This is a genomic window from Sphingomonas chlorellae, assembly GCF_056485145.1.
The window spans coordinates 111,321-168,991 of the sequence record NZ_JBQXXM010000006.1; the positions used below are offsets into that span (position 1 = coordinate 111,321).

Annotated in this window: 50 protein-coding genes (2 of these 50 cut by a window edge); 21 read left to right on the top strand and 29 right to left on the bottom strand. The window is 69.0% G+C overall.

Going from position 1 to position 57,671, the window contains the following annotated elements; translation table 11 throughout:
* Positions 1-857, bottom strand: the 5' portion of a protein-coding gene (locus tag ACT3CF_RS15620) for an acetyl-CoA C-acyltransferase (protein WP_478424311.1). 331 nt of this gene lie to the left of the window's left edge; the window shows 857 of its 1,188 coding nt (coding positions 1-857); it begins with the start codon at positions 855-857; its stop codon lies off the left edge, out of view.
* A 149-nt stretch (positions 858-1,006) separates the two neighbouring features.
* On the opposite strand from ACT3CF_RS15620, the gene ACT3CF_RS15625 reads away from it, so the two are divergent.
* The 8 genes from ACT3CF_RS15625 (at position 1,007) to ACT3CF_RS15660 (ending at position 14,661) form a co-directional block, all read left to right on the top strand.
* A complete protein-coding gene (locus ACT3CF_RS15625) occupies positions 1,007-1,267 on the top strand; it encodes a hypothetical protein (protein ID WP_478424312.1) in 261 nt (86 codons plus the stop codon).
* Positions 1,254-2,021: a prepilin peptidase gene (locus tag ACT3CF_RS15630; protein ID WP_478424313.1), complete on the top strand. Its 768-nt coding sequence runs from the start codon at positions 1,254-1,256 to the stop codon at positions 2,019-2,021. Before ACT3CF_RS15625 ends, ACT3CF_RS15630 begins: the two co-directional genes overlap by 14 nt.
* 55 nt (positions 2,022-2,076) lie before the next feature.
* The gene (locus tag ACT3CF_RS15635) at positions 2,077-3,504 is read left to right on the top strand and encodes a coniferyl aldehyde dehydrogenase (protein ID WP_478424314.1); all 1,428 of its coding nucleotides are present in this window, start codon (positions 2,077-2,079) and stop codon (positions 3,502-3,504) included.
* A 279-nt stretch (positions 3,505-3,783) separates the two neighbouring features.
* Complete coding sequence (locus tag ACT3CF_RS15640) at positions 3,784-4,206, top strand: MarR family winged helix-turn-helix transcriptional regulator (protein WP_478424469.1); 423 nt, start codon at positions 3,784-3,786, stop codon at positions 4,204-4,206.
* 106 nt (positions 4,207-4,312) lie between these two features.
* Positions 4,313-6,436, top strand: a complete 2,124-nt coding sequence (locus ACT3CF_RS15645; RefSeq protein WP_478424316.1) for a malate synthase G — start codon at positions 4,313-4,315, stop codon at positions 6,434-6,436.
* A 150-nt stretch (positions 6,437-6,586) separates the two neighbouring features.
* On the top strand, positions 6,587-8,818 hold the full coding sequence (locus ACT3CF_RS15650; protein WP_478424318.1) for an autotransporter assembly complex protein TamA: 2,232 nt from the start codon (positions 6,587-6,589) through the stop codon (positions 8,816-8,818).
* Entirely contained in the window at positions 8,818-13,062 is a 4,245-nt protein-coding gene (locus ACT3CF_RS15655; RefSeq protein WP_478424320.1) for a translocation/assembly module TamB domain-containing protein, read from the top strand. The genes ACT3CF_RS15650 and ACT3CF_RS15655 overlap by 1 nt, the downstream gene beginning before the upstream one ends.
* Positions 13,063-13,149: 87 nt before the next feature.
* Positions 13,150-14,661, top strand: a complete 1,512-nt coding sequence (locus ACT3CF_RS15660) for a flavin-containing monooxygenase (RefSeq protein ID WP_478424322.1) — start codon at positions 13,150-13,152, stop codon at positions 14,659-14,661.
* Here the strand turns inward: ACT3CF_RS15660 and ACT3CF_RS15665 are convergent.
* The 4 genes from ACT3CF_RS15665 to ACT3CF_RS15680 form a co-directional block, all read right to left on the bottom strand.
* Positions 14,658-15,113: a MaoC family dehydratase gene (locus ACT3CF_RS15665; RefSeq protein WP_478424323.1), complete on the bottom strand. Its 456-nt coding sequence runs from the start codon at positions 15,111-15,113 to the stop codon at positions 14,658-14,660. The two genes, ACT3CF_RS15660 and ACT3CF_RS15665, sit on opposite strands and share 4 nt — an antisense overlap.
* Before the next feature lies 1 nt (position 15,114).
* Positions 15,115-17,007 (bottom strand): acetyl/propionyl/methylcrotonyl-CoA carboxylase subunit alpha, encoded by a 1,893-nt coding sequence (locus ACT3CF_RS15670; RefSeq protein WP_478424324.1) that lies wholly within the window; start codon positions 17,005-17,007, stop codon positions 15,115-15,117.
* A 267-nt stretch (positions 17,008-17,274) separates the two neighbouring features.
* Positions 17,275-17,586: a DUF3088 family protein gene (locus ACT3CF_RS15675; protein WP_478424326.1), complete on the bottom strand. Its 312-nt coding sequence runs from the start codon at positions 17,584-17,586 to the stop codon at positions 17,275-17,277.
* 2 nt (positions 17,587-17,588) lie between these two features.
* Positions 17,589-18,116, bottom strand: coding sequence for a nuclear transport factor 2 family protein (locus ACT3CF_RS15680; RefSeq protein WP_478424328.1), 528 nt, complete (start codon positions 18,114-18,116; stop codon positions 17,589-17,591).
* Between the two features lie 840 nt (positions 18,117-18,956).
* On the opposite strand from ACT3CF_RS15680, the gene ACT3CF_RS15685 reads away from it, so the two are divergent.
* Positions 18,957-19,328, top strand: a complete 372-nt coding sequence (locus ACT3CF_RS15685) for an endonuclease domain-containing protein (RefSeq protein WP_478424330.1) — start codon at positions 18,957-18,959, stop codon at positions 19,326-19,328.
* Between the two features lie 374 nt (positions 19,329-19,702).
* On the opposite strand, the gene ACT3CF_RS15690 is transcribed toward ACT3CF_RS15685, so the two are convergent.
* On the bottom strand, positions 19,703-21,304 hold the full coding sequence (locus ACT3CF_RS15690) for a carboxyl transferase domain-containing protein (RefSeq protein ID WP_478424332.1): 1,602 nt from the start codon (positions 21,302-21,304) through the stop codon (positions 19,703-19,705).
* Between the two features lie 127 nt (positions 21,305-21,431).
* Between ACT3CF_RS15690 and ACT3CF_RS15695 the strand changes: the two genes are divergently transcribed.
* Positions 21,432-23,507, top strand: coding sequence for a M13 family metallopeptidase (locus ACT3CF_RS15695; protein WP_478424334.1), 2,076 nt, complete (start codon positions 21,432-21,434; stop codon positions 23,505-23,507).
* Between the two features lie 105 nt (positions 23,508-23,612).
* Here ACT3CF_RS15695 and ACT3CF_RS15700 read toward each other — a convergent pair whose 3' ends face one another.
* From ACT3CF_RS15700 to ACT3CF_RS15725, 6 genes are all read right to left on the bottom strand, one after another.
* Entirely contained in the window at positions 23,613-24,764 is a 1,152-nt protein-coding gene (locus ACT3CF_RS15700) for an isovaleryl-CoA dehydrogenase (protein ID WP_478424335.1), read from the bottom strand.
* Between the two features lie 10 nt (positions 24,765-24,774).
* Positions 24,775-25,128 (bottom strand): Rieske (2Fe-2S) protein, encoded by a 354-nt coding sequence (locus tag ACT3CF_RS15705; protein ID WP_478424337.1) that lies wholly within the window; start codon positions 25,126-25,128, stop codon positions 24,775-24,777.
* 30 nt (positions 25,129-25,158) lie between these two features.
* Positions 25,159-26,436, bottom strand: coding sequence for a homogentisate 1,2-dioxygenase (hmgA, locus tag ACT3CF_RS15710; RefSeq protein WP_478424339.1), 1,278 nt, complete (start codon positions 26,434-26,436; stop codon positions 25,159-25,161).
* Between the two features lie 196 nt (positions 26,437-26,632).
* Positions 26,633-27,673 (bottom strand): 4-hydroxyphenylpyruvate dioxygenase, encoded by a 1,041-nt coding sequence (hppD, locus tag ACT3CF_RS15715; RefSeq protein ID WP_478424340.1) that lies wholly within the window; start codon positions 27,671-27,673, stop codon positions 26,633-26,635.
* Between the two features lie 210 nt (positions 27,674-27,883).
* Positions 27,884-29,233, bottom strand: coding sequence for an FAD/NAD(P)-binding protein (locus tag ACT3CF_RS15720; RefSeq protein WP_478424341.1), 1,350 nt, complete (start codon positions 29,231-29,233; stop codon positions 27,884-27,886).
* Positions 29,234-29,264: 31 nt separating this feature from the next.
* Positions 29,265-29,540, bottom strand: coding sequence for a DUF6356 family protein (locus tag ACT3CF_RS15725; RefSeq protein WP_478424343.1), 276 nt, complete (start codon positions 29,538-29,540; stop codon positions 29,265-29,267).
* A gap of 536 nt (positions 29,541-30,076) precedes the next feature.
* On the opposite strand from ACT3CF_RS15725, the gene ACT3CF_RS15730 reads away from it, so the two are divergent.
* From ACT3CF_RS15730 to ACT3CF_RS15750, 5 genes are all read left to right on the top strand, one after another.
* Positions 30,077-30,787 (top strand): response regulator transcription factor, encoded by a 711-nt coding sequence (locus ACT3CF_RS15730; protein ID WP_478424471.1) that lies wholly within the window; start codon positions 30,077-30,079, stop codon positions 30,785-30,787.
* On the top strand, positions 30,784-32,130 hold the full coding sequence (locus ACT3CF_RS15735; protein WP_478424345.1) for an ATP-binding protein: 1,347 nt from the start codon (positions 30,784-30,786) through the stop codon (positions 32,128-32,130). Before ACT3CF_RS15730 ends, ACT3CF_RS15735 begins: the two co-directional genes overlap by 4 nt.
* 93 nt (positions 32,131-32,223) lie before the next feature.
* Positions 32,224-32,922 carry a carbonic anhydrase gene (locus tag ACT3CF_RS15740; RefSeq protein ID WP_478424347.1) on the top strand — a complete coding sequence of 233 codons (699 nt, stop codon included), beginning with the start codon at positions 32,224-32,226 and terminating at the stop codon, positions 32,920-32,922.
* Positions 32,919-34,424, top strand: a complete 1,506-nt coding sequence (locus ACT3CF_RS15745; protein WP_478424349.1) for a SulP family inorganic anion transporter — start codon at positions 32,919-32,921, stop codon at positions 34,422-34,424. The genes ACT3CF_RS15740 and ACT3CF_RS15745 overlap by 4 nt, the downstream gene beginning before the upstream one ends.
* A gap of 32 nt (positions 34,425-34,456) precedes the next feature.
* A complete protein-coding gene (locus tag ACT3CF_RS15750) occupies positions 34,457-34,786 on the top strand; it encodes a hypothetical protein (protein WP_478424350.1) in 330 nt (109 codons plus the stop codon).
* A 3-nt stretch (positions 34,787-34,789) separates the two neighbouring features.
* Here the strand turns inward: ACT3CF_RS15750 and ACT3CF_RS15755 are convergent, their stop codons facing one another.
* The 3 genes from ACT3CF_RS15755 to ACT3CF_RS15765 all read right to left on the bottom strand — a co-directional run bounded on the left by ACT3CF_RS15755 (position 34,790) and on the right by ACT3CF_RS15765 (position 37,869).
* The gene (locus ACT3CF_RS15755; protein ID WP_478424352.1) at positions 34,790-35,599 is read right to left on the bottom strand and encodes a gamma-glutamyl-gamma-aminobutyrate hydrolase family protein; all 810 of its coding nucleotides are present in this window, start codon (positions 35,597-35,599) and stop codon (positions 34,790-34,792) included.
* Entirely contained in the window at positions 35,596-36,570 is a 975-nt protein-coding gene (epsC, locus tag ACT3CF_RS15760) for a serine O-acetyltransferase EpsC (protein ID WP_478424354.1), read from the bottom strand. Before epsC ends, ACT3CF_RS15755 begins: the two co-directional genes overlap by 4 nt.
* Positions 36,571-36,810: 240 nt before the next feature.
* Complete coding sequence (locus ACT3CF_RS15765; RefSeq protein ID WP_478424356.1) at positions 36,811-37,869, bottom strand: helix-turn-helix domain-containing protein; 1,059 nt, start codon at positions 37,867-37,869, stop codon at positions 36,811-36,813.
* 423 nt (positions 37,870-38,292) lie between these two features.
* On the opposite strand from ACT3CF_RS15765, the gene ACT3CF_RS15770 reads away from it, so the two are divergent.
* The 4 genes from ACT3CF_RS15770 to ACT3CF_RS15785 all read left to right on the top strand — a co-directional run bounded on the left by ACT3CF_RS15770 (position 38,293) and on the right by ACT3CF_RS15785 (position 42,485).
* A complete protein-coding gene (locus ACT3CF_RS15770; protein WP_478424358.1) occupies positions 38,293-39,252 on the top strand; it encodes a GAF domain-containing protein in 960 nt (319 codons plus the stop codon).
* A gap of 160 nt (positions 39,253-39,412) precedes the next feature.
* Positions 39,413-40,930 (top strand): aldehyde dehydrogenase, encoded by a 1,518-nt coding sequence (adh, locus tag ACT3CF_RS15775; protein ID WP_478424473.1) that lies wholly within the window; start codon positions 39,413-39,415, stop codon positions 40,928-40,930.
* Positions 40,931-41,050: 120 nt separating this feature from the next.
* Complete coding sequence (gene adhP / locus ACT3CF_RS15780; protein WP_478424360.1) at positions 41,051-42,082, top strand: alcohol dehydrogenase AdhP; 1,032 nt, start codon at positions 41,051-41,053, stop codon at positions 42,080-42,082.
* Between the two features lie 19 nt (positions 42,083-42,101).
* Complete coding sequence (locus tag ACT3CF_RS15785; RefSeq protein ID WP_478424362.1) at positions 42,102-42,485, top strand: DUF779 domain-containing protein; 384 nt, start codon at positions 42,102-42,104, stop codon at positions 42,483-42,485.
* 73 nt (positions 42,486-42,558) lie between these two features.
* Here ACT3CF_RS15785 and ACT3CF_RS15790 read toward each other — a convergent pair whose 3' ends face one another.
* The gene (locus ACT3CF_RS15790) at positions 42,559-43,014 is read right to left on the bottom strand and encodes a Ros/MucR family transcriptional regulator (protein ID WP_478424364.1); all 456 of its coding nucleotides are present in this window, start codon (positions 43,012-43,014) and stop codon (positions 42,559-42,561) included.
* Between the two features lie 307 nt (positions 43,015-43,321).
* On the opposite strand from ACT3CF_RS15790, the gene ACT3CF_RS15795 reads away from it, so the two are divergent.
* Positions 43,322-45,547, top strand: a complete 2,226-nt coding sequence (locus ACT3CF_RS15795; RefSeq protein ID WP_478424366.1) for a putative bifunctional diguanylate cyclase/phosphodiesterase — start codon at positions 43,322-43,324, stop codon at positions 45,545-45,547.
* A gap of 124 nt (positions 45,548-45,671) precedes the next feature.
* Here ACT3CF_RS15795 and ACT3CF_RS15800 read toward each other — a convergent pair whose 3' ends face one another.
* The gene (locus ACT3CF_RS15800) at positions 45,672-47,549 is read right to left on the bottom strand and encodes a HAMP domain-containing methyl-accepting chemotaxis protein (protein WP_478424368.1); all 1,878 of its coding nucleotides are present in this window, start codon (positions 47,547-47,549) and stop codon (positions 45,672-45,674) included.
* A gap of 300 nt (positions 47,550-47,849) precedes the next feature.
* On the opposite strand from ACT3CF_RS15800, the gene ACT3CF_RS15805 reads away from it, so the two are divergent.
* On the top strand, positions 47,850-49,232 hold the full coding sequence (locus tag ACT3CF_RS15805) for an alginate export family protein (protein ID WP_478424370.1): 1,383 nt from the start codon (positions 47,850-47,852) through the stop codon (positions 49,230-49,232).
* A gap of 23 nt (positions 49,233-49,255) precedes the next feature.
* Here the strand turns inward: ACT3CF_RS15805 and ACT3CF_RS15810 are convergent, their stop codons facing one another.
* The 12 genes from ACT3CF_RS15810 to uvrA form a co-directional block, all read right to left on the bottom strand.
* On the bottom strand, positions 49,256-50,428 hold the full coding sequence (locus ACT3CF_RS15810) for a serine hydrolase domain-containing protein (RefSeq protein ID WP_478424372.1): 1,173 nt from the start codon (positions 50,426-50,428) through the stop codon (positions 49,256-49,258).
* 116 nt (positions 50,429-50,544) lie between these two features.
* The gene (locus tag ACT3CF_RS15815; RefSeq protein ID WP_478424374.1) at positions 50,545-50,949 is read right to left on the bottom strand and encodes a glycine zipper 2TM domain-containing protein; all 405 of its coding nucleotides are present in this window, start codon (positions 50,947-50,949) and stop codon (positions 50,545-50,547) included.
* A gap of 65 nt (positions 50,950-51,014) precedes the next feature.
* Positions 51,015-51,437, bottom strand: a complete 423-nt coding sequence (locus ACT3CF_RS15820) for a hypothetical protein (protein WP_478424376.1) — start codon at positions 51,435-51,437, stop codon at positions 51,015-51,017.
* A 99-nt stretch (positions 51,438-51,536) separates the two neighbouring features.
* Complete coding sequence (locus ACT3CF_RS15825) at positions 51,537-51,689, bottom strand: hypothetical protein (protein WP_478424378.1); 153 nt, start codon at positions 51,687-51,689, stop codon at positions 51,537-51,539.
* Positions 51,690-52,062: 373 nt separating this feature from the next.
* Complete coding sequence (locus ACT3CF_RS15830) at positions 52,063-52,251, bottom strand: hypothetical protein (protein WP_478424380.1); 189 nt, start codon at positions 52,249-52,251, stop codon at positions 52,063-52,065.
* A 110-nt stretch (positions 52,252-52,361) separates the two neighbouring features.
* A complete protein-coding gene (locus ACT3CF_RS15835; RefSeq protein WP_478424382.1) occupies positions 52,362-52,574 on the bottom strand; it encodes a cold-shock protein in 213 nt (70 codons plus the stop codon).
* Between the two features lie 146 nt (positions 52,575-52,720).
* On the bottom strand, positions 52,721-54,364 hold the full coding sequence (locus ACT3CF_RS15840; RefSeq protein ID WP_478424384.1) for a hypothetical protein: 1,644 nt from the start codon (positions 54,362-54,364) through the stop codon (positions 52,721-52,723).
* 159 nt (positions 54,365-54,523) lie between these two features.
* Positions 54,524-54,760: a hypothetical protein gene (locus tag ACT3CF_RS15845; protein WP_478424385.1), complete on the bottom strand. Its 237-nt coding sequence runs from the start codon at positions 54,758-54,760 to the stop codon at positions 54,524-54,526.
* Positions 54,760-54,957: a type II toxin-antitoxin system RelB family antitoxin gene (gene relB, locus ACT3CF_RS15850; RefSeq protein WP_478424387.1), complete on the bottom strand. Its 198-nt coding sequence runs from the start codon at positions 54,955-54,957 to the stop codon at positions 54,760-54,762. Before relB ends, ACT3CF_RS15845 begins: the two co-directional genes overlap by 1 nt.
* A gap of 160 nt (positions 54,958-55,117) precedes the next feature.
* Positions 55,118-56,692, bottom strand: coding sequence for a GmrSD restriction endonuclease domain-containing protein (locus ACT3CF_RS15855; RefSeq protein ID WP_478424389.1), 1,575 nt, complete (start codon positions 56,690-56,692; stop codon positions 55,118-55,120).
* Positions 56,693-56,899: 207 nt separating this feature from the next.
* Positions 56,900-57,163 carry a hypothetical protein gene (locus ACT3CF_RS15860; protein WP_478424391.1) on the bottom strand — a complete coding sequence of 88 codons (264 nt, stop codon included), beginning with the start codon at positions 57,161-57,163 and terminating at the stop codon, positions 56,900-56,902.
* A protein-coding gene (gene uvrA, locus ACT3CF_RS15865) for an excinuclease ABC subunit UvrA (RefSeq protein WP_478424393.1) crosses the window boundary here: on the bottom strand, positions 57,160-57,671 show its 3' end. 2,461 nt of this gene lie beyond the right edge of the window; 512 of the gene's 2,973 nt are visible here — the last part of the coding sequence; the start codon falls outside the window, past its right edge; the stop codon is at positions 57,160-57,162. The genes ACT3CF_RS15860 and uvrA overlap by 4 nt, the downstream gene beginning before the upstream one ends.

Here is a 57,671-nt window from a genome sequence, read left to right on the forward strand (position 1 = left end):
AAGTGAGCGTGCGCGGCGTGGGAAACGATCCGCGCCTTTGGCGTCAGGCCCAGTTTTTCGGCGACGCTGGCACGGGTGAGAACCAGCGCGGCGGCGCCGTCGGAAATCGACGAGGCATTGGCGGCGGTGATCGTCCCGTCCTTGGCGAAGGCGGGCTTGAGCGTCGGGATCTTCGCCGCGTTGCTGCGCGTCGGCTGTTCGTCGAAGCTGACCGTGGTCGTCCCCTTGCGGTCCTGAATCTCGACGGGCACCGTCTCGCGGTCGAATGCGCCGCTTGCGGAGGCCTTTTGCGCGCGTTCGAGCGAGGCGATCGCGAATGCGTCCTGCGCCTCCCGGGTGAACTGATATTCGCGTGCGGTCTCTTCGGCGAACACGCCCATCAGCTTGCCGGGTTCGTACGCATCCTCGAGCCCGTCGAGATACATGTGGTCGATCAGGCGATCATGGCCGATCCTGGCGCCGGCGCGGTGGCGGGTCGAGAGATAGGGCGCGTTGGTCATGCTCTCCATCCCGCCTGCGACGAGCAGATCGGCCGAGCGTGCGGCAAGTGCATCGGCACCCATGATGACGGCCTGCATTCCCGATCCGCACATCTTGTTGACCGTGGTCGCCTCGACATGATGCGGCAGGCCGGCCTTCAGCGCGGCTTGCCGGGCAGGGGCCTGGCCCAGGCCGGCGGGAAGCACGCAGCCCATATAGATACGCTCGATCGCTTCGCCGCTCAGTCCGGCGCGCTCGACCGCAGCGCCGACCGCGGTCGCGCCGAGATCGGTGGCGCTGACCGGGGACAGGCATCCCTGGAAGCTGCCCATCGGCGTGCGGGCATAGGAAACAATGACGACGTCATCGGCGGACATAATGGCTCCTCTCGGATGTTTGGCCGCGATCTAGGCGTTCGGCAGGCGGATTGCACCCCGGTTTGCAGCTCTGCATGGCCGACCGCGGCTTTGCAAAGCCGGGTGATTGCAAATCGCCCCGGCGCCGCGCATGGAGAGGGAGTGCCGCGGTGGCGCCAGTCGACGTCTGTAAATGGTTCGCTTCGATCAGCGGGATCATCGCATGTTTCATGGTTTCGCTCGATCTCGGGCGCCGGGTGACCGGGTGGGGTTTTGCGCTTTTCGTGGCATCGAGTGCGGCGTGGATCACCGGCGCGGTGCTGGCGGACGACGAACCGTTGTGGACGCAGAACGGCGTCCTGTTCTGCATCAACCTCTTCGGCGTCTATCGCTATCTGATCCGCAAGCGGCCGGCGCGTGACGGGGACTGACATCGCCTATCCGTTGCTGCTGGGCGTGCTCGGGATCGTCTTCGGCAGCTTCATCGCGACGGTGATCGTGCGCTGGCCGCAGGGCCGAAGCGTCGCGCAGGGGCGGTCGCACTGCGACGCTTGCGACCGCGTGCTTCGCGCGGACGAACTGGTGCCGGTGGCAAGCTATCTGCGCGCGCGGGGGCGCTGCCGGACCTGCGGCGCGCGGATTGCGCCAGTGCATCTGATCGTCGAACTTGCGGGCTTGGCGATTGGTGTCGCGGCAGGCGCGCTGGCGCCCGGTGCGACGGGCATCGCAGGAGCCGTGTTCGGCTGGCAGTTGCTCGCGCTGGCAGGGCTCGATCTCACCGCCTTTTGGCTCCCGAACCGGTTGACCGCGGCACTGGCGATCACGGGCGTGACCGCGGTGGTGGCGGGTGCAGCGGTGCCGCCGGGCGATGCCGTGCTCGGCGGGCTCATCGGTTTCGGCAGCCTGTGGGCAGTCGCGGCCGGCTATCGCCGCGTTCGGGGGCGCGTGGGGCTGGGCGGAGGCGATCCCAAGCTGTTCGGGGCGATCGGCATCTGGCTTGGGTGGCGGACGCTGCCGGGCGTGCTGCTGGCGGCATGTCTGGTCGGGCTCGGTGTCGTGCTGATCCTCCGGCTATGCGGAAGAAGGATGGCTGCGGCCGACCGGCTGCCGCTTGGTACGCTGCTCGCGCTCGCGGCGTTCGGCAGCTGGATGGCGGGGCTCGCCTCGATCCCGATCGCGCGATAAGCTTGCCGCCGGAAGCCGCGACAGGTCCGAATGGGCGGCGATGGGGGAGGAATTCATGCAGCAGATCCAGGCCATGCGCGATATGCTCGAGCGGCAGCGGCGAGCCTTTGGCGAGAATATGCCGGTGAGCCTTGCCGAACGGCGTGACCGGCTCGCCCGGGCGGCGGCGATGGTCGGCGACAATGCCGGTCAGTTCTGCGATGCGCTGAGCGAGGATTTCGGCCACCGCAGTCGCGAGCAGTCGATGCTGACCGACATCGCCGCGTCGGTTTCGGCCATCGAACATGCGCGCCGTCATTTGAAGCGCTGGATGCGGCCCGAGCGCAAGCCGGTGATGTTCCCGCTGGGATTGCTGGGCGCGCGTGCGTGGGTCGAGCATCAGCCCAAGGGTGTCGTCGGCGTGATCGCGCCGTGGAATTTCCCGGTCAATCTGGTGATGGGGCCGCTCGCGGGGATCCTGGCCGCGGGCAACCGAGCGATGGTGAAGACAAGCGAGTTCACCCCCGCGGTCGCCGCCTTGTTCGAGGCGCTGGCGCCGCGCTACTTCGCGCCCGAGGAGGTTGCGTTCTTCACCGGTGGTCCTGAGATCGGGCAGGCCTTTTCCGCATTGCCCTTCGATCACCTGATCTTCACCGGCGCGACGGGAATCGCGCGGCATATCCTGCATGCCGCAGCCGACAATCTGGTGCCGGTGACGCTGGAACTGGGCGGCAAGTCGCCGGTGATCGTCGGCCGGTCGGCCAGTATCGCGCAGACGGCGGAGCGCGTGGCGATGGGCAAGATGCTCAATGCAGGCCAGATCTGCCTGGCGCCGGACTATATGCTGGTGCCCGAGGCCGAGGAGCCCGCCATGGTACAGGCGCTTCAGGATGTCGCGACACGCATGTATCCCAGCCTGCTCGCCAATCCCGACTATACCGCGATCATCAACGACCGGCATCACGCGCGGCTGAGCGAGTGGATCGAGGATGCGCGCGCCAAGGGGGGCGAGGTCATCGCGGTCAATCCCGCCGGCGAGGATTTCGGCGCTGCCAACAGCCGCAAGATGCCGCTTCACATCGTGCGCAATGCGACCGACGACATGAAGGTGATGCAGGAAGAGATTTTCGGGCCGGTGCTGCCGATCCGGCGCTATCGCGCGATCGACGAGGCGATTGCGGAAGTGAACGGCCGCGATCGGCCGCTTGCCATCTATTATTTCGGCCCCGACGCAGGCGAGCGTCGTCACGTCCTCGATCGGACGATCTCGGGGGGGGTTACGATCGACGACGTGATCTTTCACGTCAGCCAGGAGGAGCTTCCGTTCGGTGGTGTCGGTCCATCGGGCATGGGGGCCTATCACGGCGAGATCGGATTCCGCACCTTCAGTCATGCTCGGGCGGTCTATCGTCAGCCGCGAATCGATGTCGGCGGGCTGTCCGGGATGCGTCCGCCTTATGGAAGGGCGCTGCAGGCAACGATCCGTCGTCAGATGAAGCGTTGAGCATTTGCCGAATGACCGCTGACGCTACGTTTGCTGCGATGCAGCATGATTGGCGTTTGATCGGGGTGAAAAAAAAGGCCGCTCCGAGGAGCGGCCTTGATAGTCTTAGGAGAGGATGCCTGAAAGGCCCGTTCTTTGTGCCGTTGAGGGGCCTGTGTTGCAAGTGCGAAAGGCTGGCGGTACGATTGCACGATATGCAATTGTCCAACGTTGTCACTTGCGAGGACGGCAACCCATTGGAGGGGTAAGGTGCGGAAAACGCTGCGGCTCGACGACTTCATGCCCTACCGCCTCTCGATCGCGTCGAACGCGGTGTCGGATGCGGTGGCCACGGCATATCGCACCTTGTTCGGCCTGCGCATCCCGGAGTGGCGGCTGGTGACGGTGCTCGCGGAAGGCGGCGCGATGAGTCAGCAGGCACTGTGCGGCCGGACCCGCATGGACAAGGTAACCGTCAGCCGCGCCGCCATCGCACTGGCCGAACGGGGGCTCGTCGCGCGCTCTGCCAATCCGGAGGATCAGCGTTCGCACCTGCTGACGCTCTCGCCTGCCGGATGGTCGCTTTACGAACAGGTGCTGCCGAAGGCGATCGAGTTGGAGCGCAGGATCTTCGAGTCGCTCTCGGACGATGAGCAGCGGCAATTATGCGCGATGCTGACCCGGATCGAAGCCGCGGCAGCGGCATTGGACGCGGATGGCTGATCGTTCGATGCCGGTTGGGGGTTGATCCGTCTTCCGCGCCTGGACTAAGCGGGCAATGCCCCTCCCCAGGCGACCTTTCAAACGCGTTCCTCAGGAGGGAGTAATCATGACCGCTCGATCCATCCGCGCTGGCCTTCAGGTTGCCGACGTCCTCGTGCGCCTGATCGAGGAGCGGGTGCTGCCCGATCTGGCGATCGAGGCGCCGACATTCTGGGCCGATGTCGCGGCCGTATTCGAACGCTTCGCACCCGAAAATCGCGCACTTCTCGTCCGCCGCGATGCGCTCCAGGCGAGGATCGACGCGTGGAACGCCGAGAATCCGCAACGCGCGGCCGATCCGGAGGCGCAGGCCGAGTTTCTCCGCGAGATCGGCTATCTGGTCGACGAGCCGGCGCCGTTCACCGTGACCACCCAGCGCGTCGACGACGAAATCGCGCGAATGGCGGGACCGCAATTGGTCGTGCCGGTGCTCAACGCGCGGTTCCTGCTCAACGCCGCCAACGCGCGCTGGGGCAGCCTTTATGACGCGCTTTACGGCACCGACGCGCTCCCAGGCACCGCGCGGCCGGGCGGTTATGATGCCGAGCGCGGTGCGCAGGTGATCGCGCATGCCAAGGCGTTCCTCGACACGGCGGTGCCGCTCGAGGGGATGCGCTGGGCCGATTTCACCGGCGGCGCGCTGCCGCTCGCTGATCCCGGTCAGTTCGTCGGCGGACATGGCGATTCGATGCTGTTCCGTCACCACGGCCTGCATATCGAGGTCGTGATCGACCGCAGCCATCCGATCGGCCGCGACGACCCTGCCGGGATCGCCGACGTCGTCCTCGAGGCGGCGCTGACCACCATCGTCGACCTGGAGGATTCGGTCGCGGCGGTCGACGCCGACGACAAGGTGGCCGCCTATGCCAACTGGCTGGGACTGATGCGCGGCGACCTTGAGGACACGTTCGAGAAGGGCGGGCGGACGATGACCCGTCGGCTGAACGCGGACCGCGACTACACCCAGCCCGACGGGACGACGCTGACGCTGCCGGGGCGTTCGCTGCTGTTCGTGCGCAATGTCGGCCATCTGATGACCACGCCCGCAGTGCTGATGGCCGACGGTAGCGAAGTGCCCGAGGGCATTCTGGACGCGATCGTCACCAGCCTGATCGCGCTTTACGACCTGCGCGGCATGGGACGGTTCCGCAACAGCCGGACGGGCTCGGTCTATATCGTCAAGCCCAAGATGCATGGGCCGGACGAATGCGCCTTCACCAACCGGCTGTTCGATGCCGTCGAGGATCTGCTCGGGATCGACCGCCACACGCTGAAGGTCGGCGTGATGGACGAGGAGCGCCGCACCTCGGCCAATCTTGCCGCCTGCATCCACGCGGTGAAGGACCGGATCGTGTTCATCAACACCGGCTTCCTCGATCGCACGGGCGACGAGATCCACACCTCGATGCGCGCCGGACCGATGATCCCGAAGGGCGAGATGAAGGCGTCGTCGTGGATCAAGGCCTATGAGGACCGCAACGTGCGCATCGGGCTTGCCTGCGGCCTGTCGGGGCGTGCGCAGATCGGCAAGGGGATGTGGGCGGCACCCGACCGCATGGCCGACATGCTCGAGCAGAAGATCGGTCACCCCCAGTCGGGGGCGAACACTGCCTGGGTGCCGTCGCCGACGGCGGCTACGCTCCACGCGCTGCATTACCATCAGGTCGACGTCTTTGCGCGCCAGGCCGAGATTGCGCACGAGCCGGTGCCCGGGCTCGACGCGCTGCTGACGATCCCGGTGGCGACGGGGCGCAACTGGACGCCTGACGCCGTCGCGCGGGAACTCGACAACAACGCCCAGGGCATCCTGGGCTATGTGGTCCGCTGGATCGATCAGGGCGTCGGCTGCTCGAAGGTCCCCGACATCAACGATATCGGGCTGATGGAGGACCGGGCGACGTTGCGCATCTCGTCGCAGCACATGGCCAACTGGCTGCTCCACGGGGTCGCGACCGAGGCCGATGTCGACGCGGCGCTGCGTCGCATGGCTGCAAAGGTCGACGCGCAGAACGCCGGCGATCCTGCCTATCGACCGATGGCCGGCCATGAGGCGACCAGCCTGGCGTTCCAGGCTGCCCGTGCGCTGGTGTTCGAAGGCGTCACGCAACCCAGCGGTTATACCGAACCGCTGCTGCACCGCTTCCGTGCCGAGGTGAAAAAGGCTAGCGGCGACGCCGGGCAGGTCGGCTGATCGCAACCGTCGGCCCCGCCCGGGCAAAGCGACGGACCCAAAGCGCCGCCCGGTCGTTTCGCAAGCGTGAGAGGACCGGCCAGCGGTCCCCGAAGGAGGCGCGTGGACAAAGGGGTAAGGGCGGGCTGGATGGCGGCGTTGGCGGCTGGGATGATTGCGCCTGCCGCCGCCGAGCAGATCGCCGATCCGAAACCGGGGCAGGGTGCCCCTGCACCGGCATCGGCGTCGACGCGCGTCCCCGCCGCGCCCGGTGCCGTCGCGGGCGGCGAGGCGGCTGCGCGGCCCGTGGACCCGCAGCGCGCGCCTGCTGTCCCGGTTCCTCCGACGCCGCTGATTCCGCAACCGCCGATCATTCCCGACGCCGAATTCGAGGCAGCGCTGCCGCGGCTCAGCGACGACATCAATGCGCCGCTTGAACCGCTCAAGGACTTCGCGAAGCCTGCCGCCCCGGGCGAGACCGCGCAGCGTGCGCCCGAGGACCGGCCGGCCGCCGCCGGGGGAACGCCGCAGGCCGTCGGGCGCCAGATCGAACAGGCATTTCCGCCGCCTGCCGCCGAGGCGCCCGAGTTCGCACAACCGCTGCCGCCGCTTGAGGCATTCCGTACCGAAGTCCTTGCGGATGAGAAGGTCGATACCAAGAAGCTGGGTTCGATCCGCTACACGCTTGCGATCGACGGGCTGGCGCAGCTCGGGCTCGACGACGAGTTTCGGGCGCTGTCGACGCTGGAGGACGGTGACGGCAAGGCGGTCAACGCGGCAATGGTGCGGGCGCGGGCAACCGAGGATGAGAAGCTGGCGCTGCGGCTGCTTCAGTCGCGCGGCTATTATGACGCGACGGCGATCATCACGATCGAACAATATCCGGCCAATTCGGGCAATGTCCGCGCGACCCTGACGGCGACGCCCGGGCCGCTCTATCGCATCGGATCGGTCAATGTCGTCGCGGCGAGCCCGACCGTTCCGGCGGGGCTGATCGACAACGAGCTCAACCTCAACCCCGGCGACGCCATTCGTGCCGACCGCGTCCAGGCTGCCGAAGCCAACGTCACGCTGCGCCTGCCGCAACAGGGCTATCCGTTCGTCAAGCTGGGCGAACGCGACGTGCTGCTCGACGAGGAAACGCATCGGGGCGATTATACGCTGCCGGTCGATCCGGGGCCGCGCGCACGGTTCGGCACCGTCGTGACCGAGGGCGAGCGCCCCGTTTTCGATGCCAAGCACTTGCGCGTGTTCCCGCGGTTCAAGCCGGGCGACCTGTATGACAGCCGCCGGGTCGACGACCTGCGCGAGGCGCTGATCGCGACCAGCCTGTTTTCGACGGTCTCGGTCGAGCCGCAGCGCACCGGGCGCGTCGCCGCGGACGGGACCGAGGCGGTGGACCTGCTCGTTCGCCAGAATCGGGGGCGCCAGCGCACGCTGGCGGGTGAGGTCGGGTACAGCACGGGTCAAGGATTCCGGGCTGAGGCGAGCTGGACGCACCGCAACCTGTTCCCGCCCGAAGGTGCGTTGATCGTAAGCGGCGTGTTGGGAACGCAGGAGCAGGCCGCGACGACGACCTTCCGGCGTTCGAACGCGGGGCTGCGCGACCGGACGTTCCAGGCGAGCGCGTCGCTCAACCATTCGGATTATGACGCGTTCGAATCCTATACCGGCGGCGTTTTGGTCCGCTGGTCGCGGGATTCTACGCCGATCTGGCAGAAGCGCTGGACCTATTATTACGGCGCCGAACTCGTCGGGTCGAACGAGGACCGGTACAATTTCAACCGCGGGCGACGCGACCGCGGCACCTGGCTGATCGCGGCGCTGCCGGCTTTTGTCGGTTATGACACGTCGGACGACCTGCTCAACCCGACGCGCGGCTTTCGCGTGAAGCTCAATGTCAGCCCCGAAACCTCGGTGCGGGGCGAGGTCCAGCCCTATTTCCGGTCGATGATCGAGACGACGGGCTATTATCCGGTCAGCAAGGACGTGGTGATCGCCGGGCGTGCGCGCATCGGCTCGATCCAGGGCGTCGATCGCGATGCCCTGCCGCCCTCGCGGCGCTATTATGGCGGCGGCGGCGGGTCGGTGCGCGGCTTCGGCTATCAGGAACTCGGCCCGCGTTCGCCCGACGGCAAGCCGGTGGGCGGGCGTGCGTTCAACGAATTCGCGGTCGAGGCGCGCTATCGCTTCGGCAATTTCGGCATCGTTCCCTTCATCGATGCGGGCCAGGTCTATGAGGGCGTGACGCCCACGGGCCGCGATATCCGTTTCGGCGCCGGCATCGGCGGGCGCTATTACACCAATTTCGGGCCGGTGCGCATCGACGTGGCGACCCCGATCAATCGCAAGCCGGGTGAATCGAAGGTGTCGCTCTATATCTCGATCGGGCAGGCCTTCTGATGGCGGAGATCCCCCCGTCCGAGGAACAGCCGGCCGCCGACGGCCCCGCACCCGAAACCGCGCCGCCCCCGTCGCCACGTCGGCGGCTCTGGCCGCGCCTGGCGCTGTGGGTCGCGGGGGGGATTGCCGGCCTCGTCCTGCTTGCCGGATTGATCGTCGCCGGCCTCGACACCGCGCCGGGGCATCGTTTCGTCGCGCGCCAGATCGGGGCGCTGAAGCTTGCATCGGGCCTGTCATTCCGCATCGGCCGCATCGACGGCTCGCTTTATGGCGCGATGGTGCTGCACGATGTCGAGGCACGCGACCCCGCGGGCGTCTTCGCCTCGGCGCAACGGATTGAACTCGACTGGCGGCCATGGCGCTACCTGTCGAATCGCATCGAGATCCATCGGCTGGCGAGCCCGGCGCTGCGAATCGCACGGATGCCGCAGCTGCGTTCGACGCCGCGCGATCCTAACGCGCCGATCCTTCCCGACATCGATATCGCCGTCGAGCAACTCGACATCGCGCAGATCGACGTCGATCGCGCCGTCACCGGCCAGCGCCATCTCGCGCGCGTCAAGGGGCGTGCCCATCTTGCCGACGGGCGCGTGCAGCTCGCACTCGACGGCGGCACGATCGCCGCGCCGGGGCTCGCAGGGGGCGATCGGCTGATTGCGCGGATCGATGCGGTGCCCGACCGCAATCGCCTCGACGCGGATCTGCGGCTCGACGCCCCGCGCAATGGGCTGGTGGCCGGGCTGGCAAAGGTCGATGCGCCGATGACCGCCCGGCTGGCCGGACGCGGAAGCTGGGCGTCGTGGCAGGGTGACGCCGTGGCGACGATCGGCGGCAAGCCCGTCGCCCGGCTCGGTCTGCGCGCCGACAATGGCCGATTCCGCGTCGACGGCAAGACCTGGCCCGGCGCCTATCTGAAGGGACCGGTCGAACGACTGGCACAGCCGCACCTCGATGTCGCTGCCGATCTGAGGCTGGCGGACCGCACGATCGACGGCACGCTCAAGCTCACCTCCGCCGCGCTCGCGGCAGAGGCACGCGGCAAGGTCGACCTGGGCAACAACCGCTTCGACGCGTTGCAGGTCGAGGCGGCGTTGCGCACGCCGGGGGCGATTGCCCCCAACCTGAACGGCCGCGACGTGCGTGCGGCACTGCGGCTTGACGGCGGCTTTTCGCGACCGCTCGTCGATTACAAGCTCAGCGCCGCGGCGCTCGGCTTTGGCAGCACGGTGATCGAAGGCCTGTATGCCGAAGGGCGCGCGCGCGTCGATGCCGAACGCATCCTGGTCCCGGTTCGCGCCCGTGCGGCGCGGATTGCCGGCCTCAACGCGGCGGCGGGCGCGCTGGTGACGCACGTCCAGCTTGGCGGCGACCTGGCGGTTGCCGGGGACCGGGTGCTTTCGGACAATCTGCGGCTGCGGTCGGATCGGGTCGATGCCACGGCGATCATCGCGGCCGACATCAGCGCCGGGCGTTACACGGGCGCCATCCGCGGCCGGATCAACGACTATGCGATCAACGGTGTCGGCGTCGTCAACCTGACGACCGATGCCAAGCTCTATGCGACCCGCGGCGGCTGGGGCATCGGCGGGCGTGTCGCGGCTGAGACGCGGCGGATCACCAACACCACGCTGCGCGATCTGCTCGGCGGGCGGGCGGTGGCATCGGCGCAGGTCGATATGGGGCCGCAAGGGATCGTCACCGTGCGCGACCTCCGGCTGAAAGCGCCCGAATTCCGCGTGCTCCGGGGTGCGGGGCGTTACGATCCGGCCGGGCCGATCCGCATCGACGCCGAAGCGGTATCGACGCGGTATGGCCCGCTTCGCGCCCAGTTGACGGGGACGCTGACCGCGCCCGAACTGTTGCTGCATGCCGATCGGCCGGGACTGGGCGTCGGGCTCGCCGACCTTGAAGCGCGCGTGAAGGGGCAGGGCGGCGCCTGGGCGGTACAGGCGCGCGGCGGCACCAGCTATGGCCCGTTCGATGCCGATGTTCTGGTGCGCACGGGCAAGGCGATCGAGGTGGCGGTCAACCGCGCCCATTTTGCCGGGATGGAGATTGCCGGGACGATTGCGCAGACGCACGCCGGCCCCTTTGCCGGCACGCTCGCTTTCCGCGGCTCGGGCGTCGACGGGCGCGCGCTGCTGAGCGATGCGAGCGGCGTCCAGCAACTCGACGTCCAGGCGGTCGCGAACAACGCGCAGATCCCCGGCGACGCCCAGCTGGCGATCGGCCGCGCGCTCGTTTCGGCCCGCGTGATGCTGGGCAAGACGCCCCAGGTCGTCGCCGACGTTCAGCTCGCGGCGCTGCGCAAGGGGGATTTCACGATCAAGACCGGCCGCGCGCGCATCGATTATCAGGGCGGGCGCGGCACCGCGCAGCTGGTCCTGCACGGCGCATCGGGCGTGGCGTTCGACCTGGCTGCCAATGCGCGGATGACGCCGGAACTGTGGGTGGCGGCGGTGCAGGGACAGGCGGGTGGCGTGCGCTTCCACAGCGTCCAGCCGGCGCAGATCCACATTGCCGGCGACGAATACCGGCTGGCCCCGGCGCAGATCGATTTCGACCAGGGCAGCCTGCGGCTTGCGGGCAGCTATGGTCGCGGACTGGCGTTGCAGGCGCGGCTCGACAAGCTTGACCTGACGCTGTTCAACACGCTGACGACGGGACTGGGCATCGGCGGGACGGCGACGGGCAGCCTCGACTTCGCCCAGCCGGAAGGCGCGGCCTTCCCGAGCGCCGATGCGCGGCTGGAGATCCGCGATTTCACGCGCGCATCACTGGCGACGGTGTCGACGCCGGTCGATGTGAGCTTTGTCGGCAAGCTGTTGCCCGACGGCGGGGATGCCCGCGCGCTGGTGCGGCGCGGCGGCACGACGATCGGGCGGTTGATCGCGACGTTGCGGCCGCTGCCGCCGGGAAGCGGGCCGTGGACCGAGCGGCTGCTGGGGGCGCCGCTTTCGGGCGGGATTCGCTATAACGGCCCCGCGGCGTTCCCCTTCTCGCTGGCCGGGCTGGCCAACCAGCATGTTGCCGGGCCGGTGGGCATCGCCGCCGACTTTTCGGGGCGGGTGCGGGCGCCGCAGCTCCAGGGCATCGTGCGGGGCGAGAACCTCAGCTATGCGCATGACAGCTACGGCACGCAGATCACGGGAATCCGCCTCGACGGGCGCTTTTCGAACGACATGCTGATCCTCGACCAGTTGAGCGGTCGGGCGGGCGAGGGCACGATCCGGGCGCAGGGCAGCCTTGGGCTCTCCGCCGATGCGGGCTATCCGCTGTCGATCGCCGTCGACCTTGACAATGCGCGGCTGGCGCGCAGCCTGGCGCTGGGCGCGACCGCGACCGGACGGTTGACGGTCACCAAGAACGACCAGATCGCGAAGATCGCCGGCAAGCTGACGATCCCCGAGGCGCATTACGAGATCGTCCGCCAGGGCGCGGCCGAAGTCCCCGAACTGACCGGCGTGCGGCGCAAGAGCGAACTCGCCGCGGGCGATACGCCGGCGGCCCGACGCAGCCGGATCAAGACGGTGTTCGACCTCGACATCGACCTGAGCGCCGACAACCGGCTGTTCGTCAACGGCATGGGGCTCGAGTCCGAATGGAGCGCGCGCGTCAATATCGGCGGCACCACCGCGGCGCCGCAGGTGCGCGGCAGCATGCAGGTCGAGCGCGGCACCTACAGCTTTGCGAGCCGCCGGTTCGAGCTGACGCGCGGCGACATCCGGTTCCAGGGGTCGACGATCTCCAACCCCTCGGTGAACATCACCGCGAACACGACGGCAGAGGGCGTGACGGCGATCCTGACCGTCAGTGGCACTGCGCAGAAACCCCAGATCGCGTTCAGTTCGACGCCATCGCTGCCGCAGGAAGAGGTGCTCTCGCGCCTGTTCTTCGGCACCAACGTCACCAACCTGTCGGCCACCGAGGCCATCCAGCTTGCCGCCGCGGTCAATTCGCTGAGCAATCCGGGCAGCGGGCTCAATCCGCTGGGCCAGCTCAAGGCCGCGACGGGGATCGACCGGCTGCGCATCCTGGGCGCCGACGACACCAGCGGGCGCGGCACGTCGCTGGCCGCGGGCAAGTACATCACGAACAACATCTATATCGAGATCATCACCGACGCGCGGGGCTTTACCGCCACCCAGCTCGAGATCGCGCTTTCGCGGGCGCTGAGCGTGCTTTCGCAGACCAGCTCGTTCGGTGGATCGAGCGTGAGCGTGCGTTACTCGCGCGATTACTGACCGTCCCGAAACCGCCGGTTCCCCGGATCGCAGGGGGACTGGCGGGGCGGACGCTGTCACGTTAGGCTCGTCTTCGGGGAGAGGACAATGGACGAGCAATTCGACGTGATCATCGTCGGTGCCGGGATTTCGGGCATCGATGCGGCGCATCACCTGATGCGGGAATGTCCCGATCTGCGCTTCGCCATCTTGGAGGGACGCGACACGATCGGGGGGACGTGGGACCTGTTTCGCTATCCCGGCATCCGCTCGGATTCGGACATGTTCACGCTGGGCTTCCCGTTCCGGCCATGGCGGGGCGAAAAGGCGATCGCCGACGGTGGCGACATCCTCGACTATCTGCGCGACACGGTTCGCGACGAGGGGATCGACCGGCACATCCGGTTGCGCCATCGCGTCCGGCGCGCCGACTGGTCGAGCGACACGGCGCGCTGGACGGTCGAGGTCGCGTGCGACGGCACCACGCAGCGGTTGCAGGCGCGGTTCCTGTACCTGTGCTCGGGCTATTACGACTATGACCATGGCCATGCTCCCGACTTCCCGGGGGCGGAGACGTTCGCCGGAACGGTCGTCCACCCGCAATTCTGGCCGCCGACGCTCGACTGGAGCGGACGGCGGGTCGTGGTGATCGGCAGCGGCGCCACCGCGATGACGCTGGTGCCCGCGCTCGCCGGGACGGCCGGGCATGTCACGATGCTCCAGCGTTCCCCGACCTATGTCGTCGCACGGCCGGCGCGCGATGCGCTGGCGGCGGTGTTGCGGCGCATCCTGCCCGCCGGGACCGCCCATTCGCTGACCCGGTGGCGCAGCGTGCTGGTCCAGCAATTCTTCTACACGCTCATGCGCCGGCGGCCCGAGGCGGCGAAGGAGCGGCTGGTCGGCATGGTCCGCGAGGCGATGGGCCCCGGATACGACGTCGCCACCCACTTCACGCCGCGCTACAACCCGTGGGACCAGCGGCTGTGCCTGGTGCCCGACGGCGACCTGTTCGACGCGCTGCGCGCCGGCAAGGCCGAGGTGGTGACCGACACGATCGACCGTTTCGTCCCCGAAGGAATCGCGCTCGGATCCGGGCGGGTGCTTCCCGCCGACATCATCATCACCGCCACCGGGCTGAAGGTGAAGCTGATGGGCGGCATCGACGTGGCGGTCGACGGCGAACCCGTCCGCTGGGCCGAGCGGCTGACGTACAAGGGCATGATGTTTTCAGGCGTGCCCAACCTGGCGCTCGCCTTTGGCTATACCAATGCGAGCTGGACGCTGAAGGCGGACCTGACCGCGCGTTACGTCACGCGGCTGCTCAAGGCGATGGCGCGGCGGGGGATGCGGCAGGTGACGCCGATGCCGACCGCGCCCGTCGATCCCGCGCCCTTTCTCGACTTCACCTCGGGCTATGTCCGCCGGGCCATCGACGACCTGCCCCGGCAGGGGACGCGGCGGCCGTGGCGGCTGCACCAGAATTACCTGCGCGACCTGATGCTGATGCGGTTCGGGTCGCTGGACGAGGAAATGGTGTTTTCGAACCCCGAAACGCCCGCCGCGGCGCCGTCCGCAGCCCCGGCCGACGAACGCGCAACGGCCGCCGCCGGCCGCCCCTAAGCCGCGGGGCGGCTGCGCAGCAGCGCCGAGCGCAGGCATTCGCACACCAGCTCGCCGCGCTGGTTGTGCATCTGGTGCCGCCAGGTGACGATCCCCTGGCCGGGCCGCGACTTGCTCGGCCGCAGCTCGACCACCTCGGATGAGGCGCGCAGCGTGTCGCCGAGGAACACCGGCTTGGGCATGACGAGCTTGTCATAGCCCAGATTGGCGACGAGCGTGCCCGCCGTCGTGTCGCCGACGGTGATCCCCACCATCAGGCTGAAGGTGAAGGTGCCGTTGACGAGGATCTGCCCGAACTCGCTCTCGCGCGCCGCCTCGGCATCGAGGTGGAGCGGCTGGGTGTTGTGCGTGAGCGTCGAGAACAGGAGGTTGTCGGTTTCGGTCACCGTCCGGCGCAACGCATGCTCGACGCGGTCGCCGAGCTGCCATTCGTCGAAATAACGTCCGGCCATCTCAATCCTCCTTCGCGGCGACGCGCACGAGCAGCGCCTCGACCTGAACCTGTGCCCCGACCTCGACCGGCAGTTCGGCGACGGTGCCGTCGAACGGGGCCGTGAGGGCGTGTTCCATCTTCATCGCCTCGAGCGTGACGAGCCGCTGGCCCTTGGTGACGGTGGCGCCGGGGGCGACGTCGACCGCGGTGATGCGGCCGGGCATGGGGGCGAGCAGGGCGCCGTCGCCGGCGGTGCCGGCGGCAGTCCCGTCGAAGCGGGCGAGGCTGAAGCCGTAAGTCTGCCCCTTCTCGACGGTGACATAGGTGGCGCCGAAATACTGGCCGCCGCCGCCGACATCGTCGCCCTGCCACCAGTCGACGCGGCGCACTTCGTGGCCGCAGCGAACCATCACCGGCGCCGAGTGCGGTGCGTTGAGACGAAAGCCGTCCAGTCCATCCAACAGCCGGTCCGTGCGCGAGCGATCGACCGACGCATAATCCCATTCGACGTTGAGCGCCGCGAGCTTGAACAGCTCGTCGCTCGGCCCACCGGGCAACAGCGAGTCGAGACGATCCGGAATGAAGCTGGTGGTGACGTTGCCCTCGCCGAAAGCCGGATCGCGCAGCGCCCGGAAAAGAAAGCCGGCATTGGTCCGGACCGGCCAGCAGCCCAGATATTCGATGCCGTCGGCCAGCCGTTCGATCGCCGAGGCGCGGTCGGCACCCCGCGCGATGAGCTTGGCCAGCATCGGGTCATAATGGGAGGTGAAGTCGTCGCCCTCCTCGAAGCCGGTCTCGACGCGAAGCTCGTCGGTCGGCAGGCTGAGCATGTCGAGACGCCCGACGCTGGGCAGGAAGCCGTTGTCCGGATCCTCGGCATAGAGCCGCGCTTCCATCGCCCAGCCGTTGATCGACAGCTCGTCCTGCCGTTTGGGCAGCGGCTCGTCGCTCGCCACGCGGAGCTGCCATTCGACCAGATCCTGCCCGGTGATCTCCTCGGTCACCGGATGCTCGACCTGAAGGCGCGTGTTCATCTCCATGAACCAGATGCGGTCGGCGCGCAGGCCCTCGCTCGCATCGGCGATGAACTCGATCGTGCCTGCGCCGACATAGTCGACCGCCTTGGCCGCGCGCACCGCCGCGGCACAGATCGCCTCGCGCGTCGCGGCATCCATGCCGGGGGCGGGAGCCTCCTCGATCACCTTCTGGTGGCGGCGCTGGAGCGAGCAGTCGCGTTCGAACAGATGGACGACATTGCCGTGGCTGTCGCCGAACACCTGCACTTCGATGTGGCGGGGCGAGAGGATGTACTTCTCCAGCAGCACCCGGTCGTCGCCGAAGGAGGAGGCCGCCTCGCGCTGGCAACTGGCGAGCGCGTCGGCGAAGTCGGCGGCGCTTTCGACGCGGCGCATCCCCTTGCCGCCGCCGCCGGCGACCGCCTTGATGAGCACCGGATAGCCGATCGCATCGGCCTCGGCCCGGAGCCGTTCGGGCGACTGGTCGTCGCCGAGATAGCCGGGGGTGACGGGCACGCCCGCGGCGATCATCCGCGCCTTGGCGGCGTCCTTGAGCCCCATTGCGCGGATGCTGTCCGGCTTCGGCCCGACCCAGATCAGCCCGGCGTCGATCACCGCCTGGGCGAAATCGGCATTTTCGGAGAGGAAGCCATAGCCGGGGTGGATCGCGTCCGCCCCCGTCTCGCGCGCGGCGGCGATGATCCGTTCGCCGACCAGATAGGATTCGCGTGCGGGGGACGGGCCGATATGCACGGCCTGGTCGGCCCGGCGGACGTGCAGCGCATCCGCATCGGCGTCCGAATAGACGGCGACGGTGCGGATCCCCATGGCGCGGGCGGTACGGATGATGCGGCAGGCGATTTCGCCGCGATTGGCAATCAGGAGCGTGGCGATCATGGCGGCGCCCTCAAATGACAGGGTGGATGGAGTTCGGGACGAGACGCGGCGGCGTGCGGCCCCCGGCCGCAGGCGCCGTGCGTCGCGACGGCGATCCGGACGGGCCGTGCCCGCGGTGCCGCCCCCGGCGAAGTTTAGGAAGTTTAGGGTCTCCACGCGATGCCCAACCTGCCGTGCCGGCCGCGACGCCCCGCCGCCGCAAGGGGCGGGAAGCGCGCGGACAAGCCCGCAGGCTGGCCACAGATTTTCCTACATTGCCAGCCCCGGTCACGGGTGGCGTTCCGGAAAGCCGTGGCGCGTGTGGAGCGCGGCGAGCAGCGGTTCGATCGCGTTGACGAAGCCGCCCTCGGCAAAGGCGAGCGCGGGCAGGTTCTGGTTCGCCTCGCCGAGCCGGTCGACCACGGGACCGCGCGGGCGCGGCCAGGCGACGCGGACGACCTCGATCGCCGCCGCGCGTTCGGGAAAGGCGGCGAGCAGCCCCTCCACGGTGATGCAATCCTTGCAATAGAAGCGCCGTTCGCCGCCATAGGCGGGGTCGGCCCAGTCATTGTCGAGCAGGAAGAGCGTGTCGCGGGCCATGGTCAGCGCACCTCGCAGCCGGTGGTGCGGTGGGTGTAGGTGACGTTGCGCAGCTTCCATCCGCCCGCCTGACGCACCATGTCGAAATGGTTGGTGCCGCAATGATGCGGCTTGCCGTCGATCAGGAAGACATAGGGCGCCCACACCATCGCGATGTCGCCGTCGACCTCGATCGCGGGGGTGGACAGCCGCTCCTCGATCCGCGTCGCGCCCGGGCGGATCGCGCCGGCATAGTCGTTCCAGCCGAGCGTGCGGACCGCGCGCGTGCCGTCGGGCTTTTCCTCGACCGCGGTGATGCGGCCTTCGGGATCGGTGACGGCGAGGATCGCCCGCGCATCGCGCGCGGTGAGCCCGGCGAGCAGCGCGTCGATCGGCGCCATCACCGCCGCGGCGTCGGGATCCTGATAGGGCAGCGGGTTGGCCGGCGGCAGCCGGTCCGCGGGCTTCGCGCTGCGCGGCGGATTGGCCGCGGGCGGCGGCAGCGGCGCATCCTGCGCGGCGAGCATGAGGGCGAGCAGGGGAAGCATCATGGGATCAGCCTTTCAATTCCGCCCGCGAGCGGGGCGGCGCCTTGCGAGACAGCGACGGACGGGTGCGGGGGCGGGGGCGTTCCGATGCCTGCGGCATCGGCCCCTCCACCACCGGCCTTGCGGCCGGCGGTCCCCCTCCCCCAGCGGGGCTGGGGGAGGAGTGGGGTGGGGTGCCGAGGCCTGGGCGGCCGGGCGGATGGCCTCCCGGTGGCCCGGCATCCGCGTGGGGTGGGGGTGTTCGGATGGCTGTGGGGGCCGTGTGGGGCGGCGGCGTTCCGATGACTGCGGCATCGGCCCCTCCACCACCGGCCTGCGGCCGGCGGTCCCCCTCCCCCAGCAGGGCTGGGGGAGGAGTGGGGTGGGGTGCCGAGGCCGGGGCGGCCGGGCGGATGGCCTCCCGGTGGCTGGGCATCCGCGTGGGGTGGGGGTGTTCGGATGGCCATGGGATCCGTGAGGGGCGGGGGCGTTCCGATGCCTGCGGCATCGGCCCCTCCACCACCGGCCTGCGGCCGGCGGTCCCCCTCCCCCAGCGGGGCTGGGGGAGGAGTGGTGTGGGGTGCCGAGGCCTGGGCGGCCGGACGGATGGCCTCCCGGTGGCTGGGCATCCGCGTGGGGTGGGGGCGTTCGGATGGCCGTGGGGTCCGTGTGGGACGGCGGTGTTCCGACGCCTGCGGCATCGGCCCCTCGACCACCGGCCTTGCGGCCGGCGGTTCCCCCTCCCCCAGCGGGGCTGGGGGAGGAGTGGGGTGGTTGCGAGCTTAATCCTCCCCCAGCTTGCTGGGGGAGGGGGACCATGCGTAGCATGGTGGAGGGGCGCGCGGAGCGCGGAAGGGGGCCGCGATGTTGAAGGGCAACGGCCGTTCGTACCGACGGGCGAAAGGGCTGCGCCGGGCCATGACGCTGCCCGAGATACTGCTGTGGAAGCAGTTGCGCGGGCGCGACGGGGAGAAGTGGCGCAAGCAGCATCCGGCCGGCCCCTATGTGCTCGACTTTTATTGCGATGCCGTGCGGCTTTGCGTCGAGGTCGACGGCGAGGTCCATGCGCGCGGGACCGCGCCGCAAGAGGATGCGCGGCGGGATCGCTGGCTGGCATCGCATGGCGTTGCGACGCTTCGCATTCCGGCAGCCGAGATTCTCGCCAACCCCGACGGCGTGCTGGCGCTGATCGGTGCGACGGTTCGCGCGAGGCGCGGCGTGGATCCGGGCGGGTAGGGCTTCCGACGCCTGCGGCGCCGGCCCCTCCACCACCGGCCTGCGGCCGGCGGTCCCCCTCCCCCAGCGAGGCTGGGGGAGGAGTGTGGTGGGGCGGGGGCGTTCCACCACCGGGCTGTGGTTGGCGGTCCCGTTCCCCCGGCGGGGCTGGGGGAGGAATGGGGTGGGGTGGGGGCGCTCCACCACCGGGCTGTGGTTGGCGGTCCCGTTCCCCCAGCGGGGCCGGGGGGAGAATGGGGCGGGGTGGCGGCGTTCCACCGCCGGGCTGTGGTCGGCGGTCTCGCTCCCCCGGCGGGGCTGGGGGAGGCGTGGGGTGGGGCGGGGGTGTTCCACGAGCGGCATGCGGCGCATGGCGGCGGGGGGCTTGCCCTCGCTCACATCCGGAACACGCCGAACTGCGGGCGTTCGGGGATGGGGGCGTTGAGCGTGGCGGCGAGCGCGAGGGCGAGCGCGTCGCGCGTCTGGGCGGGATCGATGATGCCGTCGTCCCACAGCCGCGCGGTCGCGTGCCAGGGATTGCCCTCGTCCTCATATTTCCGGCGGATCGGCGCCTTGAACGCCTCGGCCTGTTCGGGCGTCCAGTCGGCGGCGTCGCGATGCACCGTCGCCAGCACGCTGGCCGCCTGTTCGCCGCCCATCACGCTGATGCGGGCGTTGGGCCAGGTGAACAGGAAGCGCGGATCATAGGCGCGGCCGCACATGCCGTAATTGCCCGCGCCGAAGCTGCCGCCGATCAGCACGGTGAGCTTGGGCACGGTGGCGGTGGCGACCGCCGTGACCAGCTTGGCGCCGTGCTTGGCGATCCCCTCGGCCTCGTACTTGCCGCCGACCATGAAGCCCGAGATGTTCTGAAGGAACAGCAGCGGCACGCGGCGCTGGCACGCGAGTTCGATGAAATGCGCGCCCTTCTGTGCGCTTTCGGAGAAGAGGACGCCGTTGTTGGCGAGGATCGCCACCGGCATCCCCCAGATATGCGCGAAGCCGCATACCAGCGAGCTGCCGTACAGCGGCTTGAATTCGTGGAACTCGGACGCGTCGACCAGCCGCGCGATCACCTCGTGCACGTCGTAGGGCGCGCGCACGTCGGTGGGGAGGATGCCGTACAGTTCCTCCGGCGCATATCGGGGCGGACGCGGATCGCGCAGCGCGAGGTCGGGCGTGCGGTCGGCGGGGAGGTGGCTGACGATGTCGCGGACGATCGTGAGCGCATGTTCGTCATTTTCGGCGAGATGGTCGACCACGCCCGAGCGGCGCGCGTGGAGATCGCCGCCGCCCAGATCCTCGGCCGAAATCTCCTCGCCCGTCGCAGCCTTTACCAGCGGCGGGCCGGCGAGGAAGATCGTGCCCTGGTTGCGGACGATCACCGTTTCGTCGGACATCGCCGGGACATAGGCGCCGCCGGCGGTGCAGCTTCCCATCACGCACGCGATCTGGGGGATGCCCTGGGCGCTCATGTTCGCCTGGTTGAAGAAGATGCGGCCGAAATGATCGCGATCGGGGAACACCTCGGCCTGGTGCGGCAGGTTGGCGCCGCCCGAATCGACGAGGTAGATGCAGGGCAGGCGGTTCGCCTGGGCAATCTCCTGCGCGCGGAGATGCTTCTTGACCGTCATCGGGTAATAGGTGCCGCCCTTCACCGTCGCATCGTTGCACACGATCATCACGGTGCGCCCCGAGACGCGGCCGATGCCCGCGATCAGCCCGGCGCCGGGAACCTCGCCGCCATAAAGGTCGAACGCGGCGAGCTGGCCGATTTCGAGGAACGGCGCGCCGGGATCGAGCAGGCGCTCAACGCGCTCGCGCGGGAGGAGCTTGCCGCGCGCCACATGCTTGGCGCGGGCGCTGTCGGAGCCGCCGCGCGCGACGCGGGCGACGTCGGCGCGGAGCCGTTCGGCCAGCGCGCGATGATGCTCGGCATTGGCGCGGAACGCCGCGCTGTCGACCGCAACCCGGCTGTCGAGTGTCGGAGCCGTCATTTAGGGCACCCTTCCTGTCTTAGTTTTTTGCGCTGCCTACACTGGTCGCAAACGCTTGGGAAGGCACTGGCGCACCCCCGTCGCGCGGAGTAGCAGGTTTGCCGAAACGCATCGGGAGAGTTCGCGAGTGAAGAGTCGGGTGATCCTGCTGGCGTCGCTGTTGGCGACGACGGCATGCCATGGCGCCATCAAGGACGAGGGCAAGGCGGCGGCGAGCGCGCAGCAGCTGCGTTCGGGGGTCGACCTGGCCGGGCTGGACAAGGGCGTGGCGCCGGGCGACGATTTCGACCGTTATGCCAATGGCGGCTGGCGCAGCCGCGCCGAGATCCCCGCTGACCGTTCGAGCACGGGCATCTTCCTGGACGTTTTTGCCAAGGCCGAGGCGAACAACGCCGCGATCATCGACGCGGCGATCAAGGCACACGCCGCGGCGGGCACCGACCAGCGGCGCATCGCCGACTGGTACGCGGCCTTTACCGACGTGAAGGGGATCGAGGCGCGCGGGCTGGCGCCGGTGGCGGGCGAGCTCGACGCGATCGCCGCGCTGAAGGACAAGAAGGCGCTGTCGGCGATGCTGGGCGGGACGATCCGCGCCGATGTCGACCCGCTCAACGCGACCAATTTCGCGACCGAGAACCTGTTCGGCATCTGGGTGAGCCAGGCGCTGGGCGCGCCCGAGCGGACCGTCCCCTATGTGCTCCAGGGCGGGCTGGGGCTGCCCGACCGCGATTATTATCTGGCGACGACGCCCGAGATGAAGGCGATCCGCGACCAGTATCGCGCCTATGTCGGCAAGCTGCTGAGTCTCGCCAACGTCACCGAGCCCGATGCGCGCGCGGCGCGCGTGTTCGAGCTGGAGACGCGGATCGCGCGGGCGCATCTCGACAATGTCGCCAGCCAGGACCCGGCGCGCGCCAACAATCCGTGGCGCAAGGCCGATTTCGCGCGCAAGGCGCCGGGGATCGACTGGGACGCGTTCTGGAACGCCGCCGGGCTGAAGGATCAGCAGGACTTCATCGTGTGGCAGCCCCAGGCGGTGATCGCGATCGCGCGGCTGGTGGCGAGCGAGCCGTTGCAGGCGTGGCAGGACTGGCTGACCTTTCACCGGATCAACCAGGTGACGTCGGTGCTGCCCGCGGCATTCGACCAGGCGCATTTCGACTTTTACGGCCGCACGCTCAACGGCCAGCCGCAGCCGCGGCCGCGCGACAAGCGGGCGATCGCCAGCGTCGACGCCGCGCTGGGCGACGCGGTGGGCCAGCTTTACGTCAAGGACTATTTCCCGGCTTCGTCCAAGACCGCGATCGAGGGGATGGTGAAGAACATCCTGGCGGCGTTCGACAAGCGCGTCGCCGGTCTGGAGTGGATGGCGCCCGCGACCAAGGCCGAGGCGCGCCGCAAGATCGCGACGATGCGCGTCGGCATCGGCTATCCCGACCATTGGCGCGACTATGCCGCGCTGGAGGTCAAGGCCGACGACCCGGTGGGCAATCTGCGCCGCGCCGAACTGTTCGAATATCGCCACCAGCTCGCCAAGATCGGCAAGCCGGTCGATCGCGGCGAATGGTGGATGACGCCGCAGACGGTCAACGCGGTCAACCTGCCGCTTCAGAACGCGCTCAACTTCCCCGCCGCGATCCTGCAGGCGCCGTTCTTTGACCCCGGCGCCGACGCCGCAGCCAATTACGGCTCGATCGGCGCGACGATCGGCCACGAGATCAGCCACAGCTTCGATTCGACCGGCGCGGGGTTCGACGCGAGCGGACGGCTGCGCAACTGGTGGACGCCCGCCGACCTGGCGCGGTTCCAGGCGAGCACCGCCGCGCTGGCCAAGCAGTATGACGGTTATGAGCCGCTGCCGGGGCTGCACCTCAACGGGCGGCAGACGCTGGCCGAGAACATCGCCGATGTGGCGGGGCTGCTGGCGGCCTATGAAGCCTATCGCGCCTCGCTGGGCGGCAAGCCCGCGCCGGTGATCGACGGGCTGACCGGCGACCAGCGCTTCTTCCTCGCCTTTGCCCAGAGCTGGCGGATGAAGACGCGCGACCAGGCGTTGCGCGCGCAGGTGGCGACCGATCCGCACGCCCCCGCGCAGTTCCGCGCGCAGACGGTGCGCAACCTCGACGCGTGGTACGACGCGTTCGGCGTCAAGCAGGGGCAGGGGCTGTACCTGGCGCCCGACCAGCGCGTGCGCATCTGGTGATCGGCCGGGCGGGCGGCACCCACTGCCGCCCGTACCCGCATCCGCATCCTGTTGCGGCGCGTGCCCGGCCGGTCGCCGCCGGCCGGGCACGCGCCGGACCGCAGGTCAGCCGCCGATCAGCTCGCGGCCGATGAGCATCCGGCGGATTTCGTTGGTGCCCGCGCCGATATCGAGCAGCTTGGCATCGCGCAGGAAGCGTTCGACCGGCCAGTCGCGCGTATAGCCCGCGCCGCCGAGCGCCTGCACCGCCTCGCCCGCGACGCGGAAGGCGTTTTCGCTGGCGAGCAGGATCGCCCCCGCCGCGTCGAAGCGCGTCGTGCGCCCCGCATCGCAGTTGCGCGCGACCGCATAGACATAGGCGCGCGCCGAATTGAGCGCGACATACATATCGGCGACCTTGGCCTGGACGAGCTGGAAGCTGCCGATCGGCTGGCCGAACTGCTTGCGTTCGCGGACATAGGGCAGGACGACGTCGAGGCACGCCTGCATGATCCCGAGCTGGATCCCCGCGAGCACGGCGCGTTCATAGTCGAGCCCGCTCATCAGCACGCCGACGCCGCCGTGGAGCGGCCCCATCACATTTTCCTCGGGCACCTCGCAGTCGGTGAAGACCAGCTCGGCCGTGGGCGAGCCGCGCATCCCCATCTTGTCGATCTTTTGCCCGATCGCGAAGCCGGGCATGTCCTTTTCGATGAGGAAGGTGGTGATCCCGCGCGAGCCGTCGCCCGTCTTGGCATAGACGACGAGCGTGTCGGCATAGGGCGCGTTGGTGATCCAGAACTTGGTGCCGTTGAGCACATAGCCGCGATCGGTGCGTTCGGCGCGCAGCCGCATCGACACGACGTCCGAGCCCGCGCCGGCTTCGGACATGGCGAGGCTGCCGACATGCTCGCCCGAGATCAGCCTGGGCAGGAAGCGCGCCTTTTGTTCGGGATTGCCCCAGCGCGCGATCTGGTTGACGCACAGGTTCGAATGCGCGCCGTAGCTGAGCCCGATCGAGGCCGAGGCGCGCGCGACTTCCTCGCACGCGACGACATGTTCGAGATAGCCGAGCCCGAGCCCGCCATCGGCTTCGGCCACGGTGATGCCGTGCAGCCCCAGCTCGCCCATCGCCGGCCACAGCTCGTAGCGGGGGAACCAGTCCTCTGCGTCGATGCGGGCGGCGAGCGGGGCGATCCGTTCCTGCGCGAAGCGGCGCGTGGTGTCGCGAATCATCTCGGCGGTTTCGCCGAGGGCGAAATCGAAATCAGGCGTCATCGTCATCCTCTCAAGCGGTCACGACCATCCCGTCGCGTACCGTTACCGGCCAGGGCATTAGCGAGGCGCCGCCGCAAGGGCCAGCCACGCAGTGCCCATCGTCAATGCGGAACAACGCGCCGTGCCACGAACAGGTGAGCATCGCGGCGTCGGGCGTCAGATAATCGTCGAGCTGGCGCGCGAGCGGCAGCCCCATGTGCGGGCAGCGATCGACATAGCCGACCACGGTTTCGCCCCGGCGCACGACGAAGCCGTGAAAGCGGCCCGCGCGCAGTTCGATCACGAAGTTGCGCGCGCACCCGTCGGGGATCAGGTCGACCGGGCCGAGCGTGACCCCGGCGGGCGTGGCGGTGAGGCGATCCATGTCAGCGCCCGTCCCGCCGCCGGCGGCGCGTCACGGAAGCCGCGCCTTGGGGAAGCCGTCCCACACCGCGTCGTAATCGGGCTGGGCGCTCGCCAGCGCGTGCGCGGTGGGGCGATAGGGCCAGCAGGTTTCGACCATGAACGCCATCGTCGCCTCGATCCTGTGCGGGCGAAGCTCGGCCTCGGTCGCGCCGCGCCAGCTCGCCACGTCGGGGCCGTGCCCCGCCATCAGATTGTGGAGCGAGAGCCCGCCGGGGACGAAGCCGTCGGCCTTGGCGTCATAGGCGCCGTGGATCAGCCCCATCGCCTCGCTCATCACGTTGCGGTGGAACCAGGGCGGGCGGAACGTGTCCTCGGCCACCATCCAGCGCGGCGGGAAGATCACGAAATCGGCATTGGCGCGGCCCGCCACGGTGCTGGGCGAGGTGAGCACGGTGAAGATCGACGGATCGGGATGGTCGAAGCTGACCGTGTTCATCGTGTTGAACCGGGCAAGATCATAGCGGCAGGGCGCGAGGTTGCCGTGCCACGCCACGACGTCGAGCGGGCTGTGCGACAGCGAGGTTATCCACAGACTTCCCAACGCCTTTTGCACAAGCTCGAACGGCGTGTCGCGATCCTCGAACCAGGCGGCGGGCGTTTCGAAATCGCGCGGATTGGCAAGCCCGTTGGCGCCGATCGGCCCCAGATCGGGCAGGCGGAACAGCGCGCCGTGGTTTTCGGCGACATAGCCCGTCGCCGTGCCGTCGGGGAGCAGCGCGCGGAAGCGGACGCCGCGCGGCACGAGCGCGATCTGCCCTGGCGCGATGTCGATCCGCCCCATTTCGGTGAGCAGCGCCAGCCGCCCCGCCTGCGGAATGAACAGCAGTTCGCCGTCGGCGTCGACAAAGGCGCGCGTTTCCATGTCGCGATTGGCGGCATAGCGATGGATCACCACGCCATCGAGATCGGCGGGATCGCGGTTGACGAGCATCGTCACCATCGAATCGATCAGGTCGACCGGCGCATCGGGCATCGCGGGCGGCCCCCAGCGCAGCCGGTTGGGCGCGAGCGGCGCGGGATCGGGCGCGATCGTGAAGCGCGGCGCGCCGTCATAGCGGCGATAGGGCGGATGTTCGGCACTGGGGCGCAGGCGATAAAGCCAGCTCCGCCGGTTCTCGGCGCGCGGCGCGGTGAACGCGGTTCCCGAAAGCTGTTCGGCATAGAGGCCGAAGGCGGGGCGTTGCGGGCTGTTGCGCCCGATCGGCAGCGCACCGGGCACGGCCTCGGTCGAGACATGGTTGCCGAAGCCGGGGAAATAGTCGGTCATGGGCAGGGCATCCTTTTTCCCGGTTCCCGCCGGGGCGAGGGGGACGGCGCGGTGCGCCCGGACGCGGGGATCATCGCACGTCGCCGTCCGGGGGCGCAACGCCGCGGCCGGGTGGATCGGAAATGGGCGAGTGGGGCCGGGGTATGCCGCACGTTCCTGCGGACGGCACCCCCGGCTCTCTCCCTCTCCGAACTTGTCAGGCGTCGACCTTGATGACGCCGCGGCGGATCTGGTCGAGCTCGATCGATTCGAACAGCGCCTGGAAATTGCCGTTGCCGAAGCCTTCGTTGCCCTTGCGCTGGATGATCTCGAAGAAGATCGGGCCGACCATGTTCTCGGTGAAGATCTGGAGCAGGATGCCTTCGCCGCGTTCGACCGAGCCGTCGATCAGGATGCGGTTGCGGCGCAGGCGTTCGAGATCCTCGCCATGGCCGGGGACGCGCTGGTCGACGAGTTCGTAATAGGTCTCGATCGTGTCCTGGAGCCGGACGCCGCGCGCACGGAGCTTTTCGACGGTGGCGTAGATGTCGTCGGTGGTGAGCGCGAGGTGCTGGATGCCCTCACCCTGATATTCGCGGATGAACTCCTCGATCTGGCTCTTGTCGTCCTGGCTCTCGTTGAGCGGGATGCGGATCGCCTTGTCGGGCGCGATCATCGCCTGGCTGAACAGCCCGGTGGCCTGGCCCTTGATGTCGAAATACTTCTGCTCCTCGAAGCCGAAGAGCGTGCGGTAGAATTCGCTCCACACGCGCATCTGGCCGCGGCGGACATTGTGGGTGAGGTGGTCGAGCAGGTCCAGCCCGACGCTGTTCTGCTGCTCGGCCTCCTGCCAGCCGGGAACCTCTTCCCAGTCGGCGTAGAGATCGCGGCCGTCCTGGATGAAATAGAGGTACGAGCCGCCGATCCCCTGGATGACGGTGTCGTCCTCGTCGGTCGCCTGGCCGCCGTGCGCGAGCGCCCATTCGAGCGCCTTGGCCGGATCGGCGACGCGGAACGCCATCGCGCTGGCCGAGGGACCGTGCGCGGCGCGGAAGGCGGCGACGCGGCCGGTTTCGTCGCGGTTGAGCATCAGGTTGATGCGGCCCTGCTTGTAGCGGGTGATGTTCTTGCGCGGGTGCCGATGCGAGGCGACGAAGCCCATCTGCTCGAACTGGCGCGCGAGCGCGTCGGCGTCGGGCGAGGTGAACTCGACAAACTCGAAGCCATTGAGGCCGAGCGGGTTTTCCGGCGTGATCATGGTGGCATCCTTCTCCTTGCCGGAAGGATAACGCGCGGCGACGGATAGTGTCAATTGATACTAGTCCGCACGGTGTGGTGGGTGTTGGGGTGTTGGGGTGTTGGGGTGTTGGGGTGCGGGAGGCAGCGGGATCCCGGCTCAAGGCCGGGATGACGGGTGGGTGATGGGGTGTGGTGGGGGCAGGGGCAGGGGCAGGGGCAGGGCGAGAGGCTACAGGCCTTCGCCGCCGACCCAGTGCGCGTTCGACAGGCGGCGGGCGAGCGCCCAGGTCTGGGTGCGGATGTCGGGCACCGCGACGATTTCCCAGAAGGCGCCGCGCGTCATCGGGCCGAGCGCGTAGAGATCGGGATTGACGCTGCCGTCGGCGGCGATCGTCTGCGCCTGGTTGTTGACCTCGATCCCGATCCGCGCGGCGTCGGCACGCAGCGCGCCGTCGGCGACGAGCTGGCGCAACAGCGGCTCGGTGGTGCGCGACAGGTCGCCGAGCGGGCCGGTGCAGTTGACGATGCGCTGGACGTGCAGCGTCTCCACGGCGTCGGCGCCGCGCGGGTGCCAGCGGACGGCGACGCCGCGTTCGTCGGGGGTGAAATCGAGCGTTTTGCCCGCGACGACGCGGAGCTGGCCGCGATCGACCATCGCCTGAAGCCGGGCGGCGACCTCCGGCGCGAGGCGGTGGCGGTGGACGTCCCACCACGGGCGCAGATGGCGCAGGAAACGCGCGCGCTCGTCGCGGCCGGCATGGCCCCAGAGCGACTGGGTGAAGGGGCGCAGTTCGTCGACGGCGTTGCGCCAGCCCACCGCCTCGCCACGCGCGCGCACGCCGCGCAGCAGCGCCGAGGCGCGCGTCGTCGGGCGCTCGGCGATCCGCTCCCACGCGGTGGCGGCGGCATGGGCGCGCGGCAGCAGCCCGCGGCGCGACAGCGCGACGATCGGCCCGGTGAAGCCGTTCGCTTCGAGCATCAGCACGACGTCGACCATGGTGAGCCCGGTGCCGATGACGAGCACGGCATCGTCCGGTCCCAACCCCTGCGGCACCGCCGGATCCCAGGGATCGCCCCAATAGCGGCCGGGCGGCAGCAGCGCCGGATCGAGTCCCGGCGGATCGTGCGGCGGCAGGTTGCCCACCGCGAGCACCGTCGCATCGGCCGTGACGACGCGGCCGTCGTCGAGCGTCAGCCGCATCGGCGCGCCGGGTTCGATCGCGGTGACGGTGCCGCGCACCAGTTCGAGCCGGTCGCCATGGTCGCGCAGCGCGGCGTCGAGCATCTCGCGCAGATAGGCGCCATAGGTGACGCGCGGGATGAACGCCGTTGCGGCATCGGCGACGCCGCGCGCCTCGAGCCAGCGGACGAAATGGCCCGGATCGTCGGGAAAGGCGCTCATGTTCGCGGCGCGCACGTTGAGGACGTGCGACGGATGCGCCGCGCCATAGGCGAGCCCGGTGCCCGCGACGGGCGCGCGTTCGATCAGCGTCGCGCGCGGCCCGCCGTGGCGGAGCAGGTTGATGGCCTGGAGCGTGCCCGAAAAGCCCGCGCCGACGATGGCGACATGCTCGATCATGGTTCGATTGTCCCGTCCGGCGACGCGCGCGTCAGATTTCGTATTCGAGCTGCCACGTCGGTGCGGCAGGCGTGTGACGCGCGAGCGGCGCAGGCGCCGCCGCGGGCGTGCGGGCGGCCATCGCGGCATGGAGCCGGCGGATCGTGTCGCTGCCGGTGCGGACGAACAGCCCGGGCACGAACGCATGGACGAGGCAGGCGACGCCGCCCGCGATCATCGCAACGCCGAAGCCGGCAGCGACCGCGGCATGTTCGGCATAGCTTTCGCCGACGCTGCGCGGATGGTCGAGAAAGAGGCGGCGGATCATGCGACTAGCCTATCGAAGACCGCGCGCGGTGAACAGGGGGCGCCGCGCGCCGCCGGCGGGGGCCCGGCGCGCGCGCGGCGGCGGATGACCTGGGAAGCGAGGGACCGGTCAGCCGCGAACGGGGTGCGTCGCCCGGGGACCGGGACGAACGGTTTCGGCCTCGGCGTCGCGCACCGCATCGGCTGGGCAGCGCCACTGGACCGGCGAATGGACGATCTTTCCCGCCGGGATCGGATGCGGCGAGGGACGGCATGCCGCGGCGCTGCGCGGTCCCGACGGTGCATGGGCGCACCCGGAAAGCGCGACGACGAGCGCGGCGGCGGCAAGGGACAAGCGAGGCACGGGACGCATCGGAAAGGAAATCCTGTCTGGGCTGAGCCGATCTGGCATTGCAGACGGGCTAGCGGGGATTTGTTGCCTGGTCCTGGCGGGGGCGTAACAAATCATTGCTCGCGCGCGGCGCGCGGACGGCCGCGATTGACCGTGCCGACGCCCCTACCTAAGTCCCGGAGGCAATGCTGATGAACGACACGTCCGTGACGTTGCCAACGATCGTGCTTGTGGAGGACGATCCGCAACTGCGCACGCTGACGGCGCGCGCGCTCCAGGAAAACGGCTATACCGTCAAGCCGGCGGCATCGGCGCCCGAGATGTGGCTGGCGATGGAGCAGGGGCCGGTCGACCTGGTGCTGCTCGACATCATGCTCCCCGGAACCAGCGGCATCGACCTGTGCCGGGCGATCCGCCAGAAGAGCCGGGTGCCGATCATCTTCATTTCGGCACGCGGGAGCGAGACCGACCGCGTGATCGGGCTGGAACTGGGTGCCGACGATTATCTGGCCAAGCCGTTCGGCACGCGCGAGCTGGTGGCGCGCGTGCGCGCGGTGCTGCGGCGCGGGGCGGGCGAGCCCGAGGCGGCCGAACGGCCGCGCGGAATCCTGCGCTTCGACGGGTGGACGATCAACCAGCCGCGGCGCGAGCTGCGCTCGCCCACCGGGGCGGTCATCGACCTGACCGGCGCCGAGTTCGACCTGCTCGTCAGCCTGTGCGACCATGCCGGGCGCGTGATCGCGCGCGAGCGGCTGATCGAGCTGTCGCGCACGCGGCTGGGCGACAGCTCGGACCGCAGCATCGACGTGCTGATCAGCCGGTTGCGCCGCAAGCTGTCGAGCGCGGGCAATGCCGCGCCGATCGTGACCGTGCGCGGCATCGGATACATGCTGAGCGCCGCGGTGACGCGCGATTGACCCGCCACCTGATCCGGTCGGGCGGACTGATCGGGCGCATCTTTGCCGTGCTCCTGCTCACCATCCTGATCGAGTTCGGGGTGAGCACGGTGCTGTACGAGCGCGCGAGCCAGTTCGCGGTGCGCGACGACGAGGCGCGGCGGCTGGCCGAGCATCTGGTGATCGCGCGCAAGCTGCTGGCCGAACAGCCCGCGCCGGGGCGCGTGCGGCTGGCGGAAGAACTGACCACGACGCGCTACGAGATCCGCTGGGGCGCGCAGGAGCCGCCGCCGCGCGTCGTCGCGCCGACGCTCGACCGCATCTATGACCAGGTGATCCGGTGGGAGCCGGGGCTGGCGACGACGAGCCTGCGGCTCCGGCTGACCTCGCCGGGGCCGGGCGCGGTCATCGCGGGGGCGCTGCGCCTGCCCGACGGGAGCTGGCTGCATTTCCGCACGCGCGAGCCGCTTCACCAGCTCGACCTGGGGATGGAGCGCATCCTGCTGGCGCTGACCCCGGCCATGGGGCTGATCCTGATCGGCGGGCTGCTGGTGCGCCAGATGCTGATGCCGATGCGCCGGCTGGCCGAGGCGGTCGAGCGGATGGGCAAGCAGGGTGGCGACGCGGTCGAGCTGGTGCCCGAGGCCGGACCGGGCGAGCTGCGCCGCGTGATCCGCGCGTTCAACGCGATGCAGGCGCGCATCCACCGGCTGATCGAGGACCGGACGCAGGCGCTGGCAGCGGTGGGGCACGACCTGCGCACGCCGCTGGCGCGGCTGCGGCTGCGCGCCGACGGGATCGACCAGCCGGGGCTGCACGAGGCGATCCGCATCGACCTGACCGAGATGGAGGCGATGATCGAATCGCTGCTCGCCTATCTGGGCGGCGAGGGCGAGGCGGAGGCGCCGTCGCGCGTCGACGTCGCGGTGCTGTGCGCCACGGTCGCCGACGATGCCGCCGATCGCGGGCATGACGTCGCCTATGACGGGCCGGACCATCTGGAGCTGGTCGCGCGGCCGGTGGGGCTGAAGCGTGCGGTGGTCAACCTGGTCGAGAACGCGATCCATCATGCCGACCGCGTATGGATCCGCACCGCCGCCACCGCCGAGGCGGTGACGATCGCCGTCGAGGACGACGGCCCCGGCATCCCCGAGGCGGCGCTGGCGCGCGTGCTGGAGCCGTTCGTCCGGCTCGACCGCGCGCGGACGCGCGACACGGTGGGATTTGGCCTGGGCCTGGCGATCGTGAGCCGGGTGATGGAGGCCGAGGGCGGCACCGTCATGCTGGAAAACCGCGCCGAAGGCGGGCTGCGCGCCCGGCTGACGCTGCCCCGCCGCGTTTTGCCGCACAGCAACAATTCCTAACAACCGTGCTGCCGTGCAGCAAAGCGCGGTGCGTATCTCCTGACCGGTCGTTTGCGGGGCGCCACGTGCCCCGCCAGTCAGGGAGCATTCGCCATGAACGAACTGATCGGACGGGTCTTCAGTTTCGAGAAGCAGGTCTTCCCGAACCAGGCCCATCTCTATTCGAAACTCGCGACCGACGGGCAGAGCCCCAAGGCGCTGATGATCTCGTGCGCCGATTCGCGCGTGGTGCCCGAACACATCATGCAGGCCGAACCCGGCGACCTGTTCGTGTGCCGCAACGCCGGCAACATCGTGCCGCCCTTTTCGACGCAGAACGGCGGCGTGTCGTCGACGGTCGAATATGCGGTCGCGGCGCTGAAGGTGCGCGACATCATCGTGTGCGGCCATTCGGACTGCGGCGCGATGAAGGCGCTGATGAACCCGCACATGCTGGAGGGGATGCCCAACGTCGCCGCGTGGCTGCGCCACAGCCACGCCGCCGAATGCGTCGTCAAGCAGGGCTATCCCGAGCTGGAGAACGGCGAATCGGTGCGGACGGCCAGCCTGGAGAATGTCGTCGTCCAGCTTGCCCATCTGCGCACGCACCCCTCGGTCGCGGCGGGGATCGCGCGCGGCGAAATCTCGCTCCACGGCTGGTTCGTCGACATCAAGGCGGGGCAGGTGCTGGGGCTGGACGGCGTGACCGGCCGCTTCGTGCCGATCCGCGACGACCGGCCGCTGCCCGTTGCACTGCCCGCCGCCCAGCGGCTGGCGAGCGATGCCGGCATGCTGGCGGAGGCCGCGGAATGACGCTCGCCCGGCTGTTGCCGCCGAGCATGGCGCGCGACTTCACCGCATCGATCGTCGTGTTCCTGGTCGCGATGCCGTTGTGCATGGGGATCGCGATCGCGTCGGGCGTGCCGCCCGAAAAGGGGTTGATCACCGGCATCATCGGCGGCGTGATCGTCGGTGCGCTCGCCGGATCGCCGTTGCAGGTGAGCGGCCCCGCCGCCGGGCTGGCGGTGATCGTGTTCGAACTGGTGCGCGACCAGGGCCTGTCGGCGCTGGGGCCGATCCTGGTGCTGGCGGGCGCGATCCAGCTGGTCGCGGGCGTGTTGCGGCTGGGCGGATGGTTCCGTGCGATCTCGCCCGCAGTGGTGCACGGGATGCTCGCGGGGATCGGCGTGCTGATCGTCGTGGGCCAGTTCCATGTGCTGTTCGACGCGCGACCGCTGTCGAGCGGGCTGGAAAACCTGGCGGCGATGCCGGGCCGGCTGCTGGGGCTGAGCCCCGACCTGCGTTCGACCGAGATCGCGCTGATGCTGGGCCTGCTGACGATCGTGGTGATGCTCGGCTGGGAAAAGCTGCGTCCCGCGGCGCTGAAGCTGGTGCCCGGCGCGCTGCTGGGCGTGATGGCGGCGACGATCGTCGCGTTCGCGCTGGGGCTCGACGTCACGCGCGTTTCGGTGCCGGAGAATATCGCGGCGGCGGTGACGCTGCCCGGATCGGACATGTTCGCGCGCTGGCTGGACCCGGCGGTGCTGACCGCGGCGATCGCGATCGCGTTCATCGCGAGTGCCGAGACGCTGCTGTCGGCCGCGGCGGTCGACCGGATGCACGACGGTGTCCGCACCGACTACAACAAGGAACTGCGCGCGCAGGGCGTCGGCAACCTGCTGTGCGGCGTCGCGGGCGCGTTGCCGATGACCGGCGTGATCGTGCGCAGCTCGGCCAATGTCCAGGCGGGGGCGCAGACGCGCGCCTCGGCGATCCTGCACGGCGTGTGGATCCTGGGCTTTGTCGCGCTGTTGCCGTGGCTGTTGCGCGAGATCCCGATGGCGGCGCTGGGCGCGGTGCTGGTGGTGACGGGCGCCAAGCTCGTCAATGTCAGCCATGTGCGCCACCTGTTCCGCGATCACGGCCTGTTGCCCGCGGCGATCTGGGCCGTGACGCTGGTGCTCGTCGTCGCCGAGGATCTGCTGACGGGCGTGCTGGTGGGCATCGCGCTGTCGCTGCTCGAGCTGATCCCGCATGGCCGCGCGCTCAAGCTGAAGGTCGATGCGCAGCCGCACGACAGCGGCCACACGATCGCGCTGGCGGGCGCCGCCACGCTCGTCGCGCTGCCCCGGCTGTCGGACACGCTCGACCGGGTGCCCGAGGATGCGCCGGTGAAGCTCGACGTGTCGCGGCTTTCGGGCGTCGATCACAGTTGTGCCGAACTGATCCGGGAATGGCTTGCGCGACGCCGTGCCGGCGGGGCAACGGTGCAGGTGGAGGGCGCGAGCGATCGCGTCGCCCGACTCGCGGCCTGATCCGGTCAGGGGCCGATGAGGGGAACGCCGTGGTGCCCGCGCGCCACGGCGTTCTTGCGTCGGGGCGGCTTGCCCCCGGCGCGCGGATCGCCCAGAGCGCGGCGATGGATTTCGAGGATCTGCTGCTGCGCTATTTCGGCACTGCCGAGATCGGCGCGATCGCGCCCGGCGCGCTGGAAACCGGACTCGACCGGCTGCGCGTCGATTTCGGGCTGGAACAGGACCGCGGGCGCCGGTTCGGGTTGTGGGCGCTGCTCTATATGCTCGGCGCGGCACCGGCGCCCGACGATGCGTTCGAGGCCGCGGCCGACCGCGAAGCGGCGCGCAGCTTCATGGACCTGGCCGACGATTTCGACGGCTGACGCCTAGCAGCCGGCCGCCCAGCTCCGCTGCGCCTGGGTGCGCAGCGCGTCGCCGAACAGCCCGAAAAAGGCGCGGCCTTCGGGCGTGGCGGCGGCGTTCCATTCGGGATGCCATTGCACCGCGACCACCGGGCCGCCGCACGGGTTCGCCGAGAACGCCTCGGTCAGCCCGTCGTCGACCGCGATCGCCTCGACCGACAGCCCGCCGCCGAGCCGGTCGATCCCCTGTTCGTGGACCGAATTGACCGTCAGCCGCCGGGCGCCCGTGGCGCGCGCGAGCAGCCCGTCATCGGCGAAGGCGACGTCATGGCCGTGTTCGAACAGCGCGTCATAGCCCGCGCCGGGGGCATGGCGCAGATGTGCGTCGAGGTCGCCGCGCAGCGTGCCGCCGAACAGCACGTTCAGCTCCTGAAGCCCGCGGCAGATGCCGAACACGGGCTTGCCGCGTTCGATCATGCACCCGGCGAGCGCCAGTGCGACCTCGTCCCGCTGCTCGTCGAGCCGGTCCTCGGCGAGCGGGCAGCCGCCATAGCGCGCCGCCGCGACATTCGAGCGCGAGCCGGTGAGCAGCAGCCCGTCGAGCCGGGCGGCAAGGCTGCAGATATCTGCCGCATCGGCGAGTGCGGGGACGAGCAGCACCGTCGCGCCCGACAGCGCGCCGAGCGGCTCGATGAAGCGGCTGGCGACCGCCTGGATCGGACGATCGGTGGTCTCGTTGCAGCACAGTACCCCGACCACCGGGCGCGGCGGACGCTCGGGCGCGCAGCCGGCGCGACGGAGCGCGGGAAAGCGCGGGGCGAAGGGCGCGTTCACGGCTGTCCTCCGCGCAGTTCGGCGGCGAGTTCGCGCCCGGCGAGCGGATCGAGCCGGATCGCCTCGGGCTGGACGACGACGCTGCCCGCGGGCACGTCGCGCAACAGCCAGACATTGCCGCCGATCGTGCTGCCGCGGCCGATCGTCACGCGGCCGAGGATCGTCGCGCCGGCATAGAGGATCACGTCGTCCTCGACGATCGGGTGGCGCGCATAGCGGTCGCGCGGACCGACGGGGGCGAGCCCCAGCGGCGTGCGCGCGCCGAGCGTGACGTGCTGATAGACGCGGACATTGGCGCCGATGATCGCGGTCTCGCCGATGACGACGCCGGTGCCGTGGTCGATGAAGAAACGCGGGCCGATCGTCGCGCCCGGATGGATGTCGACCCCCGTGCGCGCGTTGGCGAGTTCGGAGATGATCCGCGCGACGATCGCGGCGCCGAGCTTGTGCAGCTCGTGCGCGATGCGGTGGTGGAGCATCGCGATCGCGCCGGGATAGCTGATAAGGATCTCGTCGGTGCTGCGGGCGGCGGGGTCGCCGACGAACGCGGCCTCGACGTCGCTGTCAATCAGCGACCGGACGTCGGCGAGCGTGTGCGCGAACAGCCGCACGATGCGTTCGGCCTGATCCTCGTCGAACGCCGCGTCATTTTCGGCCTGCCAATAATCGAGCTCGCGCGCGATCTGGGTGCGCAGGATCGCGAGCGCCTGTGCCAGCCGTTCGGCGACGAAGCCGTCCTCGCCCGCGACATCGCCGCGATAGCCGCCGAGCCGTACCGGGTAGAGTGCTGCGGCGAGGTGGTGGATCGCGGTGGCGAGCGCGGCGGGGGCGGGGAAATGCGCCGCCGGCGGTCGGCCGGGATGGCCGTGGCGACCGTCACGCCACGCCGCCCGCGCCGCCGCGAGACCGGCGAGCGCGACGTCGAGTTCGGGGGCGAAGTCGGTGCGGGGGAAGGGGTTGTCGGCGGCCATGGGTCTAGCCCGGCACCCGCATCGCCGCGATCCGGCAGGGCATGCCGCGGGCGGGGAGCGGGGCGGGGCAATCGAACAACGGCATGGGCGACGCTTCCTTATGCTGGCGCCCGCCCCAGGGGGGACGGGGACCGGCCGACGATCCGTGCCCCCCGCAGGACGGGCGCACGGCGCGGCGAACCGGCACACAAGATTATTTTAGAGCGTCGCGCGCGGAAGCAACGAATCCTTGGGCACTGCCTATCCCCGCTTGGCGTCGTCAACCGCATGGTCGCCATCGGCCCGCGCCGCGAACCAGTCGACGAGCGGGTTGGAACGGCTTGCCGATGCCTCGCCCCCCGTCGCGGCCGCGGCGGCGCTGCGCGCCTCGGTCGGGCTCATGCCATAGGTCGCGCGAAAGGCGCGCGCGAAGCTGGCATCGCTGCCGAACCCCCAGCGCCGCGCGACGCGGCCGACATGAACGCGGCGGTCCGAACCCTGGCGCAGATCCTGGAAGGCGCGGCGGAGCCGTTCGCGACGGATATAATCGGCGATGCTGCCATAGCGCGAGAACAGCCGGTAGAGCGTCGCGCGCGATACGCCGAAGCGCCGCGCGATCGCCGGGGCGCCGAGCGCGGGGTCGGCGAGGTTGGCGTCGATATAGCGCCGGATCGCCAGCGCGACCGAATCGTCGACCGCCTCGCTGCGCCCGCGCTTGTAGACCGCGCGGCGGAGCGTCGCGGCAAGCAGCGCGACGGTAGCGTCGACGAGATCGTCGGCCTGCTCCGCCTCGAGCTCGGGAACGATCTCGTCCATCGCGAGCAGGTGACGGCCGAGCAGCTGCGTCATCCCGCGTTCGCGCGGCAGGACGAGGCCGTGCAGCCCCTCCATGTTCGGCAGCCGCGCGCCGAGCAGCGTGCGCGGCACCGCCATGTTGAGATTGTCGAACGCATCGGCTTCGGTGCGGAAGGTGCTGGCCAGGTCGAGCACGCAGATGTCGCCGGGCCGGATCTCGATCGGGGCGCTGCCCGCGGTGCCGCGATAGCCGCCCTTCACGTAGAGCTGGATCAGCACATGATGGTCGCCGCCGCGCGCCAGCACATGTTCGTCGCGGATGAAGCGCTGGGCGGTCGACCGCGCGCGGCCGAACAGCATCGGGCCGATCTTGTAGCTGTTCACCGTCGCGTTGAACGGGCGGATGCCCAGCGGCTCGACATCGAACAGCAGCCGGACCGCCGCGCGCCACACCTCGAGTGCTTCCTGCGGCGGGTGTCCGGTGCCGTCGAAGGTGAAACCCGGGACCGGATTGGCCGGTTTCACGCGGGGTTCCATGAATTTCGTCTCAATTTCGGGCCAGCCTGTCTCAGGCGCATCGCGCTGGTTGACTCGTTACGGGCTAGCCCGCTTAGGCGCGCGGAGCAAGCGGTGCGCGTCCGGCGCGCTGCATCCCCCTGTGCCATGGCGGTTCCGGTTCCCGTCCGCGCGGGGGATGCGCGCGCCGTCCGGGGTGGCGAGCGCCGTGCGCGGGGAGCCGGCCCATACCGGCCCGCCCTGCCGTCCTTGCCGGACACCGGGGAACCGCCGCCTGCTCGAGCCGAGTGGGGCGGATCGCGGTGGCGGAGGACGTCCGACAGATCGGCATGGGCGCTGCGTCCGGATCGCGAGATCCGGACGCAGATCCGGGATTCATCCAATTTGACCTTTCCGTCCGCTGCAATCATGCTGCGTGGCGGAGAGGAACGCATGACCCACATGGGCAGCAATCGCCATGCCGAGCGCGTCCTCGGCGCGGTTCAGTCGGCGAGCAGCGCCGCGGTCTCGCCGATCGCGGCATCGTGGTGCCGTTCGGCGCTGCGCCACCGGCTCGACCCGGCATCCCCCCCCAAGCGCGACCTGATCGGTGCCGCGGCGCTCGCCCAGCGGCGGGCCGAGCGCGAGCCGTTGCTGGCGGTCGCGGCGCCGGTGCTCGACCAGATGTTCCGATCGGTCGGGCGTTCGGGGTGCGGCGTGATGCTGAGCGATGCCGAGGGCGTGATCCTGGAGCGTCGCGTCGCCGAGTCGGACGGTGAGATCTTTGCCCGCGCCGGGCTGAGCGAAGGCGCGCGCTGGGGTGAGGACGCCGAGGGCACCAACGGCATCGGCACCTGCCTGTTCGAACGCCAGCCGGTCGTCATCCATCGCGACCAGCATTTCGCCAGCCGCAACATCGGCATCAGCTGCATGGACGCGCCCGTGCACGACCCGCACGGCCAGCTCGTCGCCGCGCTCGACGTGTCGAGTTGCCGCGACGATCACGGCCCGGCGCTCGCCGAGATGATCGCGGGGCTGGTGCGCGAGGCGGCGCGGCGGATCGAGCGCGACTATTTCTGCCGCCATTTCGCCGATGCGCGGATCATCTTCCTGGCCGACGACGCGGCGAGCGGCACCGCGCTGCTGGCCACCGATCGCGACGGGCTGGTGGTCGGCGCGACGCGCGCGGCGCGGCTCAAGCTGGGGCTGGGCGAGGCACGCTTCATCGAGCCGCGTCCGGTCGAGCAACTGCTGGGATCGCGCGAGGCGCCGTCGTTCGGCGACGGCGATCGCGCGGTGCTGCGCCGCGCGCTGGCGCAGGCGGGCGGCAATGCGAGCGAGGCGGCCCGGCTGCTGGGGATCGGGCGTGCGACGCTGTATCGACGGATGGCGCGGGCCGGGTTGCGGCCGTGAGCCGGCGTGTCGCGGCCGACTGTCTCAACGGTGAGACAGTCGGGAGCCGTAACGTCGGCGCTGCCGCTTCCCGCGCACGCGCCCGCGGCTAGGATTGTCAGTGAAGCGCCCGCCGAGAAGGGCGCAGCAACCCCCAGGAAGAGGACCAGGCACAATGGATATGCCCGTTGCCGGCGCCGCCGGTGCGCTAATCGCTCCCTTTGCCAAGCGTTACGAGAACTTCATCGGCGGGCGCTGGGTCGCCCCCCAGGCCGGACGCTATTTCGACAATTTCTCGCCGATCCACGGCAAGGCGGTGGGCGAGATCGCCCGTTCGGATGCCTCGGACATCGAAAAGGCGCTCGACGCCGCGCACGCCGCGGCCGACGGCTGGGCGCGGACGGCCCCGGCCGAGCGCGCGCGCGTGCTCAACCGCATCGCCGACCGGATGGAAGCCAATCTGGAAAAGCTGGCGATCGCCGAGACGTGGGACAACGGCAAGCCGATCCGCGAGACCATGGCGGCGGACGTGCCGCTGGCGATCGACCATTTCCGCTATTTCGCGAGCTGCATCCGCGCGCAGGAAGGCGGGCTGAGCGAGATCGACCACGACACCGTCGCCTATCACTTCCATGAGCCGCTGGGCGTCGTCGGCCAGATCATCCCGTGGAACTTCCCGCTGCTGATGGCGGCGTGGAAGCTCGCCCCCGCGATCGCGGCGGGCAATTGCGTGGTGCTCAAGCCCGCCGAACAGACGCCGGCATCGATCCTGGTGTGGGCCGAACTGATCGGCGACCTGCTGCCGCCGGGCGTGCTCAACATCGTCAACGGCTTCGGGCTGGAGGCGGGCAAGCCGCTCGCCTCGTCGAACCGCATCGCCAAGATCGCCTTTACCGGCGAGACGACGACGGGCCGGCTGATCATGCAATATGCGAGCGAGAACCTGATCCCGGTGACGCTCGAACTCGGCGGCAAGTCGCCCAACATCTTCTTCGAGGACGTCACGCGCGAGGACGATGATTTCTTCGACAAGGCAGTCGAGGGCTTCGTGATGTTCGCGCTCAATCAGGGCGAGGTCTGCACCTGCCCGAGCCGCGCGCTGATCCACGAGAAGATCTATGACCGCTTCATGGAGCGCGCGCTGGCCCGCGTGAAGGCGATTGTCCAGGGCAGCCCGCTCGACCCCGCGACGATGATCGGCGCGCAGGCCTCGTCCGAACAGCGCGAGAAGATCCTGTCGTACATCGACATCGGCCGGCAGGAAGGCGCCGAGCTGCTCACCGGCGGCGCGGCGGCCGATCTGGGCGGCGAGCTTTCGGGCGGCTATTACGTCCAGCCGACCGTGTTCCGCGGCCACAACAAGATGCGGATCTTCCAGGAGGAGATCTTTGGCCCGGTGGTGTCGGTGACGACGTTCAAGGACGCCGACGAGGCGCTGCACATTGCCAACGACACGCTGTACGGGCTGGGCGCGGGCGTGTGGAGCCGCGAGGCCAACACCTGCTATCGCTTCGGCCGCGCGATCAAGGCCGGGCGCGTGTGGACCAACTGCTACCACGCCTATCCGGCGCACGCGGCGTTCGGCGGATACAAGCAGTCGGGCATCGGGCGCGAGACGCACAAGATGATGCTCGACCATTACCAGCAGACCAAGAACATGCTGGTGAGCTATAGCCCGAAGAAGCTCGGCTTCTTCTGATCCGCACCCCCGCACCCCGTTCGTCCCCGCGTTAACGGGGTGCGTCCCCCTGCCGCGCGGCTCCGGTCAGCCGCCGCGGCAGGGGCCATGATTGGCAAACGAGACAAAGGAAGCGTTGCAATGGCAAAGACCATGAAAGCCGCCGTCGTCCGCGAATTCGGCCAGCCGCTCACCATCGACGAAGTTCCCATTCCCGAAGTCGGCCCCGGCCAGATCCAGGTCGCGATCCAGGCATCGGGCGTGTGCCACACCGACCTCCACGCCGCCGAGGGCGACTGGCCGGTCAAGCCCAAGCCGCCGTTCATCCCGGGGCACGAAGGCGTCGGCTTCGTCTCCGCCGTCGGTGCGGGCGTGCGCCATGTGAAGGAAGGCGACCGCGTCGGCGTGCCGTGGCTCTACACCGCCTGCGGGCACTGCGTGCATTGCCTGGGCGGGTGGGAGACGCTGTGCGAGAGCCAGCTCAACACCGGCTATTCGGTCAATGGCGGCTTTGCGGACTATGTGATCGCCGATCCGAACTATATCGGCCACCTGCCCGACAGCGTCGGCTTCATCGACATCGCGCCCGTGCTGTGCGCCGGGGTGACGGTGTACAAGGGGCTGAAGATGACCGACACCAAGCCCGGCGACTATGTCGCGATCTCCGGCATCGGCGGGCTGGGCCACATGGCGGTGCAATATGCCCGCGCGATGGGCCTCAACGTCGCGGCGATCGACATCGACGACGCCAAGCTCGACCTCGCGCGCCGGCTGGGCGCGACGATCACGGTCAACGCGCGCAACGAGGATCCCGCGACGGTCATCAAGCGCGAGACCGGCGGCGGCGTGAACGGCGTGCTGGTGACGGCGGTGAGCGAGCGCGCGTTCGAGCAGGCGGTCGGCATGGTCGCCCGCGGCGGCACGATCACGCTCAACGGCCTGCCGCCGGGCGATTTCCCGCTCAACATCTTCGGCATGGTGCTCAACGGCATCACCGTGCGCGGATCGATCGTCGGCACGCGGCTCGACCTGCAGGAATCGCTCGACTTCGCCGCCGACGGCAAGGTCAAGGCAACGGTCGAGACGGCGCGACTCGACGACATCAACACGGTGTTCGACCGGATGCACAAGGGGCAGATCGAGGGCCGCGTCGTCCTCGACATGCGCCACTGAGCCGGGGCGGGGAGCGGCCATGACGACGGGTGCGGGCACGGAAGGGGTGGCGCGCGTGGTCGCCACGCCGGCCGCGCTCGCGCTCATCGTCGAATTGCAGGCCGAATATGGGCCGATCCTGTTCCACCAGTCGGGCGGCTGCTGCGACGGATCGTCACCGATGTGCTATCCGGCCGGCGAATTCCGCACCGGCGCGAACGACGTGCTGCTGGGCGCGGTGGGCGGCGCGCCGGTGTTCATCGGTCGCGCGCAGGGCGAAGCCTGGGCGCATACGCAACTGATCCTGGACGTCGTGCCCGGACGCGGCGGGATGTTCAGCCTGGATAATGGCCGCGAAGTGCGTTTCCTGACGCGCGGCCGTGTGTTTTCCGAGGCAGAGCGGCGCTGGCTGGCGCCGCTCTGATCCCCGGAAGCGGGAGCTGCGCGACCTCCATTCCCCGGTACCGCGCAGTTCCCGCACCCTTTTTCCGTCCCGGTTATTCGCCGGCGCCGCCCTTGCCGCGACCGCCCTTGCGCGTGCGCGTCGGCGCACGACCGAGGCCGAGCTTGACCGCGGTTTCGCGGCGGAACGCGGCATAGTTGGGCGCGACCATCGGATAGTCGGCGGGCAGCTTGTAGCGCTGACGATATTCCTCCGGCGTCAGCCCGTGCGTGGCGAGGTGACGCTTGAGCATCTTGTATGGCTTGCCGTCGATCATGCTGATGATGACGTCGGGCGACGCCAGGCTCTTGCGCACCGAAACGGGCCGTTCGAACACCGTCTCGGCCGGTTCTTCGGCAGCGGCGGCGGGCGTCTCGGTCGCCTGAAGCGACTCATAGGTGGAACGGATCAACTGCGGCAATTGCTCGACACCGACGCGATTGTTCGACACGAACGCCGAAACGATATCGGCGGTGAGTTCGATCAGGTTCGTTTCGTTGGGTTGCGACATCCTTTTCCTCCATGACCCGAGACGTGTGGTTTCAATATTGCAGTATATAGACGAACAACGCGTTGAATAGCCGGATTCGCGTTTTGATTGCTGAACAGCGTGCGCGCGCTATGCTTCTGTCTTGCTTCGATTAATATTGCTGCCCCAGCCCGTACTTGTCCCTAGCGGAAACAGTCGGAGGATATTCTGCGGCGGATTTCGCGACGGGCGGACACCTTAAGGACAAGTGCGGAAGTCCACGGAAAGTCGAGCCCAACCATAACGACGCTAACAGGCTGGAAAAGCCGATCCGGAGGATGCGTCGTTGTTGCAGGGTTCCAAACTGGCGGTCGGCCTGAGGGCCTGGGTGATCGTTCCGATCGGGACGGCCATGCTGGTGATCTTTGCGATGATCGGCGTCGGTCTTTACTGGGCGGCCGCGCAGAGCGACGATATCTCGACCGCGCGCCAGTTCCGGGTGACCGAACAGGCAATCACGCTGAGCGGTGACGAACTGGCGCGGCAGCAGGAAACGGTCGCGATCTGGGACGAACTGATCGAGCGCATCCGCACCGCGGCGCAGAACCGCAAATGGCTCGACGACAATGCGGGCGTTTGGCTGCACAACCTGTTCGGCCATGACGAGATGTTCGTGCTCGATGCAAGGGACCGGCCGCTCTATGCGATGATGGCAGGTGCAGGCGTGGCGCCCGAGCGGTTCGAGACGCGCCGTGCAGCGCTCGCGCCGCTGATCGCGCAGCTGCGCACCGAACGGCCCGCGCCTCCCGTCATTCCCGGACGGCCGCCGCGGGCGGTCCGCACGGGTGACCTGATCCGCATCGATGGACGGCTGGCAGTGGTGAGCGCGATGCGGATCGCCCCGCTGACCCCCGCCGAGCGGCTGTTGCCGGGCGAGGCACCGGTGATGCTGTGCCTGCGCTATCTGGGGCCGGCGTTTCTGGCCGAACTGACCGAGCGCGACCTGATCGAAGCGCCGCGCATCTCGCCTGTCGGCGCAACGGCGGCGGGCGAGGCACAGGTGCCGCTGCACAATCGTCGGGGCGAGACGGTGGGCTATTTCGTGTGGCGCCCCGAATTGCCGGGAACGGCGGTGCTCGCCTCGCTGGTGCCGCTGGCCGTTGTGGGCGGGGCGTTCATCGCCGCGTTGCTGGCCGTGGTGTGCGGCTGGCTGCTGCGGACGACGCGGCGGCTGCACGGGACCATGGTGCAGTTGCACGCGAGCGAGACCGAGGCGCAGCACATCGCGTATCACGACATGCTGACCGGGCTGGCCAACCGCGCGTGTTTCGAGGACCGGATGGATCATGCGCTGGCGCAGATGCGGCGCGGGCGCGGGGGCTTCACGATGATGCTGCTCGACCTCGACCGCTTCAAGCATGTCAACGACACCTTCGGCCATCAGGCCGGTGACGCGCTGATCCAGCAATTCGGCTCTAGGCTTTCGGCGATGCTGCGCAGCGAGGATCTGCTGGCGCGGCTGGGCGGCGACGAGTTCGCGATCCTTGCGGCGGGCGATGCCGATCGCGGGGCGATCGACGATCTGTGCCGGCGGATCCTGGACGCGGTGCATGCGCCGTTCGACGTGCTGGGCAACCAGGCGTTCGTGGGCGTGAGCATCGGGGTGGTGCAGGCGCCGCAGGGCGGTTCGGACCGCGTCGAACTGATGCGCCGCGCCGATATCGCGCTTTATCGCGCAAAGGCCGAGGGACGCGACTGTTTCCGCCATTTCAGCGCGGCGATGGATGCCAAGGTACGGATGCGCAGCACGATCGAGGAGGACCTCCGCGGTGCGCTGGCGAGCGGCGAGGGGCTCGACCTGCATTTCCAGCCGCTGGTCGACGATGCGGGCAAGATCGTCGGGGCAGAGGCGCTGCTGCGTTGGGAGCACCCGCTGCATGGCAGCGTCTCGCCGCAACAGGCGGTGCCGATCGCGGAGGAGACCGGGCTGATCCTGCCGCTGGGCGAATGGGTGATGCATCGCGCCTGCGCCGCGGCGCGTCGCTGGCCTGAACTGTTCATCGCGGTCAACCTGTCGCCGGTTCAGTTCCGCGCGGCGGGCTTTGCCGAGCGCATGCTGGCGATCGTGCGCGAGGCGGGGGTTTCGCCGCAGCAGATCGAGCTGGAAGTCACCGAGACGGTGCTGATCGACGACGACGACAAGGTGCGCGACGCGCTGATGCTGCTGCGCCGCGCGGGTATGCGGATCGCGCTCGACGATTTCGGCACGGGCTATTCGTCGCTCAGCTATCTGCAGCGGTTCAAGGTCGACAAGATCAAGATCGACCGCAGCTTCGTCCAGCATCTGGGGGAGGGTGAAGAGGCGGGGGCGGTGGTGTCGGCGGTGGTCACGCTGGGGCATGCCATGGGGCTGACCGTTACCGCCGAGGGCGTCGAGACGGGCGACCAGCGCCGCTTCCTGGAGCGCGCGGGATGCAACCAGATGCAGGGCTATTTCTTCTCGCGCGCGCTGGCCGAAAAGGATTTCGAGCGACTGGTGGCGAAGCCCGCGCGGCGGCACGGCGCCGCCGCCTGAGCCGCCTGAGCGCTGCGGCGGCGCAGTCGGTGCTGACAGGCAGACGCTGACAGTGCTCCGAAACAGAACGGGCGGGGATTGCGCCCCGCCCGTTCGTTCTTTCGCCGATGCAGCCGCCGCAGCGTCAGAAGCTGGTCCAGTCGTCGTTGCCGGCGGCGCCGTTCATCGCCAGCGGCTTGACCGGCGAGACATAGGGCTTGCTGCCATTGGCTGCCGCGCGCGCCGGTGCGGCGGCGCGGGGGGCGGGCGACGGACGCGCGGCGGTAGCCGGCGCCGCTTCGCCGATGCGGAAGCGCGATGCCTGTTCGGCAAGCTGCGCCACCTCGTTCGACAGGTTGCGTGCGGCGGCGGAGGTTTCCTCGACCATCGCGGCATTCTGCTGCGTCGACTGGTCCATCGTGCCGATCGCGACGCTGACCTGCGAGATCGCCGAGGACTGGGCCTGGTTGTCGCGGGCGATATTGTCGAGCAGGCTGTGGACCTCGCCGACATCGCCCGAAATCTCCGCGAGCGCCTCGTCGACCTTCTTCACCATTTCCACCGCCGAAACGATGTCCGACTGGGTCGCGGTGAGCTGTTCGCGCGCGCGGCTCGCTTCCTCTTCCGAGCGCATCGCGAGGGCCGAAACCAGGTCGGCGACGACGGCGAAGCCGCGGCCAGCCTCACCCGCGCGACCGGCCTCGACGGCGGCGTTCATCGCGAGCACGCGCGTCTGGAACGCGATCTTGTCGAGGCCCTCGATCACGCTGTCGATGCCCTTGGCGCTTTCGGCGACGCGGGTCATCGCGCCCACCGCCTCGTCGGCGGTGCTGCGGCCGTTGGCGACGGTGTTGATCGCATCGTCGGCACGGCCGACGGTCTGTTTGGCCGCGTCGGCGGTCGCCTTGAGACGCCCGTCCATCTGCGTGACGGCGGCCGAGGTTTCCTCGAGGCTGGCGGCGTTGGATTCGGTGCGGCGGGCAAGGTCTTCCGACGCCTGCGCGATCTCGGCCGAGCCGGTGCGGATCGAGGTGGTGCTTTCCATCACCGACCCGATCAGGTCGCGCAGCGCGGCGAGCGCGCTGTTGAAGTTGGCCTTGATCTCCTCATAGGCCGGCGGGAAGCTGGCGCGGATGTCGGCGGTGAGGTCGCCCGCGGTCATCGCGGCCAGGCTGTCGCGCAGCGCACGGGTAACGGCCGCCTGTTCCTGCGCCAGCCGATGGTCGGCCTCGGCGCGGGCGGCGGCCGATGCGCGGAACTGTTCGACCGCGCGTGCGATCGCGCCCAGTTCGTCGCCGCGCTCGCAATGGGGAACCGGCGCATTGCCGCCATTGGCGAGCGTTTCGGTGGCGTGGCTCAACTCGGCCATCGGCGCGGCGACGGTGCGGCCGATCACCAGCCAGATCGCGGCGAGCCCGCCGAGCGTCAGCAGCGACAGCAGCGTCGTGACCAGCGTGGCGGTGTTGCTGGTGGCGTGGCCCTGGACGTTCGCGGCCTCGGCGCGCTCGCGCGACATGCGCAGCAGCTTTTCGGTCTGCTCGCGGGCGGCCTGCGATGCATTCTTGCCGTCGCCCTTGATGACCTTGAGCGCCCCGGGAAGATCGTTGCCGCGGCGCAGCCCGAACATCGACTGGTCGACCTGGACGAGCGACTGGATCAGCCGTTCGAGCGTCGAAACCTCCGGCGCGAAATCGTCGCCGGCAACCTTGCGATAATCGGCGAGATCCTCCTGGAGCGTCTTCTCGTTCTTGGCGAGGCGCTCTTCGAGGCTCTTCATATCCTTGGCATCGGCGGCGGCGTAATAGCTGTAGACGATGATCCGGCGTTCCTTGATGTCGCTGACCAGATCGGTCAGTTCGGCCATCGAGTTGACGCCCTGACTGACATGCTGCTCGGCGATCGCCGTCAGCGTGTGGTTCGACACGAAGCCGTTGATGACGAGCCCGCCGACCAGCAGGCCGAGCGAGGCGAAGGCGACCAGCAGCTTCTTGGCGAGGCGCCAGTTGTTTATGGTTTCGAGCATGGGGAGGTGTTCGTGCCCTGGATGAACTGGAACATCGGTGACGATGTGCCCCATCCGCCGCGGACGGGGTCCCGTCATTATAGGACGCCGGGGGCGGTCAGGTGCAGAAGCGGCACGCAATGATGCGTGGTATGCAATCCGTCGATGCCGTAGCGGCGAAACGCTTTTTTGGGGAGGATTGCGGTCGGGATGGCGCCGCGGCGTCTATGAAGCGCTGACCCGGGTCAATTTTCGGGCACGGCGACGGTCTCCCCGATGGTCACCGCCCGGCCCCATCCTTTCAGCGAACGAGACGACGTGATGCACGCCCCCCAAGCCGACCGCAGCCTCCGCCTTGCCCGCGCCGCGCGCCTGTCCGCGCTGACGTTGACGACGTTGCCGTGGCTGGCGGCATTGCCCGCCCATGCCCAGACCGGCCCGGGCAAGAGCGAGGGGCCGCTGACGCTCGACGCGAGCATCCGCGCGCGCTTCGAGACGATCGACGGCCAGTTCCGCCCCGGCGCCCCCGACAGCGGCGCGCTGATGCTGCGCACGCTGCTTCGCGCCGAGTACAGGACCGGCGCCGTCCGGATCGGCGCCGAGATCGAGGATGCGCGCGTCTATTTCGAGCACGACAACGCGCCGATCGGGACGACCGAGGTCGACACGGTCGAGCCGGTCCAGGCCTATCTCGCCGTCAAGACCGGCCGCACGACCGAGTGGACGCTGGGCCGCATGACGATGGACCTGGGGTCGCGCCGCTTCGTTTCGCGGCAGGCGTTTCGCAATTCGACCAACGCCTATACCGGCGTGCGCTTCGACTGGCGTCCCGAGAAGGGCAGCGGGATCACCGCCTTCTGGACGATGCCGCAGGACCGGATGCCCAACGACAGCGACGGTATCCACGACAACCGCGTCAAGCTCGACCGCGAGCGGCTGGAGCAGCAGTTCTTCGGGTTCAACGCGAACAAGGCCAAGCTGGTCGGCAATGTCGGTGTCGAACTGTTCGGATACCGGCTGGTCGAACGCGATGCGCCCAATTTCGCGACGCGCAACCGGCGGTTGTGGACCGTGGGCGGCCGGGTGCTGCGTGCGCCGGCGCGCAACCGCACCGATTTCGAGTTCGAAGGCGCGTGGCAGGGCGGCACGACGCATGCGAGCGCAGCGGCAAGCGACCGTGCCGCGCTGCCCGTCGACGCGCATTTCATCCACGCGGCGCTGGGACACAGCTTTACCGCGCCCTGGTCGCCGCGTATCCAGCTTGCCTATGACTATGCCAGCGGCGACACCAAGGCGCGCAGCTATGGCCGGTTCGACACGCTGTTCGGGGCGCGGGTGTTCGAATATGGGCCGAGCAGCCTTTATGGCCCGATCGCGCGCGCCAACCTCCAGTCGGTCGAGGCGCGCGTCGAGGTGAAGCCGGGCAAGCGCGCCGACGGCTATCTGGCGGTACGACCGCTGTGGCTCGCCTCGGCGACCGACAGCTTTGCCGGCACGGGCGTCAAGGATGCCAAGGGCGTTTCGGGCCGCTATGCCGGCACGCAGATCGACGCACGGCTGCGCCGCTGGCTGATGCCCGACCGGCTGCGGCTGGGCGTGGGCGCCGCGATGCTGATCAAGGGCCGGTTCCTGACCGATGCGCCCAACGCACCCGCCCGCGGCGACACGCATTACGCCTTCAGCGAACTGACGCTGACGCTGTAGGCCGGCCGCGGGCGCCGCCGAGGCTACGGCTTGCCGAGCCAGGTGTTGATCAGCGGCTGAAGCTGTTGTTCGAGCGCGACCCCGCGCTGCGACCCGCCGACGCCGTCGTTCATCGCGACGAGCGCCCAATAGCCCCGGTCGAAATCGATCCACGGCGTCCATCCAAAGGCGCCCGGGCTGGAGATCAGCCGCGCGGCGCCGCAGGCCGGGGTGAACGGCGTGGCATCGCATTCGTGCCAGGCGGCAAGACCATAGTGCCATTCGCCGTCGGTCACGGTGACGTCGGGCGTGTTGAGCACGGTCACGCCGGCGGTGCGATCGGTGGTGTAGCTGGCGATATCGGTCAGCAGGCGGCCGCCGAGCATCGCGGCGAGGAAGCGCATATAGTCCTCTGGCGTCGCGACGGCGCCGCCGCTGAGCCGGGGGTTGGTCGTGCTGGGGGTGACATAGCCGGTGGCGCTGGTCATCCCCGCCACATCGGCGACCTGTTCGCGAAAGATCTGGGGAAAGGGCTTGCCCGTCGCCGCCTCGGCCATCGCGCCGGCGATCTGGAGATGCGCCGGGCCGTAATAGAAGGCGCTGCCCGGCGGCGTGTCGAGCCCGCGGGTATAGAATTGCTGGGCGCAGGCGGCGATGGTGGTGCTGCCGTCGCTGATGCACTGGCGGTCGATTTCGCTGTAGTTGAACCCCGAGGTGAAGCTGAGCAGTTGCTGGAGCGTCACCTGGCTGCGCGGATCGGCGGGGTCGCTGGTCCAGTAGGAGAGATATTTCTGCGGATGGTCGTCGAGCCGCATCCGCCCCGCCTCGACCAGCCGGAGGATGGTGACGCCCGACAGCATCTTGGTCGCCGATGCGATCGGCAGCGCGCTCGTCGGGCCGACCTTGCCCTTCTGGTAGGTGTAGACGACGCCGTCGCGGGTGCCGATCGCGAAATAGATGTCGGCGACGGGCGAGGCGTCGATCGCCGCCTGGATCGCGGCGGTGCTGGGGACCGGCGTCGGCGTCGGGCTGGGCGAGGGGGCCGGGGTCGGCGCTGGCGTCGGGCTGGGGGTCGGCGCGGGCGACGATCCGCCCCCCGAACAGGCGGCAAGCGCCAGGGCGAGTACGCCCAGCAAGGCAGGACCACGGAGAGCCGTGGCGGAGAGGGCGGCGCGGCGACGGACGCTGAACATGTGGCGGGCGATCCCTGATGTCATTCTGGCTCGCGCCATAAAACACCGCAGGCCGCGTCATGCCCACCCCCCGAAGTGTAACCATTGTGCAACCGCGAAGGGAGCGGGTTACGCGAACCCGCTCCCTCTTGCGGTTCAGCTCAGCGGCAGCGGACGTCGCCCTTGTCGACCGACTGGCCGATCGCCGCGCCCGCCGCGCCGCCGAGCAGCGCGCCGAGCAGTTCGGAACCGCCCGGGGCGATGGCGGCGCCGAGCGTCCCGCCGGCGAGTCCGCCGACGACGAGCCCGGTCGTCCCGTCGGGGCGACGGCAATAATAGCGGCCGTCGCGACCCCGATAGACGCGGTCGCGCTGCGACAGGCGGCGCTCGCGGTAACGCGGGCTGTCACGATAATAGCGGTCGGCGTCATAGCCGCCATAGCTGGGATCGGGACGATTCCAGTCGTAGCGGCCATAGCCGCCGCCGGCACGTTCGGGGCCATAGCCTCCCTCGGCACAGCCGGCGAGCATTCCCGCGGCCATCAATCCCAGCAACAGCGTGCGCATCCTCGTTCCTCCTGGTTCGGCCCCCCGTCGGCAATGCGCGGGGCGGTGAAAAGGTTGCCGCGGCGTCACGATCCGGCCGGGATCACCGCGGGGCGGAGCGCGTCGCGCTCGGCGGCGGGGACGGGCGCGGTGGGGTCGGGGCGGAAGGCGTCGACGGCACGGTCGCCGGGGCCGGGACGGTCGGGGCGCATCAGATCGGTGGGGACATGCCCGCCGGCATCCGACGCCGGGCCGGCCGAACGTGCCGCGCGGCGGGGCGCGTCGGGCGTGGTGCCGGTGGGATGCAGCGGCCCGGGGGCGAGCGGTTCGCCGGCGCGGTAGCGGTGACGGGCGAGCCGGAGCACGGCAAAGGCCCCCGCCGCCACGGTGCCGAGCACGGCGCCGAGCGAGAGGGTGCCGATCGCCAGCGGCGACAGCGGCGTGCCGCCCGCGGCCCTGGCGGCGGACGGACGGGCAGATTTTCCGGACGAAGGGCTATTCGCGGCCATGGGCAAAATCCTTTTGCTTTTCAGGATTATGCCCGTCCAACGGCCGGTGCGGCCGCGCTGTTCCGCGTGGATTGCCCCAATCGTTCCCGCAGCCGGTGTTTAGCCGAGCACCTCGATCACCGCGGCGCGGGCGACGGCCCGTTCGGCGGCGCGCTGCGCCAGGGCGGCGCGGGCGGGGTTGGGCAGCGGGAAAATGGCGCTGAGGCCGGTACGGGTAATACGGGTTTCGTGGACTCGATTGAAAAAGTTCATTCAGGCTCCTGTGCAGGTTACAGTGAAAGGCGACGCAGCGACCCCATCGGGCCGTCGCCGCCGCCATCCGCCGGGGATGCGCGGCATCGTCCGGACGAACCGGGGCCGACGCGTTGCAGCGGATAAGGATCGGAAGCGCATTCGGTTCCCGAAGGACCGGCGATCGCCGCGATATGCGGCGAAGCGCTGCCGGAACACCAATATAGGCGGTGCGCGCGGCCGCAACAAGGGCGACCCCGCAAAAGCCGGCGCCCGACGGCGGCGTCCGCAGCCCGGGCGGACCGGGTCCGGCCGATCGGCGACGCGTGCGCGGCGCCTGCGCGCCTTGGCGGTCGCGCGGCCGGTCGCGCGTCAGGGGCGCGTCAGCGGCGCGTCAGTGGCGCCCGGCCTTTTCGGCGTCGTTGCGCGCGCGCTGGGTCGCGACGCGTTCGGAGCGCGCGGCCATTTCCTCCCACGCCGCCTTGGCGCGGAGATAACGGTCGCGGACATTGTCGAGATCGCTGCCGGCGGCGAGCGCGGCGGCTTCGTCGGCGCGGGAGCGGAACAGTTCGGCTTCGGTCATGGCAGTCCCCTTCGCGGGCCGCGAGCAGCCCAGTTGCGGACGATGTGGACGGCGACCGGAAACGGGGGCGCGCGATCCGCCAAGCGAAAACGCGCGCCCGGGCGTCCGGATCAGTCGGCCGGCTGAAGATTGACCGCTGCGGTCTTGCCGCGGCGATCTTCCTCGAGATCGTAACGCACGCGCTGGTTCTGCTGAAGCGTCGCCATGCCGGCGCGCTCGACCGCGGTGATGTGGACAAAGGCGTCGTTGCCGCCGGTATCCGGCGCGATGAAGCCATAGCCCTTGTCGGCATTGAAGAACTTGACGGTGCCGGTGATGCTCATGCGTGTTTCCTTACATTGGCGGCGCGCCCCGTGCGGGCAAACCTCGTGCTTCAGGGGCAGGGATGGAAGGAAAACGGAGCCGCAAAGCACCAGTAACCGTCGATTTGCGACTGTAGCCAAACGGATATGGGGTGCCGCCCCGCCGATTACAAGCGGCGCCAGCCGGGCGGCAGCGCTGGGCGGTCCGGATGATCGGGTGCAGCGGGGTCGGGGGCAGGGGCGGCGCCGTCGGGCGCGGGGTCGCCGGCGCCGGGGCGTGCAGCGGCGGGAGGGGCCGGCGCAGCGGCATCGTCGGCGCCTGCATCGCCGTCGCCGTCGTCCTCATCGCCGTCGTCCTCATCGCCGTCGTAATCCTCGCCGTCGTCGTCCTCGTCGTAATCCTCTTCGTCGTAGTCCTCTTCGTCGTCGTCCTCGTCGTCGTCCGCCTCGTCATCCGTCGCGTCGTCGGGCGCCGCGTCGGCCCGCTCGCCGCGCGCGGGCGGGGCGGCGGTTGCGGGGCCGAAGCCCGCCCAGTCGGGCTCGGGCTCGACCACGCGCGGCGCGGGTTCGGGCGGGCCGCCGAGATCGGCGCGCGTCAGCGGCGCGTCGGACGGCGAAGGCGCGGGGGGCGCGAAATCGGCGGGGCTGAGCCGATCGGGCGGCGGCGTTTCGGCGTCGGGGATCGGCGGGAGCACGGCGTCGGCGGCGAGGTCGGCCGCCGGGCCGTCGACCGCGCACGCGGCGAACCAGGCGTCGCGCGCGGCGGCATCGTGCGTGCGGCGCACACAGAGCCGGGCGCGATAGGGCGCCTCGACCGCCGCCAGCTCGGCCTCGCTCAGCTCGCGCGAATAGCCGGGGGCGCCATAATCGCCGCTTTCGTCGCCGTCGAAGCCGGGCGCGGGCGGAAAGCGGGTGCGCCATTCCTCGAGCGTGTCGTCCCACCACACCGGCGGGCGATCGGCGCCGGTTTCGGCACCCGGACCGGCATCGGCGGCGGGCGCCGGAACGGGGGCGGCGTCGGCGCGAAGTTTACGAAGTTTAGGATGCTCCCACGTATCGGCGGCGGGCGGCGGCGCGAGCGCGACGAGCCCCGCCGCCTCCGCCCGCGCCCATTGCGCCGCGGTCCATTCGGCGCGCGCGGCGGGATCGAGATCGGCGAGCCCGGCATCGGCGGCGCGGCGATCGCGCAGCCAGGCATCGGCGCGGGCGAGCGCGCGGACGGGGGCGAGATCGTCGGGCGCGGGCGCCGCATCGGCGTTGCCGAGCCGCCGCGCGAGGAACAGCCCGGCCCGCGCGGGGCCGCCCTCGCGCTCGACCAGTTCGAGAAAGGCTTCGAAATCGGTCGCGACGAGCCGCGCGGCGGCATGATCGGTCGCGCCCGCGGCGCCCTCTGCCAGCCGGTCGAGCCGCGCGAGCATGTGCATCGCCAGCCGGTTGTCGTGCCGCTGGCGCGTGACGACCGCGCCGTCGGGGCGCGTGACCGTCTCGCAGGTGCCGTGCACCGCGCGTTCGAGCAACTGGTCGGCGAGGTGATCGCGCGCGAGCAGCAGCGCCGCCTGCCAGCCGAGCGCAAACGCCGCGCCGCGCGCCGACCGCCGCAGCGCATAGGCCGAGGTGACCGACATGCCGATCGCGGCGCAGGCATAGGTGATCGTGTGCCCTTCGGCGAGCAACTGAAGAAACCGCTTTTGCCGCGCGGCCGTCCACCCGTCGGCGCGCGCGGCGCTCGGCGCATGATCGACCAGCATATCGAGCGAGAATGCGCCGCCGCCGTCGATGGGGGCGGGGCGGATGTCGGCAGATGCGTTCATCGGGCGTCTCCTGCGAATACCGAGGCGACTCACCAGATATGCCGGATGAGGGGTTGTAGGACAGCGTTTTGTTGCTGGTTTGTTCTTTTTTGGGGCGGTGGGATGGCATCGTCGCCGGGGGGCGAGCGTCACGCGCTCGGTGCGGCCGTCGGCGTGATCCTATTGGAGCGTGCAGGCGCCGTGGGTGCAGATCACCCGCTCGGCGCCGTGCGGGTGCATCTCCCACGAATCCCGGCTTGTCGAGAAGGCGAACTGCGAGATCAGTCGGGCCTCCCGCCCGTCCGCGGCGTGGCGGGCGGCATAGGCCTCGAACCCGTCGGGGCCGGTGAAGTCGGGCTCGACGGTGGCGCTGGCGGCGCGGCCGAGATGGGCGGGGTTGGTGGGGAGGTGGGGCATCAGTCCTGCGGCTTTTTGGGCCGGTCGAGGATCGCCTGTACCTGCGCCATGACGACTTCGTGCGGGATGCAGGGGCGGGGGTCGGCGAGCGCCTTCTCGATCTTGGCGCGGAACCATGCGTCATAGGCTTCCGGTGAGGGGATCGGCCCCGGCGGTGCCGGGTAGTATTCCGGGAAATCGGAGTCGTCCTCAGGCATGGCCGGAGGATGTCGCGAAAAGGGAGAAGGAAGAAAGGGCTTACAGGCTAGGCAGCGGCAGCTCTCTCGAGCACCACCGACTAACCTGTCGCTTAACATAGAGCAAGTGAACAGCAACTGCTCTACCGCTAACGCTCATACTGCTCGCTTAGGGATGACGCTATAGCTTCCCCATGAAGCGGAGAGCCGTCTCGTATAGCATATTAGATCGATCAGATAAGAAGATGTCGAAGTCGTCGCTAAAAAGTGATTCGGGTATAGCGTTGCTCGGAAGGAGATTGATCACGTCGCTGCTTAGCTTCGACTTGTATTCAGAAGGGGGTTTTGAGCCAAGCTTTTTATTGTCGGATGCTGAGAGCATGCAAAAGTTTGCCAAGCAATTCACTCTCGAAGAATCAATGCCATTCTTCTTAAGGTATGCTTGGGGAAACAGGTGGTGGAATTCTGATTTATTGCCCGCAGCAAGCACTCGATTTAGGTGTACAAGTGTACCGTTAACGATTGATCTGGGCTGAAGATTTGCGAGCATTAGAATGAACGATTTCGTATCGACCGTTCCTGCTATGAACCTCCGATCCAAGAACAAGTCTGGTGACATATTCACCTCGAAATGTCCGAGCGTGCTTGGCTCATTGTTTCTCAGGCGTTTTGCTTCTTTGATGTCCTGTTCGAGGTTTCGTTTCGTTGCACTGCTGTATCGCCGCGAAAAAGAAGCTCGCCAGAACCATCTTTTAATCACATCAACTTGGTCTTGGTTTAAGGATATCTGCTGGTCTTCCGAGCTCGCGAAAAACGCAGTCAATGGAATCAAGATCGTCGGATAGGGGAGATTTGCAAACTTAACTATTCCCAAATTGTCTCGTAGAAAATCGATGGATTTGAGTATCCCGCCGCGAACAATCGAGAGTATATCTCTGACCTCTGTTCCAGTCACGGTAAGTAAGCTCTCGGGGCTTTCCTTATCAATTAGAACGGCGGCGGTGCAGCGAAGCAAAAGGTCTGTGTCGTCACCTATTGCTTCAAATCCAAAAGGTTCAAGCTCGCCTGCAAGCTCCTCAAACTGCTGACGAAGCTCAAACTCTTCGCTCCAGGTCCAAGCAGAAAGGAGCTGGAAGGTGTCAAGCGGAACGCCCTTCCGGTTGATCCGTTCAAAAACAATCGCTATTTTCTGCTTCTCTTCTGTTTCCACCATTGAATATGGAAACATCGTCTGCTCGAATCGCTTTCGGAGTTGATCTAGCTTATTGGCCAGATCCTCGTCGAAGCCCCGAGTGGCTCGACGGTACTCTGAAGAGTCAAAGATGATTTTCAGCGGGAAGTGCTTCTCCGGGTCGACTTCATGGTCACCAAGGGCGGAGAATTGCGTAGTTTGGTTGTCATCAGATGTAACGTAATCGAAATATATATCTTTCCACTCGACCTTATCAGACCGTGGTAGCCCATCAGCGAAAACACCTAGAATAGACGTAAGTCGCTGCTGACCATCAAGCACATAATCGATTGGGTAATCTGCCGTGGGTTCCGGCACCGTGAAGGGCCCCAAGTCTCTTTCCTGCGAAAGCTTCGTCTTTGTTCTCCAGAGGAGAACGCTTCCGAACGGATACCCCTTGTAGATGCTGTCCATCAAGAACGCTACATCGTCCGGGCTCCAGACAAACCCTCTTTGAAACGCGGGGATGCGCAACTCCCCGCGTTTCAACTTTCCAACGATTTCCTCAATGAACAGTGCAGCCATCTCTTAGCCCGTAAGTTAGCGTCTGCTTCTCACTCTATCTGCTTGCACGGCGCTGACAAGTAGCCTCACTCCGCCGCCACCTTCGCCGCCTTCGCCTTCCGCGGCTTGAGCAACGGCGCCAGATACCGCCCGGTATAGCTGCCCGGCACCTTCGCCACCTGCTTCGGCGTGCCTTCGGCGACGATCTCGCCGCCTTTCAGAGCGGCTTCATAGCCGTGCGATCATCCGTGCCAGCGCAGCGACGGCCTCTGGTCCTTGCGCAACGAGGACGTTCGCCACCCGCGACATCTGTTCGGCGATACGCGGCGAATGCATGCGCTTTACTTCGATATAGAGATCGTGTTCCGGCAGGTAGAAGTCGAGCCGAGCGGTGTTGGCCGGATGCGTGTCGTCCACGAAGGCGATGCCGGCATCGAGCAGTGCCTGCTCGATGCGTCGTTCCATGGGGTCGTGGCGACGCGCTTCGCTCACCCCGCCGCCACCTTCGCCGCCTTCCGCGGCTTGAGCAACGGTGCCAGATACCGCCCGGTATAGCTGCCCGGCACCTTCGCCACCTGCTCCGGCGTGCCTTCGGCGACGATCTCGCCGCCCTTCACGCCGCCCTCGGGGCCCAGGTCGAGGATCCAGTCGGCGGTCTTGATGACGTCGAGATTGTGCTCGATCACCACCACCGTGTTGCCCTGTTCCACCAGCGCGTGGAGCACTTCCAGCAGCTTGCGCACGTCCTCGAAGTGCAGGCCCGTCGTCGGTTCGTCGAGGATGTACAGCGTCTGCCCGGTGGCGCGGCGCGCCAGTTCCTTGGCGAGCTTCACCCGCTGCGCCTCGCCGCCCGACAGCGTCGTCGCCTGCTGGCCGACCTTGACATAGCCGAGGCCCACTTCGGCGAGCATCGCCATCTTGTCGCGGATCGGCGGCACGGCCTTGAAGAACTCGACCGCGTCTTCCACCGTCATGTCGAGCACGTCGGCGATCGACTTGC

Coding starts and splice junctions, on each gene's coding strand:
- ACT3CF_RS15635 (WP_478424314.1), top strand. CDS start 2,077: ATGCAGCAGATCCAGGCCATGCGCGATATGCTCGAGCGGCAGCGGCGA.
- ACT3CF_RS15640 (WP_478424469.1), top strand. CDS start 3,784: ATGCCCTACCGCCTCTCGATCGCGTCGAACGCGGTGTCGGATGCGGTG.
- ACT3CF_RS15645 (WP_478424316.1), top strand. CDS start 4,313: ATGACCGCTCGATCCATCCGCGCTGGCCTTCAGGTTGCCGACGTCCTC.
- ACT3CF_RS15650 (WP_478424318.1), top strand. CDS start 6,587: ATGATTGCGCCTGCCGCCGCCGAGCAGATCGCCGATCCGAAACCGGGG.
- ACT3CF_RS15655 (WP_478424320.1), top strand. CDS start 8,818: ATGGCGGAGATCCCCCCGTCCGAGGAACAGCCGGCCGCCGACGGCCCC.
- ACT3CF_RS15660 (WP_478424322.1), top strand. CDS start 13,150: ATGGACGAGCAATTCGACGTGATCATCGTCGGTGCCGGGATTTCGGGC.
- ACT3CF_RS15665 (WP_478424323.1), bottom strand. CDS start 15,113: ATGGCCGGACGTTATTTCGACGAATGGCAGCTCGGCGACCGCGTCGAG.
- ACT3CF_RS15670 (WP_478424324.1), bottom strand. CDS start 17,007: ATGATCGCCACGCTCCTGATTGCCAATCGCGGCGAAATCGCCTGCCGC.
- ACT3CF_RS15675 (WP_478424326.1), bottom strand. CDS start 17,586: ATGGCCCGCGACACGCTCTTCCTGCTCGACAATGACTGGGCCGACCCC.
- ACT3CF_RS15680 (WP_478424328.1), bottom strand. CDS start 18,116: ATGATGCTTCCCCTGCTCGCCCTCATGCTCGCCGCGCAGGATGCGCCG.
- ACT3CF_RS15685 (WP_478424330.1), top strand. CDS start 18,957: ATGTTGAAGGGCAACGGCCGTTCGTACCGACGGGCGAAAGGGCTGCGC.
- ACT3CF_RS15690 (WP_478424332.1), bottom strand. CDS start 21,304: ATGACGGCTCCGACACTCGACAGCCGGGTTGCGGTCGACAGCGCGGCG.
- ACT3CF_RS15700 (WP_478424335.1), bottom strand. CDS start 24,764: ATGACGCCTGATTTCGATTTCGCCCTCGGCGAAACCGCCGAGATGATT.
- ACT3CF_RS15705 (WP_478424337.1), bottom strand. CDS start 25,128: ATGGATCGCCTCACCGCCACGCCCGCCGGGGTCACGCTCGGCCCGGTC.
- hmgA (WP_478424339.1), bottom strand. CDS start 26,436: ATGACCGACTATTTCCCCGGCTTCGGCAACCATGTCTCGACCGAGGCC.
- hppD (WP_478424340.1), bottom strand. CDS start 27,673: ATGATCACGCCGGAAAACCCGCTCGGCCTCAATGGCTTCGAGTTTGTC.
- ACT3CF_RS15720 (WP_478424341.1), bottom strand. CDS start 29,233: ATGATCGAGCATGTCGCCATCGTCGGCGCGGGCTTTTCGGGCACGCTC.
- ACT3CF_RS15725 (WP_478424343.1), bottom strand. CDS start 29,540: ATGATCCGCCGCCTCTTTCTCGACCATCCGCGCAGCGTCGGCGAAAGC.
- ACT3CF_RS15740 (WP_478424347.1), top strand. CDS start 32,224: ATGAACGAACTGATCGGACGGGTCTTCAGTTTCGAGAAGCAGGTCTTC.
- ACT3CF_RS15745 (WP_478424349.1), top strand. CDS start 32,919: ATGACGCTCGCCCGGCTGTTGCCGCCGAGCATGGCGCGCGACTTCACC.
- epsC (WP_478424354.1), bottom strand. CDS start 36,570: ATGGCCGCCGACAACCCCTTCCCCCGCACCGACTTCGCCCCCGAACTC.
- ACT3CF_RS15770 (WP_478424358.1), top strand. CDS start 38,293: ATGACCCACATGGGCAGCAATCGCCATGCCGAGCGCGTCCTCGGCGCG.
- adh (WP_478424473.1), top strand. CDS start 39,413: ATGCCCGTTGCCGGCGCCGCCGGTGCGCTAATCGCTCCCTTTGCCAAG.
- adhP (WP_478424360.1), top strand. CDS start 41,051: ATGGCAAAGACCATGAAAGCCGCCGTCGTCCGCGAATTCGGCCAGCCG.
- ACT3CF_RS15785 (WP_478424362.1), top strand. CDS start 42,102: ATGACGACGGGTGCGGGCACGGAAGGGGTGGCGCGCGTGGTCGCCACG.
- ACT3CF_RS15790 (WP_478424364.1), bottom strand. CDS start 43,014: ATGTCGCAACCCAACGAAACGAACCTGATCGAACTCACCGCCGATATC.
- ACT3CF_RS15800 (WP_478424368.1), bottom strand. CDS start 47,549: ATGCTCGAAACCATAAACAACTGGCGCCTCGCCAAGAAGCTGCTGGTC.
- ACT3CF_RS15805 (WP_478424370.1), top strand. CDS start 47,850: ATGCACGCCCCCCAAGCCGACCGCAGCCTCCGCCTTGCCCGCGCCGCG.
- ACT3CF_RS15810 (WP_478424372.1), bottom strand. CDS start 50,428: ATGACATCAGGGATCGCCCGCCACATGTTCAGCGTCCGTCGCCGCGCC.
- ACT3CF_RS15815 (WP_478424374.1), bottom strand. CDS start 50,949: ATGCGCACGCTGTTGCTGGGATTGATGGCCGCGGGAATGCTCGCCGGC.
- ACT3CF_RS15820 (WP_478424376.1), bottom strand. CDS start 51,437: ATGGCCGCGAATAGCCCTTCGTCCGGAAAATCTGCCCGTCCGTCCGCC.
- ACT3CF_RS15825 (WP_478424378.1), bottom strand. CDS start 51,689: ATGAACTTTTTCAATCGAGTCCACGAAACCCGTATTACCCGTACCGGC.
- ACT3CF_RS15830 (WP_478424380.1), bottom strand. CDS start 52,251: ATGACCGAAGCCGAACTGTTCCGCTCCCGCGCCGACGAAGCCGCCGCG.
- ACT3CF_RS15835 (WP_478424382.1), bottom strand. CDS start 52,574: ATGAGCATCACCGGCACCGTCAAGTTCTTCAATGCCGACAAGGGCTAT.
- ACT3CF_RS15840 (WP_478424384.1), bottom strand. CDS start 54,364: ATGAACGCATCTGCCGACATCCGCCCCGCCCCCATCGACGGCGGCGGC.
- ACT3CF_RS15845 (WP_478424385.1), bottom strand. CDS start 54,760: ATGCCCCACCTCCCCACCAACCCCGCCCATCTCGGCCGCGCCGCCAGC.
- relB (WP_478424387.1), bottom strand. CDS start 54,957: ATGCCTGAGGACGACTCCGATTTCCCGGAATACTACCCGGCACCGCCG.
- ACT3CF_RS15855 (WP_478424389.1), bottom strand. CDS start 56,692: ATGGCTGCACTGTTCATTGAGGAAATCGTTGGAAAGTTGAAACGCGGG.